The 57671-nt window shown below is 49.4% G+C and carries 55 protein-coding genes and 1 tRNA gene (2 of these 56 cut by a window edge); 26 read left to right on the forward strand and 30 right to left on the reverse strand.

Annotated features, from left to right (window positions below; all coding sequences use genetic code 11):
• The 3 genes from G459_RS0117155 to G459_RS0117165 all read right to left on the reverse strand — a co-directional run.
• Positions 1-1197: the 5' portion of a sensor histidine kinase gene (locus tag G459_RS0117155; RefSeq protein WP_026968747.1), read on the reverse strand. Its footprint begins 96 nt before the window's first position; the window shows 1197 of its 1293 coding nt (coding positions 1-1197); it begins with the start codon at positions 1195-1197; its stop codon lies off the left edge, out of view.
• Positions 1198-1258: 61 nt separating this feature from the next.
• Positions 1259-1639, reverse strand: coding sequence for a VOC family protein (locus G459_RS0117160; protein ID WP_026968748.1), 381 nt, complete (start codon positions 1637-1639; stop codon positions 1259-1261).
• Between the two features lie 115 nt (positions 1640-1754).
• Positions 1755-2795, reverse strand: a complete 1041-nt coding sequence (locus tag G459_RS0117165) for an NHL repeat-containing protein (RefSeq protein ID WP_026968749.1) — start codon at positions 2793-2795, stop codon at positions 1755-1757.
• Positions 2796-2896: 101 nt separating this feature from the next.
• Here G459_RS0117165 and G459_RS0117170 point away from each other — a divergent pair, with 101 nt between their 5' ends.
• From G459_RS0117170 to G459_RS0117200, 7 genes are all read left to right on the forward strand, one after another.
• The gene (locus G459_RS0117170) at positions 2897-3724 is read left to right on the forward strand and encodes a sugar phosphate isomerase/epimerase family protein (RefSeq protein ID WP_026968750.1); all 828 of its coding nucleotides are present in this window, start codon (positions 2897-2899) and stop codon (positions 3722-3724) included.
• Between the two features lie 242 nt (positions 3725-3966).
• Positions 3967-4563 (forward strand): DUF2911 domain-containing protein, encoded by a 597-nt coding sequence (locus G459_RS0117175; RefSeq protein ID WP_026968751.1) that lies wholly within the window; start codon positions 3967-3969, stop codon positions 4561-4563.
• Between the two features lie 142 nt (positions 4564-4705).
• A complete protein-coding gene (locus G459_RS0117180; protein WP_026968752.1) occupies positions 4706-5179 on the forward strand; it encodes a hypothetical protein in 474 nt (157 codons plus the stop codon).
• A gap of 161 nt (positions 5180-5340) precedes the next feature.
• The gene (locus G459_RS0117185; RefSeq protein ID WP_026968753.1) at positions 5341-6249 is read left to right on the forward strand and encodes a DnaJ C-terminal domain-containing protein; all 909 of its coding nucleotides are present in this window, start codon (positions 5341-5343) and stop codon (positions 6247-6249) included.
• 1 nt (position 6250) lies between these two features.
• Positions 6251-6550 carry a chaperone modulator CbpM gene (locus G459_RS0117190; protein WP_026968754.1) on the forward strand — a complete coding sequence of 100 codons (300 nt, stop codon included), beginning with the start codon at positions 6251-6253 and terminating at the stop codon, positions 6548-6550.
• 109 nt (positions 6551-6659) lie between these two features.
• Positions 6660-7760: an acyltransferase family protein gene (locus tag G459_RS0117195; protein WP_035456306.1), complete on the forward strand. Its 1101-nt coding sequence runs from the start codon at positions 6660-6662 to the stop codon at positions 7758-7760.
• Positions 7761-7834: 74 nt separating this feature from the next.
• A complete protein-coding gene (locus tag G459_RS0117200; protein WP_026968756.1) occupies positions 7835-8263 on the forward strand; it encodes a DUF1579 family protein in 429 nt (142 codons plus the stop codon).
• A 129-nt stretch (positions 8264-8392) separates the two neighbouring features.
• Here G459_RS0117200 and G459_RS0117205 read toward each other — a convergent pair whose 3' ends face one another.
• The 4 genes from G459_RS0117205 to G459_RS0117225 form a co-directional block, all read right to left on the reverse strand.
• Entirely contained in the window at positions 8393-8929 is a 537-nt protein-coding gene (locus tag G459_RS0117205; RefSeq protein WP_026968757.1) for a pyridoxamine 5'-phosphate oxidase family protein, read from the reverse strand.
• 53 nt (positions 8930-8982) lie between these two features.
• The gene (locus tag G459_RS0117210; RefSeq protein ID WP_026968758.1) at positions 8983-9375 is read right to left on the reverse strand and encodes a hypothetical protein; all 393 of its coding nucleotides are present in this window, start codon (positions 9373-9375) and stop codon (positions 8983-8985) included.
• 462 nt (positions 9376-9837) lie between these two features.
• A complete protein-coding gene (locus G459_RS27800) occupies positions 9838-11067 on the reverse strand; it encodes an AI-2E family transporter (protein ID WP_051315281.1) in 1230 nt (409 codons plus the stop codon).
• Position 11068: 1 nt separating this feature from the next.
• Positions 11069-11977 carry a diacylglycerol/lipid kinase family protein gene (locus G459_RS0117225; RefSeq protein WP_026968759.1) on the reverse strand — a complete coding sequence of 303 codons (909 nt, stop codon included), beginning with the start codon at positions 11975-11977 and terminating at the stop codon, positions 11069-11071.
• A 65-nt stretch (positions 11978-12042) separates the two neighbouring features.
• Here G459_RS0117225 and surE point away from each other — a divergent pair, with 65 nt between their 5' ends.
• Positions 12043-12780: a 5'/3'-nucleotidase SurE gene (surE, locus tag G459_RS0117230; protein ID WP_026968760.1), complete on the forward strand. Its 738-nt coding sequence runs from the start codon at positions 12043-12045 to the stop codon at positions 12778-12780.
• Between the two features lie 71 nt (positions 12781-12851).
• Here surE and G459_RS0117235 read toward each other — a convergent pair whose 3' ends face one another.
• Together G459_RS0117235 and G459_RS0117240 are read right to left on the reverse strand one after the other, a co-directional pair.
• Positions 12852-13700: an SDR family oxidoreductase gene (locus G459_RS0117235; protein WP_026968761.1), complete on the reverse strand. Its 849-nt coding sequence runs from the start codon at positions 13698-13700 to the stop codon at positions 12852-12854.
• A 183-nt stretch (positions 13701-13883) separates the two neighbouring features.
• Positions 13884-14132, reverse strand: coding sequence for a DUF7218 family protein (locus tag G459_RS0117240; RefSeq protein ID WP_026968762.1), 249 nt, complete (start codon positions 14130-14132; stop codon positions 13884-13886).
• A 360-nt stretch (positions 14133-14492) separates the two neighbouring features.
• Here G459_RS0117240 and G459_RS0117250 point away from each other — a divergent pair, with 360 nt between their 5' ends.
• Positions 14493-14957, forward strand: coding sequence for a DUF305 domain-containing protein (locus G459_RS0117250; protein ID WP_026968764.1), 465 nt, complete (start codon positions 14493-14495; stop codon positions 14955-14957).
• Between the two features lie 250 nt (positions 14958-15207).
• On the opposite strand, the gene G459_RS0117255 is transcribed toward G459_RS0117250, so the two are convergent.
• The 4 genes from G459_RS0117255 to G459_RS0117270 all read right to left on the reverse strand — a co-directional run bounded on the left by G459_RS0117255 (position 15208) and on the right by G459_RS0117270 (position 19033).
• Positions 15208-15852 (reverse strand): dihydrofolate reductase family protein, encoded by a 645-nt coding sequence (locus tag G459_RS0117255; RefSeq protein WP_026968765.1) that lies wholly within the window; start codon positions 15850-15852, stop codon positions 15208-15210.
• Between the two features lie 300 nt (positions 15853-16152).
• Positions 16153-17046 carry a bestrophin family protein gene (locus tag G459_RS0117260; RefSeq protein ID WP_026968766.1) on the reverse strand — a complete coding sequence of 298 codons (894 nt, stop codon included), beginning with the start codon at positions 17044-17046 and terminating at the stop codon, positions 16153-16155.
• Positions 17047-17446: 400 nt separating this feature from the next.
• Complete coding sequence (locus tag G459_RS0117265) at positions 17447-18598, reverse strand: DUF1254 domain-containing protein (RefSeq protein ID WP_211234403.1); 1152 nt, start codon at positions 18596-18598, stop codon at positions 17447-17449.
• Between the two features lie 135 nt (positions 18599-18733).
• On the reverse strand, positions 18734-19033 hold the full coding sequence (locus tag G459_RS0117270; protein ID WP_026968768.1) for a hypothetical protein: 300 nt from the start codon (positions 19031-19033) through the stop codon (positions 18734-18736).
• 273 nt (positions 19034-19306) lie between these two features.
• Between G459_RS0117270 and G459_RS0117275 the strand changes: the two genes are divergently transcribed.
• Entirely contained in the window at positions 19307-19654 is a 348-nt protein-coding gene (locus tag G459_RS0117275) for a single-stranded DNA-binding protein (protein ID WP_026968769.1), read from the forward strand.
• Between the two features lie 429 nt (positions 19655-20083).
• Entirely contained in the window at positions 20084-20482 is a 399-nt protein-coding gene (locus tag G459_RS27805; RefSeq protein ID WP_051315282.1) for a four helix bundle protein, read from the forward strand.
• 104 nt (positions 20483-20586) lie between these two features.
• Here G459_RS27805 and G459_RS27810 read toward each other — a convergent pair whose 3' ends face one another.
• From G459_RS27810 to G459_RS0117310, 6 genes are all read right to left on the reverse strand, one after another.
• A complete protein-coding gene (locus G459_RS27810) occupies positions 20587-21744 on the reverse strand; it encodes an efflux RND transporter periplasmic adaptor subunit (protein ID WP_051315283.1) in 1158 nt (385 codons plus the stop codon).
• On the reverse strand, positions 21744-26066 hold the full coding sequence (locus tag G459_RS0117290) for a CusA/CzcA family heavy metal efflux RND transporter (protein ID WP_026968770.1): 4323 nt from the start codon (positions 26064-26066) through the stop codon (positions 21744-21746). Before G459_RS0117290 ends, G459_RS27810 begins: the two co-directional genes overlap by 1 nt.
• Before the next feature lie 71 nt (positions 26067-26137).
• Positions 26138-27517 carry a sensor histidine kinase gene (locus G459_RS0117295; RefSeq protein ID WP_026968771.1) on the reverse strand — a complete coding sequence of 460 codons (1380 nt, stop codon included), beginning with the start codon at positions 27515-27517 and terminating at the stop codon, positions 26138-26140.
• Positions 27518-27605: 88 nt separating this feature from the next.
• Positions 27606-28274, reverse strand: a complete 669-nt coding sequence (locus tag G459_RS0117300) for a response regulator transcription factor (RefSeq protein WP_026968772.1) — start codon at positions 28272-28274, stop codon at positions 27606-27608.
• Between the two features lie 76 nt (positions 28275-28350).
• Positions 28351-29457: a glycoside hydrolase family 130 protein gene (locus G459_RS0117305; protein ID WP_026968773.1), complete on the reverse strand. Its 1107-nt coding sequence runs from the start codon at positions 29455-29457 to the stop codon at positions 28351-28353.
• An 81-nt stretch (positions 29458-29538) separates the two neighbouring features.
• Positions 29539-30774 carry a PepSY-associated TM helix domain-containing protein gene (locus G459_RS0117310; RefSeq protein ID WP_026968774.1) on the reverse strand — a complete coding sequence of 412 codons (1236 nt, stop codon included), beginning with the start codon at positions 30772-30774 and terminating at the stop codon, positions 29539-29541.
• Between the two features lie 253 nt (positions 30775-31027).
• Between G459_RS0117310 and G459_RS0117315 the strand changes: the two genes are divergently transcribed.
• Positions 31028-31804, forward strand: a complete 777-nt coding sequence (locus tag G459_RS0117315) for a DUF6503 family protein (RefSeq protein WP_157373370.1) — start codon at positions 31028-31030, stop codon at positions 31802-31804.
• 4 nt (positions 31805-31808) lie between these two features.
• Here the strand turns inward: G459_RS0117315 and G459_RS0117320 are convergent, their stop codons facing one another.
• From G459_RS0117320 to G459_RS0117330, 3 genes are all read right to left on the reverse strand, one after another.
• Positions 31809-32672, reverse strand: coding sequence for a transglutaminase family protein (locus G459_RS0117320; RefSeq protein WP_026968776.1), 864 nt, complete (start codon positions 32670-32672; stop codon positions 31809-31811).
• Positions 32673-32815: 143 nt separating this feature from the next.
• Positions 32816-33808, reverse strand: a complete 993-nt coding sequence (locus G459_RS0117325) for an alpha-E domain-containing protein (protein WP_026968777.1) — start codon at positions 33806-33808, stop codon at positions 32816-32818.
• 12 nt (positions 33809-33820) lie between these two features.
• Complete coding sequence (locus G459_RS0117330; protein ID WP_026968778.1) at positions 33821-35248, reverse strand: circularly permuted type 2 ATP-grasp protein; 1428 nt, start codon at positions 35246-35248, stop codon at positions 33821-33823.
• A 547-nt stretch (positions 35249-35795) separates the two neighbouring features.
• Here G459_RS0117330 and G459_RS27815 point away from each other — a divergent pair.
• Complete coding sequence (locus G459_RS27815; protein WP_035456280.1) at positions 35796-37310, forward strand: potassium/proton antiporter; 1515 nt, start codon at positions 35796-35798, stop codon at positions 37308-37310.
• A gap of 219 nt (positions 37311-37529) precedes the next feature.
• Here G459_RS27815 and metG read toward each other — a convergent pair whose 3' ends face one another.
• The 3 genes from metG to G459_RS0117355 all read right to left on the reverse strand — a co-directional run bounded on the left by metG (position 37530) and on the right by G459_RS0117355 (position 40986).
• Positions 37530-39590: a methionine--tRNA ligase gene (metG, locus tag G459_RS0117345; protein ID WP_026968779.1), complete on the reverse strand. Its 2061-nt coding sequence runs from the start codon at positions 39588-39590 to the stop codon at positions 37530-37532.
• A gap of 124 nt (positions 39591-39714) precedes the next feature.
• Positions 39715-40299, reverse strand: a complete 585-nt coding sequence (locus tag G459_RS0117350) for a GrpB family protein (RefSeq protein WP_157373371.1) — start codon at positions 40297-40299, stop codon at positions 39715-39717.
• Positions 40300-40353: 54 nt separating this feature from the next.
• Entirely contained in the window at positions 40354-40986 is a 633-nt protein-coding gene (locus tag G459_RS0117355) for a TetR/AcrR family transcriptional regulator (protein ID WP_026968781.1), read from the reverse strand.
• 237 nt (positions 40987-41223) lie between these two features.
• On the opposite strand from G459_RS0117355, the gene G459_RS0117365 reads away from it, so the two are divergent.
• The 3 genes from G459_RS0117365 to G459_RS0117375 all read left to right on the forward strand — a co-directional run bounded on the left by G459_RS0117365 (position 41224) and on the right by G459_RS0117375 (position 43151).
• Positions 41224-41308, forward strand: a tRNA-Ser gene (locus tag G459_RS0117365).
• 583 nt (positions 41309-41891) lie between these two features.
• Positions 41892-42389: a hypothetical protein gene (locus G459_RS0117370; RefSeq protein ID WP_026968782.1), complete on the forward strand. Its 498-nt coding sequence runs from the start codon at positions 41892-41894 to the stop codon at positions 42387-42389.
• 348 nt (positions 42390-42737) lie between these two features.
• On the forward strand, positions 42738-43151 hold the full coding sequence (locus tag G459_RS0117375) for a response regulator (protein WP_051315284.1): 414 nt from the start codon (positions 42738-42740) through the stop codon (positions 43149-43151).
• A gap of 192 nt (positions 43152-43343) precedes the next feature.
• Here G459_RS0117375 and G459_RS0117380 read toward each other — a convergent pair whose 3' ends face one another.
• The 3 genes from G459_RS0117380 to G459_RS30555 are packed head-to-tail and all read right to left on the reverse strand — an operon-like array spanning position 43344 to position 44802.
• Positions 43344-44075: a DUF3891 family protein gene (locus tag G459_RS0117380; protein WP_026968784.1), complete on the reverse strand. Its 732-nt coding sequence runs from the start codon at positions 44073-44075 to the stop codon at positions 43344-43346.
• A 34-nt stretch (positions 44076-44109) separates the two neighbouring features.
• The gene (locus G459_RS29085; RefSeq protein ID WP_051315285.1) at positions 44110-44619 is read right to left on the reverse strand and encodes a CinA family protein; all 510 of its coding nucleotides are present in this window, start codon (positions 44617-44619) and stop codon (positions 44110-44112) included.
• Between the two features lie 54 nt (positions 44620-44673).
• Positions 44674-44802 (reverse strand): hypothetical protein, encoded by a 129-nt coding sequence (locus G459_RS30555; protein WP_281171900.1) that lies wholly within the window; start codon positions 44800-44802, stop codon positions 44674-44676.
• A 95-nt stretch (positions 44803-44897) separates the two neighbouring features.
• Between G459_RS30555 and G459_RS0117390 the strand changes: the two genes are divergently transcribed.
• The 10 genes from G459_RS0117390 to G459_RS0117435 all read left to right on the forward strand — a co-directional run bounded on the left by G459_RS0117390 (position 44898) and on the right by G459_RS0117435 (position 54983).
• Positions 44898-45401, forward strand: a complete 504-nt coding sequence (locus G459_RS0117390) for a YciE/YciF ferroxidase family protein (protein WP_026968785.1) — start codon at positions 44898-44900, stop codon at positions 45399-45401.
• A 90-nt stretch (positions 45402-45491) separates the two neighbouring features.
• Positions 45492-45749: a hypothetical protein gene (locus tag G459_RS0117395; RefSeq protein ID WP_026968786.1), complete on the forward strand. Its 258-nt coding sequence runs from the start codon at positions 45492-45494 to the stop codon at positions 45747-45749.
• 87 nt (positions 45750-45836) lie between these two features.
• Positions 45837-46241, forward strand: a complete 405-nt coding sequence (locus G459_RS0117400; protein ID WP_026968787.1) for a hypothetical protein — start codon at positions 45837-45839, stop codon at positions 46239-46241.
• A gap of 83 nt (positions 46242-46324) precedes the next feature.
• Positions 46325-48019, forward strand: coding sequence for a thiamine pyrophosphate-binding protein (locus tag G459_RS27825; RefSeq protein ID WP_051315286.1), 1695 nt, complete (start codon positions 46325-46327; stop codon positions 48017-48019).
• A 105-nt stretch (positions 48020-48124) separates the two neighbouring features.
• Positions 48125-49366 (forward strand): cation:proton antiporter, encoded by a 1242-nt coding sequence (locus tag G459_RS0117410; protein ID WP_026968788.1) that lies wholly within the window; start codon positions 48125-48127, stop codon positions 49364-49366.
• A 198-nt stretch (positions 49367-49564) separates the two neighbouring features.
• On the forward strand, positions 49565-50722 hold the full coding sequence (locus G459_RS0117415) for a zinc-dependent alcohol dehydrogenase (protein ID WP_026968789.1): 1158 nt from the start codon (positions 49565-49567) through the stop codon (positions 50720-50722).
• Between the two features lie 10 nt (positions 50723-50732).
• Entirely contained in the window at positions 50733-51527 is a 795-nt protein-coding gene (locus tag G459_RS0117420) for an SDR family NAD(P)-dependent oxidoreductase (protein WP_026968790.1), read from the forward strand.
• A 71-nt stretch (positions 51528-51598) separates the two neighbouring features.
• Positions 51599-52183, forward strand: a complete 585-nt coding sequence (locus tag G459_RS27830) for an HD domain-containing protein (RefSeq protein ID WP_035456283.1) — start codon at positions 51599-51601, stop codon at positions 52181-52183.
• Between the two features lie 110 nt (positions 52184-52293).
• A complete protein-coding gene (locus G459_RS0117430; RefSeq protein WP_026968791.1) occupies positions 52294-54471 on the forward strand; it encodes a catalase in 2178 nt (725 codons plus the stop codon).
• A gap of 53 nt (positions 54472-54524) precedes the next feature.
• Positions 54525-54983: an ankyrin repeat domain-containing protein gene (locus tag G459_RS0117435; RefSeq protein ID WP_026968792.1), complete on the forward strand. Its 459-nt coding sequence runs from the start codon at positions 54525-54527 to the stop codon at positions 54981-54983.
• Positions 54984-55308: 325 nt separating this feature from the next.
• Here G459_RS0117435 and G459_RS0117440 read toward each other — a convergent pair whose 3' ends face one another.
• Positions 55309-55764 carry a PA2169 family four-helix-bundle protein gene (locus tag G459_RS0117440; protein WP_026968793.1) on the reverse strand — a complete coding sequence of 152 codons (456 nt, stop codon included), beginning with the start codon at positions 55762-55764 and terminating at the stop codon, positions 55309-55311.
• A 634-nt stretch (positions 55765-56398) separates the two neighbouring features.
• A protein-coding gene (locus G459_RS0117450; RefSeq protein WP_026968794.1) for a hypothetical protein crosses the window boundary here: on the reverse strand, positions 56399-57671 show its 3' portion. Its footprint extends 38 nt past the window's final position; 1273 of the gene's 1311 nt are visible here — the last part of the coding sequence; its start codon lies off the right edge, out of view; its stop codon occupies positions 56399-56401.

Genomic DNA, 57671 nt, shown 5'->3' on the forward strand with positions numbered 1-57671 from the left:
CGAAAGACCGATGCCGGAGCCTTTCTCCTCGCTGGTTCCATAGCTGGTTTTAGCCTTAAACTCAAACAGTTCCTCCTCAACTTGGGCGGATATTGGCATTCCGATATTCCTTACTTCCCAGCGTAAGTCACTTTCTCCAACCAGCAAAATCAAGTCAATCTTGGCTCCCACCGGCGAAAACTTAACGGCGTTTTCCAAAAGGTTTTTGAGGATAATCCGAATCTCGCTGACTTCTAGGCTAAGCTCCTGATCTGGGCCCTCCAAGACTGCCTGGACCTCTTGCCGTTTTCGGGACGCCTGGATTTGGATGGTCTTTCGCATCTCCTCATTAAAGCTACTGAGTCTCACCGACACCCGTTCGGCAGGCCTATCGTCCATCTCAGCCGACACCCACTCGAGGGTGTTGTCCAGCACCTTGTTCAGGTGAAACGTCTGAGTTTTAAGCCCGGAAAAAATCACCTCCAAATCTTCGCGCTCCAAGACATCTTGCTCCGCCAACTCCAGTGAGCTGCTCAACGTCGCGATAGGATTCCGCAGATCATGGGACAGCAGGGCGATGAGCTGGTTCTTTTTTTCGTTGAGCGCCGTAAGCTCGGAGAGATTGCGTTCATTTTCCTGCTTCAGCGCGAGCATCGCATAGTGTTGCTTTTGGTAATTTACAATCACCAGATAGACTCCGATAAAGATAAAAAGGGCACTGACAGCCAACGAGAGGGCATTATCCCAAAACAAATCCATCTTGGAATCATAGTTGCTGACCACGGGAACGAGGCCGCGAACGCTCAGATAGAAGACCACCAAATAGGAGCCCATCGAGGCCGCAAACCAAAAAATGCTCTGTCGTTTTTTAAAAAATATCGCGACTGCCACGACATACACCAGCAGATTGTAGATGGTCGGCCCGAGATAACCGTCGTTGTAGAAAAAATTTAAGATCGAAAACACCAAAATCAGCCCGGCCATGAGGTTGATGGCCAGTTCGTAGCGCTTCCTCTTGACCATCAGGTAAAAGCATCCCAGAAATAGTGCTCCGTAGACTACTCGGACCTTGCCAATAAATGGACTGAGTCCCATCATGTAATCCGAAATCCCGAAAAACACGATCGAAATCAACGTAAGCAGGACGAATAGAACCGCAATCCGATACTGCAACTGATCCAGATCACCCGGATCACTTGAGGTATTAAAAAACTTCATTTGGGAAAAATTAGGTGATTTCACAACAAACTAACCAACACCCTATACTCCGAAAATCGTCCTATTGTTTTGAATGAATCGCTATCCGATTTCCTTCGGAATCGAAAAAGACACCCATATAACCAATATCCGGGGCGATAAGCCTTTTAGAAAACTGAATTTTCCCTCCGGCATCAGCGACTCGTCCCAGTTCAACTTCACAATCCTCTGAGGAGAAGTAGATCAGCGCTCCGGCCTTGTCGCTGGGCTCGTAGAATTCCTTGTGATACACCAGACTCCCTTCGGCACCTTTCCCATTTTCACTGAACGGAAACCAAGCCATCTGAAAATCACCCATCACCTGTTTGTTCAACTTGCAGTCAAATACTTTTTCGTAAAATGCGATGGCCCGATCCATGTCGCTGACCGGAATTTCAAACCATCCTACTGTTACTTGTGCCATCGGGAAACGGGTTTAGTTGTTGACTATTAGTTATTGCTTCTATATTCGACGTTCAATATTCAGGATTCATTATTGAAATATCGAATGTCGAACATAGAATATCGAATCATGAAGGCTAGCTTCTGATCAGCTTGATCGGATAGGTCTTTCCTGCATTCCACTGACAGACGTAGATATTTTCGTCCTGATCGATGCAGACATCGTGGCAGTGCTTGAACACTGGCTCTTTTTGCACCATCAGCTGCAGCTCGCCATTGCGGTATTCGGGGGCGGTTCCGCCTGGGTTGGAGACGACTTTGTTGTCTTTGTCCAAGATGGTGACAAAGCCGGAATTGTCTGTTTGCTCCAAGTATCTGAGTCTGGACCAACAAACTCCCGCGTAAAGATTTTCACCGTGGATCACCGGACGGCAGACAAATGCTCCCGGCAGGAAGATGGTCTCCATATATTCTCCATCCATCGTAAATCGCTTGAAAGAATTGTGTCCTCTAGATGTACAAAGCAGCGTCGGTGCCTTGCCTCCGCGCTGGTCAATCGCAATCCCGTGGGCGGTGCTAAACTGGCCGTCTTCTTTGCCCGACCCTCCGAATTTGCGGATGAAATTGCCGTCTTTATCGTATTGCAGGAAATACTGAGAGCCATAGCCGTCGGCGATGTAAAGGTCGCCATTGGGTGCCACAGCCGTTTCGGTCGGAACCCAAGCCATCTTCTCGGTATAGATCCCGTTGGTCAGCGGCGACGGGATTTCCGTGACGACCTTTCCGTCCAGCGTGGTCTTGACGACCTTCCCGCCATTATCCACCACCCATAGGTATTCGGCATCCCCTTCATCAACCAGAGAAAGTCCATGAGCACGGCCCAGGTCCAAAGTCCAAGTGTTCAATAATTTTCCCGACTGATCGTAGATGATGACGTTGTTTTTTGCCTCGTCCGTCACCATAATCATCCGGCCTTTCCGGTCCATGACCATCTCGTGACAGTTGACCACGGGGACCTTGGTCGGGTCGAGATTTCCCCATTTGGTATCGACTTTATACTTGAAATCCCCGTGACCGAGGATCTGATCTTGGGCTGCCAAAAGGCTAAAATCGGGTTTAATGCTCATCGCTAATCCTAGTAGGGAGGTGTTTTGGATAAATTTTCTTCTTGAATTCATGGTATTGGGCTATCGCGTCAATTTAGGGAAAATGCCCCTAACATCTTTCCTCAAGGCGTAAAAATCCATAGCTTACACCAACGCAATCAAACCCAATAGCTATGAAATTCAAATCCCTGTTTTTAATCCTCCTTCTCACGGCTCCGCTTGCCGTCACCGCCCAGGAAGTCGCGCTGCAGCTCTACTCCCTTCGCAATGAAATGAAGGTCGACCCTGTCAAATACCACAAAGCAATCTCCGACTGGGGCATCTCCGCACTCGAGGGGGGAGGAGGCTATGGCATGTCTGACGCCGAATACACCAAACTCCTCAAGGAGAACAAGCTAAAGATCGTCGGAGTCGGCGCTGACTACAACAAGCTCAAATCTGATCCCGCCGGGATCATCGCCGACGCAAAAAAGTACGGCGCCAAGTACGCCACCTGCTACTGGATTCCCCATACTGAGGGCCCAATCTCCATGGAAGACATGAAAGCTGCCACCGAGCTCTTCAACACCACCGGCGCCATGTTGGCAAAAGAAGGCATCACGCTGACCTATCATCCTCACGGCTACGAATTTGCCAATTCCGGATCCGGTACTCCAATGGATTATATGCTTGAAAACGCCAAAAACTTTCAGTTTAACATGGATGTGTTTTGGGTGCAGATGGGCGGTGGTGACCCGCTGGCGATCATGAAAGCACATCCCGGCAAATTCCCTCAGCTTCACCTGAAAGACCGAAAAAAAGGAACACCGGGATCGGCCGATGGTCATGGTGATGTGGAGACAAATGTGGTCCTAGGAACGGGCGACATCGACATTGCAGGTCTGATCCAGGAAGCCAAAAAGCAGGGAACCAAATACCTGGTAATCGAGGATGAAAGCAGCCGATCCGTAGAGCAAATCCCACAGAGCGTTGCGTTCATTAAAAGTGAATTGAAAAAATAAGCATTCAGGATATTGAAGTTCCAAACCGGCTGGGTAATGCTCGAGAGCATCCCAGTCGGTTTTTTTTGTCCATCTGAACGGTTTAGATAAGACCCGTGGTTGAGGTTCCTAAGCCCCGTGTATAGTTTCAGAACCGATGCCCCCGTCGAAATCTCGCATTATTCTTTCCTATCCAAATGAGCATCCCAATTCATCAAAGTTTTCTTAGCTTTCCTGTCTAAACTCAATTTCAAACAAACCCCATGAAAAACACCAAATCTTTACTTTTGGCTTTTGCCCTTGTTCTGACCTCCACTTTCGCCGCCTTTGCGCAGCTGCAGGCACCATCTCCAAGCCCAGCTGCCTCGGTATCACAGGTAGTCGGCTTCACCAAGATCAGCATCGATTACTCTTCGCCGGGTGTGAAAGGTCGGACGATCTTCGGTGATCTACAGAAATACGGTGAGACCTGGAGAGCCGGAGCGAATGGTCAGACTATCATCGAATTCAGTACTGGTGTGAGCGTGGGCGGCAAAAATCTACCGGCAGGAAAGTACTCCATCTTCATCACACCTGCAGCCAGCGGCGAATGGACGATCCACCTGAACAAGAAAGCTGAAAGTGTCTATGCATACACGAAGGACGGAAAAATCGATGAAACAGCAGTGGCTGCTGACGATGCTGCCTCAGTAAAAGCAACACCGAAGATGGGAGAAAACACCGAGAGACTGACCTACACCATCTCTGCTGACAACAACAAGATCGCCACTGTGACCATGGCTTGGGAGAAAGTAAAAGTCTCCTTCCAAGTGGATACTCAAGCTGATCAAAGACTCGAGCAGTTGAAGTCTCAGTTTTAAATCATCCAAACCCCATTAAAATCCCGTCCCAGTCTTTGCTGGGCGGGATTTTTTTGCCAAAGCAAAATATCAGCACATTGATTTTTAGTCATTTAAGCCTTAAATTCAAGTTTGAATAGTTTTGAACCTAAACTTTTTATTCATGAGTTTCAACCAAAAACTGGAACAACTTCTGGCATTTAGCCTAGAGGACTATCCAGGATCCGCTTATTCTCTAATCGAGGAGAGAGAAGTGCCCCGCTCACACCACCCTGAGTATTTTTCCTATCGCTACCCCGAAAAACCTATTTACGGACTGTTTGGAAAAATCGAAGTAATCACTACAAACTACATTACCAACCGGAGAATAGTCCTAATTGCGGAGGACTTCGAGATTTCTCAACTCGATTCTCTGCGGCTACTCATCGACAATTTGATCGAAATCTACGGCGCGGACGAAAAACGAAACCTTTGGCTGATGGAGGACGAGGAGGAAGATATCCGACTGGATCAATGGGAAGGTCGCTATTGGGAGTTTCCCCACCACGATGAAATCCGGGATGTGGCGATCTCTATGGAAGGCCGTAGACTCAAGTTATCTATATACGAACGCGGGAACCTACTCGATTTTGAGTAATCCTACAGGTGGGATCGGGCTGGATGGGCCGGAGAAAGCGACTGCCTTTGCACGAAAAACGGTGATTTTACGGGGGCAACAGGGCGCTTAACTTCGCTGGATTCCATATATTTAAGAGATCCGTTTTTTACGTTTCGCTCCCAGCAACCTCAGAAAAGACCATGGATTTTATCGACTACTACCAGACCCTTGGCATCGACAAAAACGCCACAGAAGCGGACATAAAAAAAGCCTACCGCAAACTGGCTAGAAAGTACCATCCGGATGTCAATCCCGGAGACAAGGCCGCCGAGCAAAAATTCAAAGAGGTCAACGAGGCCAACGAGGTCCTGAGCAACGCCGAAAAAAGAAAACAATATGACAAATATGGCAAAGACTGGAAGCACGCCGAGCAATTTGAAAAAGCAGGTGCAGGCGCGGGTCAGGGTTACACCTATCGGCCGAGGGAAGATACAGGCGGTTTTGGCGAAGGCTTTTCCGGCAGCGACTACTCAGACTTTTTCGAATCCATGTTTGGCGGAAGTGCCGGAGGCTTCCGCCAAGGCGGCCGCTCAGTCAAGTACCGGGGACAGGACTTCCATGCGCAACTGGACCTCGACATCCGCGACGCCTACAAAACCCACCAGCAAGTCGTCACGGTCAACGGGGAGAAAATCCGTCTAACCATCGCCGCGGGGATTGCCGATGGGCAAACGATCAAGATCAAAGGAAAAGGAGGACCGGGAGCCAACGGTGGCCCCAACGGAGATCTCTACATCAAGTTCACTATCCGAAACGATACCGGTTTTCACCGAGAGGGAGACCGGCTCTACGCCAACGTGGAGATCGATCTGTATACCGCCATTCTGGGAGGAGAGATCGTCGCCGACACCTTTGATGGAAAGGTGAAACTCAAGATCCCGCCCGAAACCCAGGCAGGGACTAAAGTCCGGCTGAAGGGAAAAGGCTTTCCGGTTTACAAAAAAGAGGGGGAGTTTGGCGATCTGATCTTCACCTACACTATAAAAAACCCCACTAACCTCAGTGCGGAGGAAAAGAAACTCTTTGAACAACTGAAAAACCTACGATAAGATGGCTGTCACCAACCTGATCCTGATCGAAACACTCTGCACCCATTACCAGGTGGAGGTTTCCTTTATCGACTCTCTGAGCGATCTCGGCCTGATCGAAGTACAGACGGTCGAAGAAATCCGATACCTCCCAGAGGAAAAAGTCACCCATCTCGAACGAATGATCCGACTTCACCAAGAGCTGGAAGTCAATCCCGAAGGCATCGATGTCATATTTAATCTGCTGGAGAAGGTCGACCGGCTCAGCCAGGAACTCGCCGAAGCAAAAAATACCCTGAGACGAATGGGAATCCAAGAGTAAAAACCCAAGCGCTCAGATTGATTTTTCAGAAGAAATGGCTGAGGCTCTGTTTCGGGAAGAAAGTCTCGACTCAACCGCTATCTTAGCTCTAACCCCAAAAAACCACCGAATGACGATCACCCCCCTTCCGACCCAGAGACTGGTATCTTTGGATTTGTTTCGAGGCCTCACCATGTTTTTGCTTGTCGCAGAGGCAGCGCATGTGTATGATGCCTTGCTGGAGCTCTTTCCTGAGGGAAGCAGTCTGCATCCTTTTCTCCTCCAATTCACCCATCACGACTGGAATGGATTGCGATTTTGGGATTTGATCCAGCCCTTTTTCATGTTTATCGTGGGCGTAGCGATGCCTTTTTCTCTCAATAAGCGATTGGCCATCTCAGAAGATCGCGGCAAGGTGACGCGCCACATCTTGAAGCGATGCCTATTGCTTTTCCTCTTTGGCACTGGCCTGCATTGCCTTTATTCCGGCAAGCTGGTCTTCGAGCTTTGGAACGTACTCACTCAGCTTTCCTTCACCGTCTTGGTTACCTATCTGCTGATCGACAAGGGTTGGAAGATCCAGCTGGGCACCTCGCTGGGCTTGCTCGCGCTGACCGAGATTCTCTACCGGGTTTACAACCCCGAAGCGCCCTTCGTCCACGGCACCAACTTTGGCAACTACATGGATCAAGTCCTCATGGGCAAGATCAACAACGGCGGCTGGGTAGCGATCAACTGCATCCCGACGGCCGCGCACACGATCTGGGGAGCGATTTGCGGCAACCTGCTACTCTCTTCCAAGCCTTACAATGAGAAGATCAAGCTCTTTGTTATCGCCGGAGTCCTCGGACTTGTGGTAGGTTATGGACTTGACTGGACGGGAATCACACCGATCATCAAGCGAATCAGTACCACGGCATTTGCGTTTGCCGCCGGAGGCTGGGCACTGCTTGCCTTGGCTTTCAGCTATTGGCTAGTGGACGTGAAAAACAACCGCAAAGGCATCTTCCCCTTTCTGATCGTGGGGATGAACTCGATTTTCATATACCTATTCGCCGAGATTCTTGCCCGCTGGCTTAACAAGACGCTGGGAATCTTCACCGGCGGCTTTCTAGCCTGGACCGGCTTGGGCGAACATGGCTTGGCCCTGATCACGGCTCTGACTACACTGGCTGCCTTGTGGGGATTGTGTTATTTCTTGTATCGAAAAGGTATTTTCTTTAGGATTTAACGGGCACGTCATGGAAAAACCATGAACATCACCGTCGAAAAAAACATTTGCGAAATGTCCCTCATAAACGACAAATGACTAAAATAGCCAACAGCTCTTTCCGAAGATTACTTGGAGTTTGGAAGACTTCCGGGCAAATTCTATCCGGCGACAGTACCCTGAGCTTGGCGGGTACGGACAGCTATGAGCTGATCCTTAACGGCAACTACATCCTACACAAGGCGGCTGTGATGATGGGAGATGAGAAGAGCGAAACGTTTGAGATCGTCGGACTGGACGGCTCATCCGAAAAAGCAGCAATGAACTACTTCAACGCTAATGGAGAAAGCGGCACGATGACAGGCCAAATCGAGGGCGATGATTTTCTGATCAATGGAGACGGATTAAAGTTTTCAGGAAAAATCAATGAAGCCAACACAGCCGTCATCGGCAAATGGCTTCAGCAGGCGGAAGACAACAGCTGGGTTGAGTTTATTGATTTGAAGCTCGAAAAACAGAAATAGGCGAAACCAAAAACTTGCTTTATAATATCGTGTAGCTGAAACCGATTTTTCTTGCAAAAATCGGTCATAAGCACAAAAAAAAGTGCAGCCCCGCTTGAGCTGCACTTCCACTATTCGGAAAATCGATCCTCAAAGGACCAGATCTCCCTCGATGGAATCATCCATCGTTTTCCCCGATACGGCACTTATCAGAACCTTAATCCCGGCAATGGTATTGCCGTGCTTGTTGTCCCAATAATAGCCCGTATCCGGAATGAACTGGATCACGGAGATCCTTGGATCGTCTATCCCCTCGGTAAACCAAGCCTTGACGGTTGGATCCCAAAGTTCTTCGATCTTTGCCCGGTCGTCGCTGACGACAGCCCGTCCGTTGAGCTCAAGAAAATCCGAGTACGAAGACCCCTGAAAATACAAGGTGACGTTCTTGTCATGCTCCAGTTCCATATTTTTGACGCTGTCTTTGGCACTGAGAAACCACACATGGCCCGCGTCATCCGTTTTTTGGACGGACATAGGCCTAGACTTGTGGGAAGCGTTGAAGTTGGCTCGCGTTACAAAGAAGCAGGAGCCAGCCTTGTCAATGAGAGAACGGATTTTCTCCACCGCCTCAGTGCCACTGAGATTTTTTCTATTGTTTTCTACTTGCTGTTCGTCGATTGAGTTCATGGTCATGTTGGTTTAGTTACTATTTATTTTTTCCTCATCTCAAACTTTTCCGGTTAACGGTCAGGTTCTCCGAGTTCTGGACTTTTGATCTTACCTAAGTTATCGTAGGTGATGGTGTCTCTTCCGTTGACGGGCTCGACAAAGGTGATCTCGAAGTAGTCCGTCCCCTGTTCGTTGTATCTGCGGACGTCTTTGATCTTATCAGGAGCGGTAGCCGGATCTTTGCGCAGGATGATCAGCACCGGCTCCGGCAACTGAAGCGTGTCGACTAGCTCATGCTGGCCGAGCGGTTCCGGAGAATCAAGCGCGGGCACGTCCCCGGCCAAAGATCCATCCGCCACCACCTCATCCTTCATAGCTTCCGTGTAAGTGCCTTTTGGTTTTTCCTCGCAGGATAACAAGATCATTGCGATCAAAGCAGGATAAATAATCAATTGAGTTTTCATAGTCTAGTAGTTTTAGGAATTCTCCTTTTGGAATTGCGGAGTATCCTATGACCGTATAGATTTCAAAAGTCTTTCCAAGATGTTTTCGACTCGGATATCGCTGGGTCGTTGGTTCTTAGGCGGAGAGGAAGGGAAAATTATGTCTGTTTATTTCGAAAAACACAAAATTATCACGCCAAAAACCTCCAGTTATCCTTTTATTTATTTTGAATCCACCAGTTTACTTTTCCGAAATTCATCAAATCTCTGATCATGTTTTGCTGCGATATTGAAGCTTTCTTTTCCTCATCTTGTGGAATCCGCGACTCAGGAACGGGCATACCAAACGGTCGTGTGATCGCCGCAGGGTAAAAAGCTTAAGCGAGCGGGAATTGTTAGTGACAGTCTGCGTTCCCAACAGGGGTTATATACAGCTGGACATTTGAATTCAAGAAAAAGCACTTTACCGCATTTCTCGCTTTTTTAGGATCGTTTTTTCTTCACCTTCCCGCGCAGCTTTTCTCCCAATTTTCCAAAAAAGCCTGGCTTATCGTCAGAAGAATCCTCCACCCCCAGCATGTATCCCAAAGGCTCGAGTTCGTGAGTAGCGTCAAAGATAATCTTGAAAATTCCCGCTAGGGGAATACTCAGGATCATCCCCGCCACTCCCCAGATGGATCCTCCCAGTACCACCAAAATGATCGTGGCGAGTGGATTGAGGTTGACTTTGTCTCCCACCACAAAGGGCTCGAGGACGTTGTTGTCGAGAAATTGGGCCACCGCGAAGGTCACCGAGATCACGATCAGTGATCCTATTTCCGCCCCGCCGAACAGCCCCAGCGCCATCGACAGGATGTAGCCAGCAATCGACCCGACGTAAGGGATCAGATTCAGCATGGCAGCGATCACAGAGATCACGATGGCGTTTTCCACCCCTGCAATGAACAATCCTATGGTATAAAGTACCGCCAAGACCAACACCAACAGCAGCCTCCCGCCGAGAAAATTGAGCGCCAATTGAGATGATTTTTCCAGGATTTCTTTGACCTGCTTTCGCTCGTCGGAATGGAAAAACCGAAGGATGGAGAGCTTGACTTTGTGGCGGAAATAGAGGAGAAAAAAGGTGTAGATAAACACGAGCAGGGAACTCCCCAGAAAGCCAAAGACATTAACTGCCAGCTGTCCAAGCTGCTTCTTGATCCCCGCCGAGACAGGAGAACCGCCTTCATTATTCTGTGGAGCCGACCGGGAGCTTTCTGCCTGAGCTTCATCTTCCGGCCGAGTCTGAGCTTCGGGCTCCTCGGAAGGGTTCGATTGTGCAGTACTGTCCGAGATATCAAGCCATGGAGGCAGCTGGCTTTCTACTTCCAGCCCGGTTTTCTCCTCAATAGACCGGACGGCTTCATTGAGCCTCGGCTTGATCTGTTTCTCCATCTTCGGCCATTGTTCAGAGATGTTGCCCGCCTGGACGGCGATCACGGAGAAAAAAGCCAGGTAGGCCAACACGCACATCACCACGCAGGTGAATGCCGCCAAAAGCCTGGAGAACCCCCATCGTTGAAATTTGCGGGCAAGAGGCGTGCAGATCAGCGCGATCATCACGCCGAAAGTCAAAGGAACGAGGAACACCTCGGCCAGTACCAGCCCTTTGATCAGAAAAAACAGCGCTAAAACGAGGAGTGCAAACGGAATCAGTATGCTTTTAAAGTTCATATCAGTTCTTTTTAGCCGAATTGGGATCGGTCTGTAGGAGCGTCAGTTGGTGTTTTTGAAGCTTGATCTTCACCTCGGGTATCCCCTCATAAAGCGACTGATGCTCAAATACCGAGTCATCGACATGAAAGGGTAAATGGGTCTTGACGCGGATCTTTTTGGCTTTGATCGTTTCGAAAGGGCTATCCACATCGTCCGTCTCGTGGGCTTTGAGAAAATCCCGCAACATGTCCATCTGGTCTTCCCGCACGAGCATCACATCCAGATACCCGTCACTGTGATCCGCATCCGGGGCCAAGACCAACTGAGGCCCCAGCTGACGGGTATTCATCACCTCGATCCAGAGGTACCTGCCCGAATAGTCGGTGCCGTCGATTTCGATTTCATATTCCTGCGCAGGAAGCTCTTTGGGGAGTTTGCGGAGATGCTTACTGCCAAAGTCCACTTTGTTTCCCGTAGCCGCTTCCTTCTTTTTCCCTCTATCAATCTGCTGCAGCAATGCCGTAAACAAGCCCCAACCGACGCCTTCGATAAACCTCCCCTTTTCTTCCTCCGTCTCATACACTCCCACGCTAAGCTTGCAGAAATTCGCTTCCTTGAAATGTTTGACGGTATCGGGATAAAAGCCGGCGATCCCCAAGCTGTTGGCGATGTTGTTGGCGTTTCCGGCGGGCAAAAGGGAAATGGGGATCTTGGAGTCGTGTAAATCCAGAAGGATTTTCTCGACCGTACCATCCCCTCCTGCTACAATGACCAGATCGTAGTTGAGCTTAAATATTTCCTTATATCCGTCTTCTTTCGTGTTTTGTGCGATCACCTTGGCGCCTTGTCGTTCGAGCGAACCGATCACTTCAGCCAAGTCAAAATCTTCCGTCCCTGCGGACGGATTGTAGAGAAGAATTATTTTCATAAAAAGAGTCGCGTGAAGTCCTGCTTACTATTTGCATACAAAAAACATGACTAAACTGACTTGCTATGAAAATCCTGATCACTAACGACGACGGCATCTACAGCCCGGGAATTCTGGAACTTGCTGAAATAGCCTCAGAATTTGGAAGCGTACGAATCGTCGCTCCAAATGTGGAGCAATCCTCCATGGGACACGCCATCACAGCGACCAGACCGCTATCCTATCACAAAACAAGGGTGGGGAATTTTGACGCGTTTCGTGTAAACGGCACCCCAGCAGATTGCGTCTCCCTGGGCTGCTTTCACTGGGAAAAAGTGGATCTGGTACTATCCGGTATCAACCTCGGGCCCAACCTCGGCAACTCCATGTGGCACTCCGGTACCCTGGCCGGAGCCAAGCAGGCTGCACTCCTCGGGATCAAAGGAGTCGCACTCAGCACGCCCACCCAAAAAGACGACTATGACTTCAGCCAGATGCGATCGTATGTGAGGCAAGTGATCGGGTATCTGATCCAAGAGGACGTGCCCAAGCTGGTCAATGTGAATTTTCCACTTGCACCCGAAGGAATCGTCTGGACCCGACAGTCCGTGCGGCAGTATGATGGCTTGGTCAAACCGATGGAAGATCCGATGGGAAGACCGGTTTTTTGGATTACAGTCGTACCGCTCGAGCTGGCGGAAGAAGGCACAGACCGATACGCCATGGAGCACAATCTGGTATCCATGACACCGCTGCGACTCGATCTGACGGATGAATCCCAGCTGGTGAAGCTCTCGGGAAGAAAGATCTTTGATCAGGACTAGTGTCAGTAATAAGTGCTCAGTCTCAGTAAGCAGTGATCACTATAACTGAGACTGAATACTGCCTACTGATATCATCCTCCCACAATCTCACCCCCATTCACATGGATGAATTGGCCGGTGGTGTAGGAGCTGTCCTCGGAGGCAAGATAAACATATGCAGGTGCGACCTCGCTGGGCTGCCCAGCCCGCCCGAGCGCCGTATCCTGTCCAAAATCTGTCACATCGTCAAAGGTGGCCGGAATCAGCGGCGTCCAGATCGGGCCCGGCGCTACCCCATTGACGCGGATCTTTTCGGGTGCCAGCATCTTGGCGAGTGAGCGGGTAAATCCCACGATGGCGCCTTTGGTGCTGGCATAATCCACCAGATGCTCACTGCCTCGATACGTCGTCACCGAGCTGGTGTTGATGATCGAATCGCCCGCCTTCATGTGGTCCAGCGCGGCTTTTGCAAAGTAGAAGAAAGAATAAATGTTCGTCTCAAAAGTCTCCAAAAGCTGTTTGCCGGTAATCTCGCGAAGGGAGCTTTTTGGAAACTGAACGGCAGCGTTGTTAACCAGGACATTGATGCCACCCAGCTCCTTCACGGTCGTGGCCACGGCGTCCTTGCAGAACTTTTCAGAGCGGATGTCACCTTTGATCAGGACACATCGCTGGCCTTCGGCTTCTACCAGTTGTTGAGTGGTCTTGGCATCATCGACCTCGCTGAGGAAATTGATCGCGACGTCGGCGCCCTCGCGGGCAAAATGAACCGCGACACTTCGGCCGATGCCGCTATCGCCCCCGGTGATCAGAGCGACTTTGCCCCGGAGCTTACCGGCACCTTTGTAGCCCTTGCGGATTACTTCCGGCTCAGGAATCATCTTGCTCTGCTGTCCCGGCAGGTCCTGTTGTTGTGGTTTGAATTCTGTTGGCTTTTTCATAGGATTATAATTTTTCTTTCAGCGGCCATATAGCCTGTCCCGATTTTTCTTCGGGAGAATCTTCGCATGGCCCGATAGCTCGGGTTCATCGGGGCATTGCTCTGTGGATCGCTTACGTCATGCCTTGTGGCAGACGGGCTCGATTTCATGTTTCGATAGGTTCAAAGTGTAAAGACAGATGGATCAATGGTTTCTCAGTGCATCCTTCAGTTGATCTTTGCTCATCTTGCTTCTGCCCGAGATCCCGACTTGCTTCGCTTTGTCATAAAGTTCCTGTTTGCTTCTGTCGTCGTAGTCCGACGCTTTGCCACCTTTTTTCCCCGAATTGGGGCTATTGGCGATGCGGGCAGCCTTCTCTCGGCTCATGCCTTCTTTTCTGAGTGCCTCGTATTTTGCATCATCCTTGATGCTCGGGCCGTGGTCTTTTGCCATGATTTTGTGGTTTTAGGGTTAACTGGCTGATTTGATGGGAAAATCATCCCCGTTAAAACATCCGTGAAGGGAAATTTTCCACAGAGAATAAATCAAAAGTGAGGCCGATTTACCGACAGCACAGGCCATAGGTGTAGCCTGGGTTCAACAAGGTCTTTTACCTCCCTTGAAAAAATACCGGCAACTACAGCCAGACGTGCTTGGAACGGTTTATGAACCTCCAGCAGCGATACAATTCAAATCGACTACGAGGCAAGCGGGAATTAAGGACGAAGAAAACATCCCCTCACATGCACTGCGTGTCGTCTCTCTGCAAAAAAAGAAATCCAAAGGTCTCCAATCACTTAAACGGTAACAGCTATGGAACATACGACGAAACACGGACACTACAGGAAACTTCCGCTGATGCTGTTCCTGTCGCTTTGTATCATGTACTTGGTGATGTTTTTGAACGTAGACAGCGCACAACATATCTACCTAAGTACGACCAGGCTATACATGAGCCTGCTGATGGTGGCGCCGATGCCGCTCTTGATGCTCATCATGATGCCCATGATGTATCCTGACAAAAAGATCAATCTGATCATCTACACGGCAAGCGTGACTGTATTTGTGCTGTCACTGCTGCTACTCCGGACACAGACTCCCATCGGAGAACGGCAATATATGAAGGCTATGATCCCACATCATTCGTCGGCGGTGCTGACCAGCAAGCACGCCAATCTCCAAGACCCGGATGTAAAAGAACTTGCCGAAAAGATCATCAGATCCCAAGAGGAAGAGATCGCCCAAATGAAGGCGATCCTGGACAGAATGGACAGGTAGAACTGGACTGCACACTGCGGACAGGATAGATGCGCCGCAAAAAAAATCCTGCAAAGCAACTTCGAAGTGCTGGAAAAGGATACTGATTGCTGTCAGGCCGGCGCAGAGCAAAAGCTTTCTAAGCCAGCTTTGATACTCATGAGAATCGCGTACTGAGCGTCAATCACCTTCTGGTTGAATCCCTGGGCGGTATCCGGCAAGATGACGTAGTCCTTTGATGTGGCGAGAGGTAGTCCCTTCTAGAAAAAGTTTAGTCCTTCGTGATCAGGATGTGCGTCGCGAGCTCTCCTTCGATTCGCTCTACGGTACGGTATCCCAAACTCACCATGTCAATATCTTGAAACAGATTCTCTCCCGAACCGAGAAAAAGCGGTGACACGGCAATATGCAGTTCGTCGATATAGCCTGCCTTCAGAAACTGTCGGACAGTAGAAGCCCCGCCTCCAATCCGGATATCCTTGCCATTGGCGGCTTTTCTTGCTTCCTCTAAGGCCACTTCGATCCCTTGGGTGACAAAGTAAAAAGTCGTCCCACCTTCCATCGTCACCGGTTCCCGCTCGTAGTGGGTCAACACAAACACCGGGACGTGATAAGGCGGATTTGGGCCCCACCAACCCTTCCACTCGTCATTCGGCCAGTCGCCTCGAATCGGCCCAAACATATTACGCCCCATGATCCAAGCGCCCAGATTATCAAAAGCCTTTTCAACAAAGTCGTTGTCAACTCCCTCCGTCCACTCCTCCTTGCCGAGCATCTTGCTCATCCGCCGGGTGGAAAACATCCACTTGTGAAGGTTTTCTGCCCCTTTCCCCATCGGTGTTTCCTGGCTTTGATCCGGTCCTGCACCATAGCCGTCCAGCGAAATGGTGTAATTCATTACTTTGACTTTGCTCATAAGTTCATATTTGAGTGATTCCTGAAGTTACTTTCCCTAATCAAGAGATGCTAAAAAACGAGGAAAAAGTCCGATTCGATGCGATAAGAACTTCGCCGATTTCTTGAAAGAATCGGGGCGGGCTCTGCAACCTTACCTGTCTTGTTATTGATTTACATTGTGTCGGTGAACGCTTCGCATTCCGATGTTCTCATCACGGCAGGCAAGCGGGTTGCGCACGAAACAAAAGATTCGTTATTGTGAACCGAGCACCATTCTGATAAATGCACCTTTGGCCCGTCGCTCCTTTTCATCTGGTATTTAAAGAGAATAGAATCCCGTGGGTTCAACAGGCTTAGGAATCTCCCCTTCTTTTAACAATTGTTTGATATTGATCTCGATAGTAGTCGCAATACTGGTCACCGGTGTATCGGTAGGTTTATTTTCAAATGGATCTTGCAAAAGTGTCGCTGTCTTTTCCAGCACGAAAAACCCCGAGGAGATGAGTAACAAGAGCGGGACTTCGAACATAGGTTTGTTGGCACCTAGTGAAATAGAAAGCGTGATAACAAATACATAGATCATCAAGTGCAAAAAAACACGGTAGGTTACAGGGAAAACAGTGTTTTTGATTCTTTCAGCCATACCCATAGCGTTGGAAAAATTGATCAGCACATTATTCAACTGGATCTGACCAAACACGTCCATTTGCTCATTGTTTTTTAGCTGTGCAATATGAAGGGTATTTAATTGCAAAAGCGCCAGAGGCTTATTGCTGTGGGGAGTGATAGCTTTCATGTCATCTTCTGAAATATACTTTTCTAAGTTTGTAAGCGGATCTAGAGATCTTAGTGAGCGCCCTAAACTAAAACACCATGCAATGTGTCTGAAAGCTATCTGCTTGACAGCGCTGTCGTTTCCGGGAGCAAGCAATGACTGCAACAGCAATGTGAAACTCCTGCTTTCGTTGACAATACTTCCCCATATTTTACGGCCTTCCCACCACCTATCATAAGATTGGCTGAGCTTAAACGACAGAAGGATGGAGATAGCTGTTCCTAAAAATGTCGGAATCGCTATCGGTATTTCTGGAATATATCCGTTGAACTTGTAACTCAAATAGGAGATCAACAAAGCAAGGATAAATGAATAGACAAATTCTACCTTAGTTTTATTGAGGACATAAAGAAGACTTGGCAGTTTGGTTAGCAGCATCTTTAAATGGTTTTTGAACGTTAGTTAGCAATCTGTAGCCTCCCCTCCTGTCCTGTATTCTTCCAAAAATCACTCTAATGATTTACAAGGTGTCAATGAATGCACGGTGTGCTGGGCCGAAAGCTGGGTTTTTGATCTATAGTATTTACTTATTCCAATTCCACAATCCGAAATTAAGGGCCTACCGATCTTACGACTATTCCCTGTCACAATTGTAATAACTTATCCACGATGATGTACTCATGAGCAGTCATTCTCCGGTCACCACTAATTGTTAATAGAATCACACAACTTCAACTTTTCACCCAATCCCATCCGATGGAAACCCAATTATTCTGCATGCCGTAACTATTTTTATATCCAGACTTATAATCCGGCTGCAAGACAAACCTCCTTGATGTTATCTTGAAGGTACCGCTTTGATCAGAGGAACAATTCGATAGCCTTCCTCAATTACCCGCTTGGAAGGACGATAATGACGAGCCAAAATATTAAACTCATTTGAAGGGTTATCGATCGCCAGATTATTTGGAGAACCCTCGCCACAACCAAAACTAATCGTGTACGTCCCATCACTATTTCTTTTCGCGGTGTTGGAACTGTAGTTTGCAAGATCATTAAACATAAATCCAACTTTGTCATATACAGTGATCGACCAGAAAGCACCATTGTTTGGATCTTCAAACGTAAGCTGGTAACAGCTATTGGTCGGGAAATCTCCAGACGACTCGTATATGTTATCAGTCAGTTGGGCACCTCCCCAACCCGCTGCGGCACCGACTTGGTACTTTTCAACCGTGAAGTCGTTTGCTGATTCGTCACGTGGGTTGGTAAACATGCCTTTCATCGCATTGTTGCCATCGCGTTTGACAATGACTGCCACCTTAGCTTTGAGTTCTGATTCTACTTTGGAAAAGGACTCCTCGTTTATGGGTTCGGTAGCAAATAAAATATTTGAATTTGCTTTAATACTCATTTGATCTTGAATCTCTTTTGCCTCTGCTTCGGTAAAAGTACCATCAAGCCGAACGACCAAATAAAGATGAGTACCAGTATGGGTTGATAGATCAAATGAACCGGGACCATACATCATCTTCTGAATTCTATGATCTTCTGTTACAGGCTGAACAGACATATATTTTCCTTCCGGAATTTCAGGCATCACAATGGTCGCACCTTTTGAAACGTCTACAACAGCCATTGAATAGTAAGTGTCCCGGTTCATGCGAACAACAGGCTGTTGATTTGTAGGGGTGAGCTTTCTGTTATGATTAAACTTGTTTATCCCAACCATGCTTTGCCCCTTGAGAATCTGACGCGATGTCTCGTCAGTAGGGTACGTGTCTGGAGTGACTAATCTACCGTTTTCGCTAAAAAAATCGTTGTCCGTAGTGACCGCCTGTACTGTTGTATCAGATTGTTCTGATGTTTCCGATTCATTCTTTTTATCGGATTGACAGCTGATCATTGCTACAATTAGAACAACCGCATAAAGTGATTTTGTCATAATACTACTGTTTTGATTAAAATTACTGTTTTCTTGATGAAACATGGCGGTTGTACATAAGCAGAGGAGGGTGTTCGAAGCGATTTGCTGTCCCACGACGCCAGACCTATTTTGAAAAATTAAACTACAAATCGCCATTAAACCCGTCCATTGATTATGCACTTTGTGGTGGGCTGGTCATTATCCTGCGAAATGATTCAGTGAGTTCCAGTAGCGTCCCATTTGTCCGCGAGCCATCATTTGGTGTGTGTCAATTTGACGGATGATTTTGCATGTTGCATTCTCGTTCAACTCATTTATCCTGGTAATACATCCTGGTTCTGTAATGGCGTACCATTGAATAAAAAGTCCTCTCTTTAGTGATTCTAAATCCTCTTCAGCCTTGTCCGCGTAGGGTAAATGAATTTTTTCGTACTCCTCAAAAACTCCCTTCTCACGAAGTAATGTATACTTGTCCTCCATCGTCCCACGGATCTGCATTGTCCATAACGGTTTGTCCACAACGTATTTATCTCCCGAACTGCGGATAGGTTTTAAGGGTATCTCGCCGCTGTACCGAACCTACTTAAATCCTTGGAATAAAAAAACACCCTCAATTCCATCCATTAACATTTTATCCGACAACAACCGACTACTATCGAATACAAACGACTAGCTACCGACTCCTTTTTTGCCGATCCCCCAACTTTGGTTCATCAACAAGCCTCTGGCGAAATCTTTATCAAATCTTTCACAATCCAAACTTTTAAAATCATGAACACGCTAAGAAACAAAGTTCAGCTCATCGGTCACCTGGGTGCCAAAGTCGAAGTAAAAACCCTCGAATCAGGCAAGCTCGTCGGCCACGTCACCATGGCGACCAACGAAACCTACAAAAACCAAAAGGGTGAAAAAATCACCGAGACCACCTGGCATAACCTGGTCATCTGGGGCAAACCGGCCGAGACACTCTCCAAGTACACCGACAAAGGCTCCGAAGTCGGTATCGAGGGTAAGCTCACCAACCGCTCCTACACGGACAAAAACGGTGAGAAAAAATACTTCACCGAGATCGTCGTCAATGAGTTCATGCTGATGGGCAAGAAGGAATCTGTTCAGTAACCAGTCACAGTCATCAGTTTGCAGTTCCCGAACCTTTGAGGTTTTGTTCAGAACCTCGAAGGTTTCTTTTCAGAGGGCAGTCGCAGTCCGGCGTCATTGCCAAGGGTTGGACATACGTCTGACAGTTCGAAGAATATTGATAACCCTGAAGCAATCTTTTGGAATTTCCTCTCCTTACTTATTGCTAAAGCCTTTGACTCCACTCAGGCTGACAGTCGTGATAGTCCTGATTGTTGTCGGGAGAGCGGAGTCTCCGTCATCAGTCGCAGATTGCAGCTTTCAGTCGCGGTAACAGCTGCAGTGATCATTCCTAACTGACAACCAATACACTTCGATTTCCAAGTGAAACTTTAAACAAAGTAACCCAAGTCGGTATTCGGCTTGGGTTACACCTCTTAAGGATAGTCAATTCTAATCCCCACATCGATCATGGATTTCGCCAAACTTCTAGCCTACCAAAAAGGATTCAGGCTTGCTATGGAAGTTTTTCAAATCTCAAAATCCTTCCCAAAAGAAGAAAAATACGCTTTGACAGATCAGATCCGAAGGTCAAGCAGATCTGTTTGTGCCTGCCTCACTGAGTCCTATCGGAAAAGAAACAATCCCGCCCACTTTATCTCAAAGCTGAGCGATTCCGATATGGAAAACAGCGAAACCCAAGTCTGGCTGGATTTTGCCCTGGCATGCGAATACTTGGATAACTCAGCCCATGAAAGGCTCGTTCTTGAAGTCCAGGGCGTAGGGAAGCTTATTAACTTCATGATGCTCCACCACGAAAAATTCGGATCAAGAAAAATGCAGAATTTACTTCCCACCGAATCCAGTTAGCAAATTTCCTCACCCGAGCTTTATACGCTTTTACTGCGTACTGAGACTGCGACTGATCGCTGAAAACTGCGTCTCCTTACTGCGACTTGTCACTGAAAACCGCCTCAAAGCAGATTAAACCCGCCTTTTGTCAACACGAGCGTCGATTGATCTACTCCGGCTATCGGCTGGATTGCGATCATCGAATGGCTTTTGGCGCCGGGGACCACTTTTACCCGCTCAAGCTTATATCCTTGCGGCGTCTTTTCTTTTTGCACCAAGATGTAATAGTCTTCTTCCACGGCTACCAGCGCATCCTCCGGCAGCGCCCATGACTCCTGCGGATCGAGCTGTACGCGGGCTTGAATAAAAGTGCCCGGGATCAGCTTCTCCTCTTCCGCCTCATCCATCACGTGCGCATGCACATTGATCTGTCGCTCAGCATTGATGGATTGACCCACGAGATGGACTTCGGCCATCAGGAACTTGTCAGGAGAATCCGGCATGGATACCTCCACCTTTTGTCCGGGATGGATGTTGGGGATATCTTTTTCAAACAAGGCCAGCTCCAGATGCATGTGGTCTTTGTTCAACAACGAGACGGCCTTGCCTGAGGCGATCAGGAATTGTCCCGGCACGATGTGTACATCCTCCACGAACCCGTCGATCGGCGAGTAAACCGGTACTTTGCTGCGGATCGTCTCGGGACTGAGCTGATCGGTGTTGATATTGATCAGAGTGAGTTGCTTCTTCAGACTTTGGCTTTTGGCCAAGGCTCCCTGATAGTCTGCCTCCGCCTTGAGGTAGTTTTTCTGAGCTGAGATTTGCTCGCCAAACAGCGTCTTGTGGCGCTCAAACTCCGCCTTGAGGTATGCCAGTTGGCTGTTGGTCTCCAAATAATCCTGCTGCAGCCGGATGAAATCGGGGTTTTCGAGATAGAACAGCGTCTCTCCTTTCCGCACCTTTTGACCTTCCATCAGCTTCAGCCCGCTGACGTACCCACCAAAGTAGGCGGAGATCTCCTGCCTGCCCTCGACCGGCACCTCGACCGTTCCTTGTACGCTGATCTCGGACGAAAACTCGCCCTTCACGGGATTTCCCCAGGCCATTTCCATGGTATTGAACTGCTCGATGGTGAGGAATATTTCCCCTGCTCCCTCGGGAGCCTCAGTGACTTCGATTCCTTCTGCTGCGGGTTTCTCGTTTTTCCCACAGCCGGAAAAAGTAGCCAAAGCCAGGATCAAAACGCCGGAAATGAGTGTATTGGACTGAAATGCGTTCATCAGTTATTCAGGTAAATAAGTTCGAGTTGATTGAGTTGGTAATCCAGCTTGGCCTGCAAATACTGCAGGGTAATGTTGCGGGAGTTTTCGATCAGATGCACGTACTGGAGAAAGTCAATCTCTCCCTCCGCAAAGGAGCGAATGGCCTGTTCGCGCATCAGCCTGGAGAGTGACTCACCGTCCGATTCGTAGTATTCGATCACCTCCTTGTTCTGGGCCAGCGAGGTTTGGATGTTGGAATAGTTGGTTTGGAGCTGTTGCTTGAAAGCCTCCGATTCGAGTAGGATCTGCTCCTGCTGGATCTTTCCGGCTTTGACTTTTGCACTCTGGGAACCAAAAAACAAGGGAACTCCAATGCCCGCCTGAAATCCCGGATAGACCTTGGCGTCCTGCCCCGGATTCGTACCCCGGAAAAGATCCAAATTCATGTCCGGAAGCATCATCCTGCGCTCCACTTTCATCTGGCTTTCTACCTGCTGAGCCTCCGCTTCGTACTGCAGCAGCGCCGGGTGATCTTCCAGATCGGATTGCCCGTCAAAAGAAATCTCTTCCCCGCTCAGCACGATTCCGCCATCAATATTCAAAAGCTGCCGGAGTTGATTGAGCGACACTTCGAAGTTTCTTGCAGCCTCTGCCTTTTTCAAGCTGATCTCTTTTTTCTTACTGTCAGCGGTGAGTTTCTCCAGCAGATTGGACTCGCCAGTCTCCAGTCTACGGGTCGAGGCGCGGGAAAACTCTGTGTACAGGCTGTCCAGAAAATTGTAATTCTCTCCCATCTCTTTCCAATACTGCGCCGTGACGAACGCCTGACTTACCTCCTTGTTGAGCGCTCTCGCCGCGAGTTGGAGCTGGGCGGATTGTTGCATCTCGGCGGCCTGGAGCACATCTTTTTGAGCCGCATAGACCGAGGGAAAATCTATACTTTGCCTTACTCCCCAGACCCGGTTGTAGATGCCGTTTTCGGCGATATCGTTTTTGTCAACGCCGTAATAGACTTCAGTTTTGTCCACAGTCCAGCCCGAGCGGCTCAAGGCCGCGGCTGATTCGAGGCTCTTTTCCGCAGCCTTGATCCCAAAGTTTTGCTCCTGTGCGAGCTGCAATGCCTGAGGCAGCGTGAGGGATTGGACTTCGTCTTGGGAAAAAGCAGGAAGCGTCAAACCCGTCATCAGGATCAAGAGCATGACCGCCGTTTTTGGCAGTTTGCTGCCGCCTTTTTTCCCCGAGTTGAAAAGCACATACAACACCGGCAACACAACCAGGGTCAACAGCGTCGCAGAGATCAAGCCACCGACCACGACCGTAGCCAAAGGCCGCTGAACTTCGGCCCCTGCCGAACCCGAAACCGCCATCGGTAAAAAGCCCAAAGCTGCGGCCGAAGCGGTGAGCAAGACCGGTCTGAGCCGCTCCTTGGCGCCCACGATGACCAGCTCGCGGATGGAAGTGTATTTATCTTTCATGGATTTGAAATGTTCGATCATCACAATACCGTTGAGCACAGCAATCCCAAACAGGGCTATAAAGCCCACGCCAGCAGAAATACTGAACGGCATGTCTCTGGCCCATAGCAGCAGCACGCCTCCGATCGCCGAAAACGGAATCGCCGTGTAGATCATGAAGGCATCTCTGGCTGAGGAAAAAGCGAAGTACAGCAGCACAAAGATCAGAATCAGCGCCACCGGAACGGCAATCATCAGCCTGGCCCGAGCTTGCTGAAGGTTTTCAAACTGACCGCCGTAGTCCACCCGGTAGCCCTCGGGGATATCCAGCTTTCCGACGATTCCTTGGATATCATCCACCACGGATTGTAGATCCCGGTTGCGCACGTTGACACCGATCACGACGCGTCGTTGGGTATTGTCGCGGGAGATCTTTGCCGGGCCTTTGGTATAGGATATTTTTGCAAGCTCATGCAGCGGAACACTTCCTCCGTCGGGGAGTTGGATCGCGGCATTTTCGAGATGGGAGATGTCCTTGCGGAAAGGCTCCGCAAACCGCACCACCAGATCAAATTGCTTTTCCCCCTCAAAGACCGTCCCCGTACTCATCCCCGCAAAACCCAAAGTCACGACTTGGTTCAGATCCTCGACGTTCAGTCCGAACTTGGCAATCTTGGCGCGGTCATAGTCTATCTTCATCTGCGGAAGCCCATCGACTTTTTCCAAGATAATGTCCGAAGCTCCATCCACACCCTGAATTGCAGCTTCGATCTGTTGGGCTGTCTGTAGCAAGACGTCCAAATCCTCTCCGAAAACCTTGATCGCCAGATCTGCCCTGACACCAGTGATCAATTCGTTGAAGCGCATCTCGATGGGCTGGGTAAACTCATAATCCATCCCGGGAATGGCCTCCAGCGCCACCTTGAATTTCTCGGCCAATTCATCCTTGGTCTCCACTGTCGTCCATTCGGACGGCGGATGCAGCGTCACGATCACGTCGCTCTCCTCCATAGACATCGGATCAGTGGGGATTTCGGCAGCGCCGATTCGCGTCACGACTTGCTTCACTTCGGGAAACTTCAGGATAATCTTCTCCATCTTGGTGACAGTCTCCACTGTGTTTGACAGGGTTGTTCCTGTCTTCAAAAATGGTTGGATCACGAAATCGCCCTCGTCCAGCGTCGGCACAAACTCAGAACCCATGGTGGAGAAAAGCAGGAAGGTTCCGACGAGAATGGCTGTAGCTCCAGCCAATACGGCTTTAGAATGCTTCAAAGCCCAGTTGATCGTGGGTTCGTAGATCTTGTTCAGGAAGTTGATCAGTCGGACTGAAACGTTCCTTGGTCCCGGAGCTTCCGATTTCAGGAAAAGCGAAGAAACGACAGGCACATAAGTCAGTCCCAAGATCATTGTGCCGATCAGGGCGAAGCTAAACACTTCAGCCATCGGGCGGAACATTTTTCCCTCCACTCCCGAAAGCGAAAGGATCGGGATGAAGACGATGATGATAATGATCTGACCAAAGAGCGCGGAATGCATCATCTTGGAGGCACCCTGCAGGGTAATTTTGTCCTTCTCGGCTTGTTTTTCCTTACCGGAAAGCGAAGCAAAAAGCGCAGAAGATCTGGTAAATCGGAAGGCGATGTACTCGACGATGATCACCGCACCGTCGATGATGATCCCGAAGTCAATCGCCCCCAAGCTCATCAGGTTGGCATCGACACCGAAGATGTACATCATCGACAGCGCAAACAGCAAACTCAGGGGAATAACGGATGCAACGACGAGTCCCGAGCGGAAATTACCCAGCAGCAAGACCACCACGAAGACGACGATAAGGCAACCCAGAATCAGGTTTTCGGCAATGGTAAAAGTCGTCCGATCTGTCAGGTCTGAGCGATCCAAAAAGCCATTGATGACGATTCCTTCAGGCAGTGTGTTTTCCATCTCCGCTATCCGCTCCTTCACCCGGTCGATTGTCCGTTTACCATCAGCGCCTTTGAGCATCATCACCTGACCGAGCACCTTTTCCCCCTCGCCGTTTGCGGTGATCGCACCAAATCGGTTGGCATGTCCAAATCGTACCTCGGCGATATCCCGGATGAAGACCGGCGCACCGTTTCGGACCTCGACCACGATATTCCCGATATCCTCCAGACTCGACACCAATCCTTCGCCGCGGATAAAAAAGCTTTCGTTGGTCTTTTCGATGTAGCTGCCTCCAGCGATCGAGTTGTTCTTGCTCAGCACTTCATAGACGCTAGCAAGGTTAATATTCATCCCCTTCAGTCGGTCCGGATTGATCGCTACCTCATATTCTTTGAGATACCCTCCCCAAGTGTTGATCTCGACCACGCCGGAGATGCCAGCCAGCTGTCGTCGCACCACCCAATCCTGAATCGTCCGCAGATCAGTGATCGAATACCGATCCTCAAAGCCCGGCTTCACATCGATTATGTACTGGTAAATCTCTCCGAGCCCTGTCGAAATCGGTCCCATGAACGGTGTGCCGAAGCCCTCGGGGATTTTCTCCTGCGCCATGATCAAGCGCTCCGAGATCAGCTGTCGGGGCAGGTACGTCCCCATATCTTCCTCAAAAACGATGGTCACGACCGACAGTCCAAACTTGGAAACAGAGCGAATCTCCTTCACTCCCGGCAAGTTGGCCATCTCGAGCTCCACCGGATAGGTCAGGTATTTCTCCACGTCTTCGGTGGCGAGATTTCTGGAGGTGGTGATTACTTGCACCTGATTGTTGGTCACATCAGGGACAGCACCGATGGGTAGATTAGTGAGGGAAAAAATCCCAAATCCGATCCAAACCGCGATAAAAATGAAAATGACGAGCTTATTCCCGATGCTCCACTGGATAATACGATCTAGCATGAAAGGCCAAAGTTTCCGACGAAGGTCGGACCGGGACCTTAGGCCAGTCTTAGGCGATTCTTAAGATTTGCTTAAGAATCGAGCAAGTCCAGGCGAAACGTGCTGCCTTTTCCCTTTTCGCTCGATACAGAGATACGGATTCCGGATTCCTGAGCCAGCTTTTTCACAATCGCCAAGCCCAATCCCGTGCCGGGAATCAATCGGTCTACCGCTTCTTTTTCCCTGAAAAACGGATCAAAAATCCTCTCCAAATACTCTGACGCGATCCCGGAGCCTGCATCGCAGACCTCGATGTACGGCACCGAATTGGTAATTCCCGTTTTGACCAATATTTCCTGATCTGGTGTAGAGTATTTCACGGCATTCTGAATCAGGTTATTTAGGATCATCTGCAGCGATTGCTCGTTGGCTTTGGCAAAGATCGGGGTGCTGGCCTCGCATCTGAAGCTGATCTTCCGTTGCTGCTCCACGGCTATCTGGTCGGTGATTTCCTCCAAAAATGTAATCAGCTCCAACTCCTCCCGGACGGAGAATTTTCCTTTTTCCTCCCTCGCCAGCGCCAGCAACTGATCGATCGTCGCCGACATCCGGTCAATGCTGGAGAAGGCGGACGTGATCTTCTCCACGTACTCTTCCGCGGTTCTCGGCTTACGGATCAGGACTTCCAAAGTGCCCCGCAACACCGCCAATGGCGTCCGAAGTTCGTGCGATGCGTCGGAGGTGAATTGCTTTTCCCGGATCAAAGAAGCCTCCAGCCGCTCCAGTAGCTCATTGATCGAGCGGGTGAGTTGACCTATTTCATCGTTGGGCTCGGCTTCCGGCACGCGCTCGTTGAGATTGCTTTGGGTGATGCGGTTGGTCTTACTGATGATCTGTCGGATGGGCTCGATACTTTTTCCAGCCAGATATCGCATGGTCAAAAACAGCGAAAGCAGGATGCCCGGATAGAGGATCAGCAGCACGTTGCGGAGGTTATTGAGCAGCTCGCGGGAGTCCTCAAATGACTTCGCCAGCAGCAAATAGCCCTCGTGCTTGCCCACATTGAACAGCGGAATCTGCATCTGCCGGACTTCGCTGTCGCCTATTCTGATCGTTCGGGCGGCCTTTTCGGAGATGATTTCCGGAGAAAAAATCAGGTGATGACTTCTGAGATTTGGCGAGCGATCCATGGAGTGGCCATCCAAGTCGACGATTTCGATGAAAATCGGGTTGAGCTGAAGCTGGCTATGCTCCATCTCCTGCCACTCGTCTTTGTGAAGAAAGCGGATCTCGCCCTCCACAAGGAAGATCTGATCCCTGTGCTTGTCGGTTTCCAACCCCAATTCCCGGTCGATGCTATTGACGACCGTGAAGTTGGCCACCAGATAGATCACCCCAAACACCACCAAGATTATCAGCGAAGTAGCCAAGGTCAGTCGTCCGGCGATTCGTTCTTTGTAGGCCAATTTCATGTGGATCCAATTTGATTTTTAAAGGCCACATGGAATCTCGCCTTGCTAGCCTTCGTTCCTTTAGAAGCTAATCTAGTCAGACTCGATTTCATAATTCCTTAGCCATATAGCCCACTCCTCGGATCGTCTGGATGTAATCTTCCTCCTTTTGCAGATTCAGCTTCTTGCGCAGCGAATTGATAAAGACATCAATCACGCCGGTGTTGTACTCGAAGTGAATGTCCCACACACTTTCGATGATCCGGGTGCGGCGGCACACCTTGTTCTTGTTGCGAACGAGATACTCGAGCAGCGCAAATTCCTTTTGCGTGAGCACAATCTCCTCTTCGCCCTTTTGAACCAGATGCCTATCCGGGAAAATCACAAATGGACCGAGGCTCAGTTTCTCTTCCGAATTGGATTTACCTCTGAGTTGAACGCGGATTCTGACCAACAATTCTTCAAAGTGAAAAGGCTTCTTGATGTAGTCGTTGGCTCCGGACTGCAGCCCGAAGACAGTCTCGTCGAGCGTGTCTTTTGCAGTCAGAAAAATGATCGGCGTCTGCGGAAACTCCTTACGAAACTGCCGTGTGAGCTCAATTCCGCTCATTCCCGGCAGCATCCAGTCTAACAGCAGCAGGTCATAGCTCCCGGAAAGTGCTAAGTCCAGCCCGTCCTTTCCATTATCAGCGATATCCACCGCAAAGGCTTCCTCCTCCAATCCCTGCTTGAGAAAATTGGAAATACCGGGTTCGTCTTCGACTATCAGAATGCGCATTGACTTGTTTTTAAAGACAAAAATTAAAAATCCGCGGGGAAGTCAGTGCTTCACATCCTTAAAATTCACTTAACCTTCACTTCGCCGGTGCACTCACCACTCCGACCATGCTGTCCGCAGTGCCGTAATAAAGCAACCATTTCCCCTCAAAGAAAACCAAACCTTCCAAAAACGTGGTCCCCTCGGGATATTGACCGGATTTCTCAAAGGGCAATTCGGGCTGAATAAACGGCTGATCGACACGATCCAGAAGTTTCCAGGGCTCATCCGCATCAAACAGGGCCTGACCTCCGGTATAGACCCGATTGCCCAGGCTCTTCACTCCCACCTGCTGGGAATTACCGGCGTTATAAAGGACGACGATTCCCTCTTTGGTCAGTAACGGCGGCGGACCCGCCTCTACGAGCCAAGAATCAAAAAATCCCGGCCTTGGACTCAGGACAGGCACCCGGTTTCCTTCGTGATTTTCTACCGGAACCCAATTCACCAAGTCATCCGAAGTGGCCAGCCAAATGTGGGGAACTCCATAGTACATCCAATATTTTCCCTGGATTTTTGCAGCCACGAGTTTTCCGTCTTTCACTTCAGTGACGATGGCTCCCGATTTGGATTCTGAGTTGTGGTACTTGCCATCTTTCCAGTTTTCGAAGATCGGCCCATGCTTTTCCCAAGTTTTCAGGTCCTTGGAAGTGGCTACAGCCAGTCGCGGCACGTCCCGGTTCCACTGCGTATAGGTCAGGACAAAAAGTCCATTCTCTGTCACGACGATCCTGGGATCTTCTGTGCCGCCCGTCCATTCAAATTCTTTTTGAGAATCATCTGCAGGATAGAAGATCGGCGTGTTTTCTCTGGAAAAAGAAAAGCCGTCTGGGGAAGTTGCCAAGCCCAACCGGGAAGTATGGCCGCCGATTTCCTTTTCACCCAACTTCTCTTCAGCGCGATAAATCACACGAACCTTTCCATCATGGACGATTGCTGCGGGATTGAATGTTGCCATCGACTCCCAATGGACAGTCTTGCCGGTCATCGGGTCTAGAAACTCCGTATCGGGGAGAGGGGAAATGATCGGCTGCGCAATTTTGGGCCGCTCGAAGGGACCAAGCATCCAGGTTTTCTCCTGAGCAAAAGCCGTCCCGGCCAGAAAGATAAGTGTGGCAACGGAAACTAGATTTTTTCCTTTCATAGCTTACAAAATACAGCTAAGCTCCCAATGTCCCGGGGAAAAAACGAAAAAAGCGGGTTGACTCACCCGCTTTGGTAAAAATCAGGCCATCTCGACCTGGGTATTTTTGGACTGTTTGGATCGTTTTGATTTTTTGGTTTTGCGTTTGTTCCACCAGATCAGTGTGCCGGTAATTGGTAGCGATGTCGCGATGAGACAAGCAACAAACCATATAAACTTGGTGAACTGACCGAAGATCTCTCCGGTATGAAGCGACTTGACCGAGCGTCCGATCTGCTGTCTGGTGGAGAGATCCGAAAACAGCTTGGCTTCCTTTACTTCCAGACTTGCCGGGTCGAGCGTCAGCTGATCAGAACCTGCTTTTGCAAAGAACCCTGTGCGGGATTTGCTGACAGAAATATCCCCTCCCGGCTTACCGGGCATCGAAATGCGGAGATTCCCGTCATAGGCAAGGGTAGAATTGCTGGCAGCCACGACCTCATCAAATGAGATGATCGCTTTTTCGACAGTCAATTCCTCTACCGGTGTCTCTGATTTTGCACTGTCTTTGTCACCGGATCCAGCCTGAGCATTTTCCGGCTTAGGCGCCTGATAGATATCCCAGGTCTTTTGCCAACCCTCCCGATACCATTCATAAGACCAGAAAGGCCCGGTCACAGCCATCAGAAACAGGACAATCAGCGAATAGAAAGCGAGGGTATTGTGCAGGTCATGGTTGACGCGCTTCCAGTTGGCCGACCATTTGATCTTCAGGCCCTGCTTCCAGGTTTTCACCTTCTGCGGCACCCAGATGAAAATGCCCGACATCACTCCAAAAAGAAACAACAAAGTCGCAACGCCATTGATAAATCTGCCTAAGTCGCGGTTGCCCATCGACTCAAGAATCGGCTCTTCGATCTTGTCCAATAGCAGCCAGCGATGGAGGGAAAACATGTAACCCATAAACTCCTCGGCGGAAGTCTTTTCCACGTTGTCAGTGAGGATTTCGGCAGTGTAAGGATTTACGTAGTAAGTCACCGGACGCTCCTCGCCCTCCTTCTTTACCTGAAACTGCACCGTACGATCCTCACCCTGATAGACACTGGCTCCGACCACTTCGCCCGAAAGGCTCATTTCGACCTGAGTTTTCAACTCGTCCAGCGTCTTCTTTTGCCCGGATATCTCAACAAAATACCGCTCAGAATCCGCGAACTCCCTGATTTCTGTGTTGTACACGTAGATCGTGCCGCTGAGACAGACAGCAATCACAATCAGCCCGCAAGTGAGTCCCGCATACTGGTGAAGGTCCACTAAGAAATTTCGGATCGGTTTCCACATAACTCGCTTATTTTAAACTGGAACAAATCTAAACAAGTAACTTTATTATTTAGATTCGATCTTAAAAAATTGTTGATCCTGCTACCACTTTAAAGGCTCTGTTTATTTATGAAAACAATCCTTTTGTGCGACATTGAATCAAAAAGAGTCCAGAACTGCCAGTCAAATCTCTGTTCTTGCGGCCAAGAGTAGCAAAAAGCCTACTGGCTATTTTACGCTCTTTTGGTATCTTTCTTTCCCAAAAATGCCCCGAATGAAAATCTTCAAAGCCTTACTATTCCTGACTATACTTTGCCTAGCATTTGCTTGCGAGCAAAAGAGCACCGCCTCAGATCCCCGACTCGATCAACCGGCGGAGTTCAAAAAGCTACTGGACGCGCATGGCGATTGGAGCAAGTGGATCGATGCCAAGGCATTTTCTTTTGCAATGATTCATGAGACCACCCTGGCGATGGAGAATCACTACGTCAACCTCGCTGACCGCAAGGTACGTATCGATGCAGACGCGTGGCAGATCGGAAACGACGGCGAAAAAATCTGGATCAGTCCCAGTCTGGAGGCTTTTCAGGGAAAATCCGTTCGCTTCTACCACAACCTCTATTTCTACTTCTTTTCGATCCCCTACATCTTCACCGATCCGGGAGTCACGGTCAAAAAGACGGAAAACAAACTGGTCAACGGAAAATCGTACGAAGCACTGGAGGTGAGTTTTGAAGCAAATGTCGGCGACAGCCCCGATGACAAATATTTTATGCTCATCGATCCGGATACCGGAAGATTGGCCTGGCTGCTGTATAAGGTCACCTTTTTTGACAAAAACAATCCAAACATGAATGCGCTCAAATACGAAGACTATCGTGACGTGAATGGGTTGGCATTTCCGAAGATCATGACTGGATATCAATACGTCAATGATTCGGCGCAGCGGATTAGCTATCAAGTGAGCTTTTCTGATATCTTCCTGGTGGATGAACCGCTTGACGAAGGGCTGTTTGAGATGCCTGAGACAAACGCAGTCGTGGCAAACTAATGACCTACCTTCCTTGGTGAAGGAGCTTCATGTGCACATGTGTCTTCAGCGCAGAACCTGAATCACCCAAGAAAGTCCCCTGCACCGGCAAGGTGCGCGCAGGATCGGGATGTGAAGCCAGGGGAATGTAACGGTGGTCGGTCAGCAGCCCTAGGCTCGGATCGATTCCAACCCAGCCAGCACCCGGCAAAAACACTTCCAGCCAGGCATGCAGCTCGTGCCCCTCATCCAAATCGGGATTAAAGGCATAGCCGCTGACAAAACGCGTGGCCAGCCCCAGCTCCCGCAGCATCTCCATCTCCATCAGAGCGATGTCTCTGCAAGATCCTTTCTTCTCCGAAAAGGTAAATTCCGAGGTCCAGATGTTCTGTTCCTGACGGATCAGATGCTTCCAGCCTTGATTGATCTCGCGCGTCAGATTCACCAAAAAATCGATCAGACCAAGCGACTGATCCTTGATCGGCAACATAAAATCCCGAAATCGACCGTCTTCCTTGTCGGCCAGAAAGGGGATCAGAAAAGCAGTCTTTTCCTCATAACTAAACTGAAACGAGGCATTTCCCCACCCTTTCTCCTCAAATTCCCTGTCGATGATAAAGCCAAAAGGGTTGAAATTCTGGAGCTTGAAGATCCACTCTCCGGCAATCTCCAAGGATGCCGTCATGCCCGTAAACCAGCACTGCTTGTACCAATTGCCGGCGAGATCCTGGCGGAAATTATTCCCGTCCGCCTCCGGAAGGATCTGAAACTTCTGGTGCTCGACCCTGAAATAGGGACGATGCTGCGGGATCAGATATAGCTTGTGAATCCCGAGAAAGACCTCGGTACTGTACTCGTACACCGATCGATGACTGACTTGGATCAACATGGCTCAGGAGCTCCAAGTGACCAATTCAGCCTCTTCAACGCGGACGTTTGTCCTCAGGAGTATCTTGGTTTTGTGGCAAAAAGTGAGCCGGGCGTCAGGGTGTCCGACCCATACATTTGTTGAATTTGTTACCCGACTGAAAGTCATGATTGAGATTGGGATTGAGATTCGGGCTGATAGACGAAGTTATCCTTTGCCCGGAAATAGTTGATATCGATGAGGTCGGAAATATGGTTAATTTTTAGTTGAATATTATCCAAATATTCATGAAGTCCCACTGCAATGATGTCATCGATCTCAGAGTACTCTAAGCGGGAACGCATCTCCCCGATCGCTTTCTCGACGGAGTTTCTGAAACCATCTGAGGTATTTTCAGATATGCAGCGAAGGCATCGCTCGGCCTCCTTGAGACAGTAGAATATCGAACGTGGAAAATACTTGTTGAGCACCAAAAACTCGACTACGCCCGACGGGTCGATGTTGCCATAGAGCCGTCGGTAGGTATTGAGTCCTGTGACTGACTTGAGCAAAGCCATCCAGTGAAGGAAATCCAACGGAGATCCGACTTCGTGCGTCGTAGGCAACAGAATGTGATACTTCACATCGAGTATCCTGGAAGTCTTGTCTGCCCGCTCTAGCAGCTGTCCCAGTTGCCTGAAGTGCCAGCCCTCCGTCCTGGCGACGGTCGCGTCGGCCAAGCCATAGATCAGGAGAATTTGGTTTTTCACAGTTTCGAAGAACTGTCTCGGATCTTCCTTTTTCCAGACCTTTCTTTCGAGGCCTTCCTTGAGCATGTAGTACAACTCGTTGACCTTTTCCCAAGTCTCTTTACTGAGATTTTCACGGATTATCCTGGCGTTTTCCCGGGCATTGGTCACAGAGCAGAGCATCGAGTTGGGATTGTCTGAATCAAGAGCCAGGAAATACATCACCTGGTGACGCTCAAATCCGGGGTATTTTTTCCGATACAACTCAAAGTCCCCTGTAGCCGCCACCAGCGGCGCCCATTGCTCCTTCATATCCGTCGGCAGATCCTGCATCAGATTGAAATTGACGTCAATAAATCGGGCGTAGTTTTCCGCTCTTTCCAGATATCTTCCCAGCCAGTAGATGTGGCTTGCAACCCTGCTCAGCATAGTATTTTCAGATTAATTGTACAGAACCCACGTGTCTTTGCTTCCTCCACCCTGGGAGCTATTGACGACCAAAGAGCCTTTTTTCAAAGCCACTCTCGTCAATGCTCCGGGTATAACTTCTATGTCTTTTCCATAAAGAATATATGGGCGCAGATCGACATGGCGGCCGGCGATCCCCTCATCTGTCAGACAGGGGACGGTCGACAGCGACAAGGTCGGCTGCGCGATGTAGTTGTCCGGATTGTTTTTGATCAAGAACTTGAATCTCTCATGCTCTTCTTTGGTCGATTTGGGGCCGATCAGCATCCCGTAGCCGCCAGCGGCGTTGGTTTCTTTCACCACCAATTCATCGATGTGGTCCAAGACATACTTTCTGTCTTCCTCTTCCCGACAGAGATACGTCGGCACGTTGTGGAGTATCGGCTCCTCTCCCAGGTAGTATTTGATGATTCGCGGCACATAGGCATAGACTGCTTTGTCATCAGCGACCCCGGTACCCGGCGCGTTGGCAAGAGCCACATTACCGGCTTTGTACGCATCAAAAATCCCCTTCACGCCCAGCATGGATTCAGGATTGAACGTCAAAGGATCCAAGAATGAATCATCGATTCGCCGATAGATCACGTCAATCTGCTGCAGGCCCTTCGTCGTGAGCATGTAGGCTTTGTTGTTTTGGACGATCAGATCCACGCCATTGACCAGCTCGACGCCCATCTGCAAGGCGAGGTAGGAATGCTCAAAATAGGCCGAATTGTAGATACCAGGAGTCAACACACCGACTACCGGCTTGGCCTTGTTGGAGAGGAATTGGAGCATCTTCAGCAGCTTGGTCGGGTAGTCGGACACCGGCATCACACCTTCGTCATTGAACAGCTGCGGGTAGGCGCGCTTGATGATCTCCCTGCTTTCCAGCATGTAGGAAACTCCAGAAGGACAGCGGAGGTTGTCCTCTAGGATGTAATATTCTCCGTCCTTGTTTCTGACCAGATCCGTACCCGTGATGTGGCACCAAATTCCCTTGGGCGGCGTGAGGCCAACGCAGGGCTTCAGGTAATCCTTGGAACCCAGGATCAGATCCGCCGGTACGATCCCATCCTTCAGAATCTTCTGATCGTTGTAGATATCCTGGAGAAAAAGATTGAGCGCATAGATCCGCTGCTTCAGCCCGGCTTCGAGTTTTCGCCATTCCGCGTTGGCGATGATCCGCGGGATAATGTCCAGATGCAGGATTTTTTCAAGTCCCTGATTGTCATGGTAGACATTGAAAGTCATCCCCATCGCCTTCTGGGTTTTGTTTGCAGAAAACTGGAGCTGAGTCATCTTTTTTGCAGACGCCTTGCTCAGGTAATTGTAAAACTCATCGTAGTGTCCTCTGACCTGTCCATCGGGCGTGAACATCTCGTCAAAGTGTTCGTTGCAGGAATATCCTTCTGTATTCATAGGCTTGAAATAAATTCTACAGTAAGATAAAAAAGAAACGCGAAAATCAAATATTTTCAAAAAAAGATCTGTTTTTAGCCATTTTTCACACCGATATCAACTGTTCAATGATTTATTTTCAAGATTTCTTGAAAATAACCACCTTATCCGCATTGAATACCAATAGTTTGGCGTAGAAAACCCGAGAAAAGCTAGCGGACAAAAAAGTTCTTAGAAAATCACTGTTTTACAGAAACCATTTTGATCAAAAACCTGATGCTAACCGTCCCGATCTCCGCCCAACTCTTGGAAGATTTCCTAATACTAATCCGAGGGAAAATCAGAAAACGGCACCTAACTGTCCAAAAATATATCAGGAAACACCCAAATAAATCAATGAGGATGGGCTTCAATGCTTATTTTTGTCATAATACATTAATCTGAGTTTAGTTTATAAAGAGGCTCCACGAGGTCTCGCATGCTTTTTTTCAGGAGAAACCGTTCTGTCTGGGGAAGTGAAAGCAACTACTTAGATTGTTTTTAGATAAACCCTTTCAGTCAGATTAAGATGAGCATCTCCGTAGAACTCGTACTCTTTGTAATTTCTATCCTTTTCTTCCTGAGTATATTAGCCAGTAAAGCGGGGTACAGATTCGGCGTACCTGCCCTCCTCCTTTTTCTGGGAGTCGGGATGGTCTTTGGCAGTGACGGCTTAGGGATTCACTTCGAAAACATCCAAGTCGCTCAGGCGATCGGAACGATATCGCTTTGCATCATCTTGTTTTCCGGCGGCATGGATACCAAGATCTCGGAGATCAGGCCCATCATTCCTCAGGGTGTCATCTTGGCCACACTTGGAGTGTTTTTGACCGCAATTTTGACCGGCGTGCTGATCTGGTGGGTATTGGGGATGAACATGCCCTCTGCAGGAATTGGACTCACTACCTCCCTCTTGCTGGCGGCGACGATGTCTTCCACTGATTCGGCGTCTGTCTTTTCCATCCTCCGCTCTAAGGGGCTGAATCTGAAAAACAACCTCCGCCCAATGCTCGAACTCGAAAGTGGAAGCAATGACCCGATGGCCTATATCCTCACCATCACGCTCATCGAAATTGTCCAGCTCGGCGGGACTCCCAACTACCTTTCTGCCTTTGGAATGCTCTTTTTCCAATTGATTATCGGTGGACTGGCGGGGTACGCCTTCGGCAAACTGGCCGTGCGAGTGATCAACAAACTTGAGATCGACAACGCCTCTCTTTATCCAATTCTTGTTTTCACTTTCTGCATTTTCATTTTCTCCTTTACCTATTTCATCAAAGGCAACGGCTACCTGGCCGTCTACATTGGAGGGTTGGTGATCGGCAACACCCGATTTGTCCACAAACGCTCCTCGGTCAATTTCTTCGACGGCATGGCTTGGATGAGCCAGTTACTGATGTTCCTCACCCTGGGGCTCTTAGTCAACCCGCATGAATTGATCCCGATCATCATTCCGGGTTTGATTATAAGCTTTCTGATGATCTTGGTCACCAGACCTCTCAGCGTGTTCATTACCTTGCTGCCTTTCAGAAAAATGTCTTTCAAGGACAAAACATTCATCTCCTGGGTTGGCCTGAGAGGGGCAGTGCCGATCATCTTTGCGATCATCCTGCTGGCGGAAAACATCCCACATGCCAGACTCCTTTTCAACATTGTGTTCTTCTGCACGCTGGTTTCCCTGATCGTCCAGGGAGCTTCACTTTCCCAGATGGCCATTTGGCTGGGTCTGGCCGAAAAGCCTAGCGAACTGAAAAAGATGAAAAATTTTGATCTCGAATTTTCTGACGATATCAAATCGGTGACCACGGAGATCACCATCACTGCCAACAGCCTTCGGTCAGGAAACCACCTGATGGATCTTGCTATTCCAGAGAATACGCTCGTGGTAATGGTCAAACGAGACGATAAGTATTTCATTCCCACGGGAAAGACCGTGCTTCAAGAGAAAGACAAGCTTCTGATCATCACCGACAATCAAGAAGCGCTGATAAAAACTATCACCAATCTCGAAACTGGCCCCCCTGTAAATTCGGATACTGTTTGATCGGGCGCTGGCATCCAAAAAACTACCAGCGCTCCAAATTATCAATTTCCGTTTCTTGGCGTTCTTCGAAAAAGAAAAATCCTTTGAGGTTTGTCCGAACCTCAAAGGATCTCTATTTGATTTCAGCTTCCTGACTCTCGCTTCTTTTTTCCCGGATATTGCTTCTTTTTCCACAAAAAGATCGCTTCGCTTCGTTCCTCAGCCTGCAGTGGCGATTAATTAAGAAATCGTCGATCCGCTGGCAGTCCCATCATGCGGCTGGAGCAGTTTCAGCTTTCCGTCTTTGTCTTCAGCCATGAGGATCATGCCCTCGGAGTCAATGCCCATCATCTTGCGCGGCGCGAGGTTGATCAGCATGGTCACTTGCTTTCCGATCAGGAATTCAGGTTCGAAGTGCTCAGCCACTCCGCTCAGCACAGTTCGGTGGCCCAATCCGATATCCACTTTGAGCTTGAGCAGTTTCTTGGATTTTGGCATTTTCTCCGCTTCCAGGATTGTCACCACCCGCATATCCAGCTTCGCAAAATCATCATAGCTAATAAGCTCTTTCATCGGAGTGACAGGTGTGTTTGCAGCTTCGTTCATCTTCTTGGCATCTAATAGTTTTTGCACTTGTTTCTCTACAGTTTCGTCTTCGATCTTTTCGAAGAGCAGCCCCATTTCACCCAGGGAACGGTTGGCACGGATCAACTCTCCGTTGCCTGCCTCGTCCCATTTGCCGGCCTCGATGTCGAAGAGGTCAAAGAGCTTTTTGGCGGTGTGAGGTAAGAATGGTTCGGACACAATCGCCAAGTTGGCGGCGATGTTCAAGGCAATATTGAGGATCGTCTTGGTGCGTGGCTCGTCCGTTTTGATCTCTTTCCAAGGCTCGGTGTCGGCGAGGTATTTATTACCCAGTCGGGCCAAATCCATCACCAAACCAAGCGCCTCTCTGAACCGATAGCGCTCGATAGAGGAAGCGATTTTCTCTGGAAACTCCGCCAAAGCAGCCAAAACCTCCTCGTCATATCCTCTCAGCTCACCTCTTTCGGGGACGATTCCCTGAAAGAACTTTTGCGTCAACACCACGGCGCGGTTCACAAAGTTACCGTAGATCGCTACCAGCTCAGAGTTGTTTCTGGTCTGGTAGTCCTTCCAGGTAAAATCGTTGTCCTTGGTCTCCGGAGCGTTGGCGGTCAAGACGTAGCGAAGCACGTCCTGCTTGCCCGGAAAATCTTCCAAGTACTCGTGAAGCCAGACCGCCCAGTTGCGGGAAGTGGAGATCTTGTCGCCTTCCAGGTTCAAGAACTCGTTGGCCGGCACGTTGTCAGGCAGCACATATCCGCCGTGAGTCTTGAGGATTGCCGGGAAGATGATGCAGTGGAAGACAATGTTGTCTTTGCCAATGAAGTGCACCAACTTGGTATCCTCGTCTTTCCAGTAAGGCTCCCAGTCGATACCTTTTTCCGCTGCCCACTCCTTGGTAGACGAGATGTAGCCGATCGGCGCGTCAAACCACACATAAAGTACTTTACCTTCGGCTCCGGCTACCGGCACAGGGATTCCCCAGTCCAGGTCACGCGTCATGGATCGGGCCTGCAGCCCTTCTCCGGCTTCCAGCCAAGAGCGACATTGACCCAGCACGTTGTTTTTCCAGTCGTCGGCATGATCTTCCAGTATCCACTTCTTCAGATAGTCTTGGTAGCGCGCCAGATCAAGAAACCAGTGCTTGGTTTCCTTCAACACCGGCGTTCTGCCACTGAGTTTGGATTTGGGATTGATCAGGTCGGTCGGACTGAGAGAGGTTCCGCACCTTTCGCATTGATCGCCATAGGCATGCTCATTGCCGCACTTGGGGCACGTACCCTCGATGTAGCGATCCGCCAAGAACTGATTGGCCTCCTCGTCGTAGTACTGCTCGGTCGTTTGCTCCAGGAATTCGCCTTTTTCATAAAGATCCTTGAAAAAAGACTGCGCAGTCTCGTGGTGAATCGGAGCCGAAGTCCTGGAATAATGGTCGAAACTGATCCCAAACTGCTCGAAACTGCCCTTCATCATCTTGTGGTAATGATCCACGACCTCCTGTGGAGTCTTGCCTTCCTTTTGGGCCTTGATGGTGATGGCGACACCGTGCTCATCCGATCCGCAGATATAGGCGACGTCCCGGCCCAGAGAGCGCAGGTAGCGCACATAGATATCTGAGGGCACGTAGCATCCTGCCAGATGGCCGATGTGCAACGGACCGTTGGCGTAAGGCAGCGCCGAAGTGACAGTGTAGCGTTTGAAATTCTTGTTACTCATGGTTGTTGAATTCTATGATTGCACCGGATTCTATCAAAAGCCAATTCCGCTTAGGGCGGATCAGATGGCCGAGGAGAAGAGACCGAAGTGGTGTTATTGTAAATTTTGGACGTTTGGCGACGAGTCACTCGACTGTTGACGTCCTATGTTTTTTAATTACGTCTTGGATAAATTCATTCTTCGAAAGCAGATAGCTTCCTCTGTCATTTTTGAACTTGGAAGCGGACTCGACTTTCAGGTTTTCGTAGGCTTTGGCGAGCCTTTCGTCTGCTCTGAGTACATCTCTGAATAGCAATTGGTTCACCATAAAGTTATCCTGTGGACACATGTGGATGTGAAAGATCTGCTCCTTCACCCCATCCAAGTTGTACCCTTTTCCGAAGGACATATAGGCTTCGATGTCGTCCCGCTTCGGCACCAGAAAATAGGTGAACCCAATCTCCGCCATCGACGCGATCAAATCCTCATTAAACAAATGCTCCGCAGGTATCACAATTAACAAGTCGATGTATGGCTTTGCCATGATCCCTGGAATCGAAGTGCTGCCCACATGCTCGACCAACTCTGGCGAAAAGCTGGAAATCCTGGGAAGGATCAGCTCTTTTTCCCGCAGGAAAATCTCCCTCCAGACTGGATTATGTACCTCCAAATGGATCGGAAAGAGCCTGTTCCAGTCTTCCTTCTTCAACTCATACAATGGACTGCTCATCTTCTTTTCCTTAAAAATCGAGGCCAAAGATAGGAAAATCAGGCGAAGGCCTGCTTAGGCATTTTGAAATTCGCTGCGGGCTTCTTCGGTCAAAATACCATTGTATATGATGCTGATTGCCTGCTCAAACGCGTCGGCTGGTGACATCTTCGCTCCTTTTTGGATCGCCTCCGGAAACTGCGCGACAAACTTCGGATCCCAAATCGACTGAACGGCAGCCGCATAGAGCATCACCACGAGGCTGACATTGATCCGAGTATTGATCAAACCCAGCCTGGCACCTTCTTCGATAAGCTTTGCAAAGCGCAGATGGGCAGATTCGTTGATGTAAGCTTTGAACTCCTGCCACACCCCCGGCGCATGCTCACGGAGATCCTCGAAAAGCTCGGGATTGATCGGCGCCAGATAGGTCGCCACGACGTTGAGAAAAGAACGGAGCTTCAGCGGAAAAGCCAGGTAGCGATTGTCAACGATGCCCTCCACCTTGGCAGTCATCCTTGTGCAAAGCAAGTCGAAGGATGCCGAAAGCAGCTCCAGTTTACCAGGATAGTGCTTATAGAGGGTCTTTTTACTCATTCCCAAGTCCGTGGCGATGTCATCCATCGTCGTATTTCGGTAGCCTTTTTCTAGAAAAAGCCGATAGGCCACATCGAGAATCTTGCCTTCGGGACTGTTCTTTTTACTCATTTCAGGGGGATTGAGGAGCAAAGATAGAAAGGAACAAATTGGAGGTTGGGAATTGGAGATTGGAAATTTGAAAAGCTGGATCCTCTTCCTACTTCGGAGCTGAATTCACCGCCTTGCACTTCGTGCAAAAAATAAGTCTCCAATAAATCAGCAGTTTAAAAGAAAAAGCGGTTGATGGTTTTGCATAAAATCAGAATCCGCTTACTTTTGCAAACTCGAAAAGAGAGATCACAACACAGAGGAGTGGCAGAGTGGTCGATCGCGGCGGTCTTGAAAACCGTTGTACCGTGAGGTACCGGGGGTTCGAATCCCTCCTCCTCTGCAAGTCAAACCCTAACCGTCTGAAATATTGATAGTTAGGGTTTTATTTTTAGATGCAGGAATCTTTTGAGGGTCCCACGAATTTGATCTAGGTCGGAGATTGTTTTGTTTTTGGATTTAGATCACTCCAGTTATTTTACTCTGCATCCCACCGCTCCTATTTCTAACAGGATCGAACGATTCGTACCGTGCGGGGGGTACGAGGTGTGCGAATTGTACAAATTCTGAGATACAAACCATCCTCCCAATCCTTTATTTCCCTTCACAGAACGCCGACTTGGAAAACTCCTTCGGCACGAAACCCTTACGTCGACACCGATTAACATATTCCTCATTTTGAGGAAATAAAGTAACTTTTCGTTCCTGCCTTAACGTGCCGAAGAATTACGGTTGAGGTTGCATTCTTGATCTGCAGCGTTTAATGTCTTTATCGATTTCATTCAGACGAAAGCATCGCCTTGGAATGTTTTTAGCGACGAACTAGACGAGACTAATTTCGGAATAGGAGAAAACGCAGTCATGTCAGCCAAACTACCCGGCAAAAAATACTGCGTTCATTACTCCCTTTGTAAGACTCACACATCATGGACATCACACATTTCCTAATCACGGTTTTTTCCGGACTGGCAGGCACCGTTGCTATGACGGGTCTGATGTACCTCTATGCGTACCTGAGTAAAAAATTCACCAAAGTCATCCACATACTGGGAAACATGGTAATTGGAGAAACAAATTACTATACCCCCAGCCGCAACGCCTTTCTTATCGGGACAGTGGCTCATTTTGGCGTCGGGATCCTTTTTTCGTTTGCTTACTTTCTCCTTTGGAACTGGGGGATATTCGCTATCAATCTGCGTGATTCTGTCTTGATTGGCATCGTGAGTGGGATCGTGGCAATCATCGTGTGGAAAACCTACCTGAGTCTCCATTCCAGTCCGCCAGAAATCTCCCACTTCCATTATTTTGTCGCGCTGTTTTTGGCACACATTGTCTTTGCAGTCGTCAGCGTAAACGTCTTCCAGATGATCACCGACAATCCGGAGCTTTGGTATCAGCTTCAGGAAGAAGCGAAGGTTCTCTGAGATGAATCTTCCATTGATTCCCCGCATGAGAGCACTTCAAGCTGCCACTGGACCGGACCAGCCCCAACATCACTGACAGTCTGGAATTTTTCAAAAATTCCACCCTCTCGATACGCGAAAAAATGCCCCGCAGGAATTATACAATCCCATTATCCTGATCAGGACACATTAAATTCTCCCGGAAATTTAGTATATTAGGTTCCCTGCTCTTTAGAAAGACAGCGGTAAATCTACTGCAGCGCACTTGTTGAATCTCAAGCGAGCCAGTAGTTATTGACTGATGTATTTTGGAGAGCATGGGTCTTTCGGCAGTATTGATTTTCTTACGAACTCATCTATACGCCGATCATGAACAACCAGAATCTCGACCTTATGGCTTCTAAAGTTTTTTTACTCATAGATGATGACATTGATGATCACAATTTCTTTGTCGAGGCGGTCAGTGCAGTTGATTCCACTGCCCAATGTCTGGGGGCCATGGATGGCGAAGACGGCCTTTCCAAGCTGCGCTCAAATCCCCTACACCTGCCAGACTACATTTTTTTGGATCTGAATATGCCCCGTATGGACGGCAAAAGCTGTCTTACTGAAATTAACAAGGACGGAAATTTGAAAAATATCCCAGTCATCATCTTCTCCACCTCATCTAATCCAGTAGATGTAATGGAGACCCGAGAATTGGGAGCTTCCTATTATTTGGTAAAACCTTACGACTTTAACACGTTGTGTAAAGAAATTAATTTTGTAATCAACAAGTTCTAATTCAACTTAGTAACATTCTTTTTATCTTATTTAAAATACAATAAAAATATATTTAATTTTATAATTCCACTCTATCATCGAGTCGAACAGGGTGAAATTTAATCTTATTTTTAGCATTCACTCGCCTGCAAAATCTAAGTCTGCTGGATCCAGTCCATCGCCGAGTTTACCCGACTTTACCGGTTCACCGAATCATTCGCTCTTTCTGAAAACAAACTCCCTCACAAGCGGCTTGTCAAGAGCTATATCCTGTTTCAATTCCTCATCACTGCCGAAGAACCTTTTGGTGGTGCGGAAAAACTCAACGGGAAATACAAGTTCATCCTCGAAGAAAATCCAGGGTCTGAGGGTGAATGAACCTTCTTTTTCGGCCTTCAGGCTGATTTTCTCGTCGCCGATAATGGGTTCAATCGGGATTTCGTCCCGCCGCGAAATCTCGTCTTGACACAACGCCAGGGAGAGATCATCACAGAAGCGCAAAAACTCATAACTCTGTAAAACCGCTTTTGAATCGAGATTGAGGTGGACTTCGTACCGGTTTCTCAGGCGGCGTTGCTTGTCGAGAAACTCAATCACGTCCTTGTCGGCCGAATCCCGATAAAGATTTTGGCAATGAAGCGACACCATGATGGCCATGAATGACGACTTGTACTGCGCGGACCTGACCACAGCGCTTGCCTGCTTCAGATTCACCTCCTTTCGGTCGCGGTAGTCCAAGGGAGCACCCGCTTCCGTCAGATTATCCCTTCCATTCCAATTGGGCTGTGCATTGTCGTGCTCACCGATGCTTCCCAGTCCAGCGGCGAGGTATTTCCTCACAGGCCAGTAGCGATGATCGATGGCCAGCCCGATATCCATCGCCAATAAGGCATGTGCCTTATGAAAGTAAATTTTCCAACCCGGTTCAACTGGCGCTACGATCATCGTTTCGTGATTTAGGAGAAACCAATTAGGTCGCTCAGGAGGTGCGGGAAGTAAGGCATCTTGCACATTCCCGGATTGCTTGGGACGCAAAGTCCATCTGAACCTCATATTGGGAAGTTTTGTCGCTCATCAACCGATCAGCCAGGATCAACTCCCCGTTTAGCGAGACGCTGATAAACGCGAACTTTTCAAAAATCTCCTGTTCCGGAACAACAGACGCATATCCCGTCAAGGAAATTCCCAGGTTTGCCTTAAAGAGTACGCAGCAGTTTTCGGCCATTAGATCGGCGATCTCAGGAGTCACTCCGTTAGTTTCATAGCATTTCTCTAGAGGAATATGAAGAAGATGATGCTTCAGCTCACAGGTATAGGTCGTAACGCCTCCATTGTAGAACAGGCCAGCCTCATTCATATTGCTTAAAAGCAGCTGGACAAACCCAGCCGTGACACTTTCTGCGACCGCGATTTTATAGGAACCCTCAAGGCAAAACCTTCGGATTATCTCCAGTTCAGCGGCTAGATTTTCAGAGATATCGGTACTCATACGTCCATTCGTTTCTGATTTCCTATCCCATCCCCGTACCAAAAATCAGGATGATCACACCTCGCTACCTGTGTCATTTTTGCTGTTTGGAGCGTGTTTGGAATGCGAATATTCTTCACAACCTGTAGACAGGCTTAGACACGCCGGCACATTGGAGATCGGGTCCGCAGCGATTTTGTCCACGCAAATGCCGATTTATAAGCTTGAGTGGGTCGATCTGGGAGACTGGTACGCTGATTGAAAAATCTGAAGTATCATAAACCAAACTAACTACAACTATGGCTACACAGGAATCTAAATTCAGCCAGCTTTTTCTCGACGAGATCAAAGACATCTACTGGGCTGAGAAGCATCTGGTGAAAGCTCTTCCGAAGATGATCAAGGGAGCGACATCTTCCGTGCTTGCCGACGCGATTGACATGCATCTGGAAGAAACCAAAGAACATGTCAGCCGCTTGGAAGAGGTGTTTAAGCTTTTGGGCGAAAAGCCTCAGGCGAAGAAATGCGACGCGATGGAAGGACTCATCAAAGAAGCAGAATCCATCCTGGAAGATACAGATTCGGACACGATGGTGCGTGACGCCGGGATAATCATCGCCAGCCAAAAGGTGGAACATTACGAAATCGCCTCCTATGGCTCGCTTGTCGCCCTCGCGGAAAAGATGGGAATGAAGGAAGCAGCGTCTATCCTAAACGACACGCTGAAAGAGGAAAAGAAAACGGACGCCAATCTTACGAAGCTTGCGGTCTCAGAGATCAATGAGGAAGCTTCCGATGAGTAGGGTAAAAAGGGACGACCGGTCCCTTTTTCTTCTATTTCCATTAGGTAAAACACGCCCCGTCAAATCAATTAAAACTTAAACCAATTAGTTATGGACACACCAAACAAACAAGGATCTGAAAAAAGGGAAGGGAAAGTTGCGAAAGCCATTGAGGAGCAAACTTCGAAACTCCCCTCGGATGTATTCCTGTGGGCCTCAATGGGAGCTATGGTTGTATCCCTTGGATTAAAGATGGCCAAAAAAAGCCATACGGCGCTTTTCATAGGCCAATGGGCTGCGCCATTTTTGCTGTTGGGTATTTACGACAAGATCGTAAAAACTTCAGGATCGGAAAGGGATGACGATTGACGTCATCCTTTTTCATTCTGGGACAGCTAGGAAAAATGCCCCCGCGACTCCATTATCAGCTTTTGCCGACAGCGAAAATCTCGATTCATGAATCATCAGGAAAGAAAAGTACGCTACTACCTACTACTGGTCCAAGGAACCTACTACTTCTTCCTTGGCATCACAGTGCTTTCTTTCAGACTGGCCGCAGAATTCTACTTACTGGATAATTCCCCCCGCGGAATCTATCTCATCACCCTTGCGACAGTATTACTACTGGGAATTGGAGTGTCACTTTTTCTTGCAAGGAATCACTACAAGCAAACGATGTCCGGGGGAGTTCTTGGAATTATCACGGCGTCGTCATTTTTCTTACACCATTCTTTCTATCTCTACGAGTTTGATTCCGGCATCTTCCTTTGGCTGGACTGGCTGGTACAACTCGCAATTCTTCTATGCTGGATATGGCTATTCTATTGGAAGTGGATAGAAAATAAATTTAACAGTATTTAATTCTAAAAAAGGCGACCAGATGTCCAGCACCAAACAAATAGAGCTTCAACGGAACAGATTTAGGATAACAAACTGAAACAGCCATGGAAAAAAGTAACACAAAAAAGCAAGTTTCGACCAACGAAACCACCGCTGATATTCTGGTACAGAAACTTATAGATTGGGATGTGAAATTTATCTTTGGGGTGATCGGTGACCGCATCAATCCCCTCGTCGAATCCCTCCGAAAGAAGCAGGAAAAGATCAAATTTGTCACAGTTCGTCATGAAGAGACAGCTGCGTTCATGGCCTGTGGCTATGCAAAGTACACCGGAAAGCTCGGCGTCTGCGTCGCTACCTCAGGCCCCGGCGCAATCCATCTGGTGAACGGCCTCTACGACGCCTACAAGGATCACGCTCCCGTCCTCGCGATTACCGGTGCTCCGGTGTCCGACCTAGTGGGTACGGACTATACCCAGGAAGTAGATACCCTTTCCCTTCTCCAGGAAGCCGCGCTGTATAATCAGATGATCACAGGACCTCACCAGGCGAAAACCGTGGTCGATTTGGCGATTCGAGCAGCACTGACCAGCCATGGGGTAGCACATCTGAAATTCGCCAAAGACACGCAGCAAGAGGAGCTTGCCGACGACGAGCTTACCAAGGGAAGCAGCAAGAATTTCGAAGGATCGACCGTCTTCAGCCCGCGGATCGAGGTGCCCGCTCAGCCGGAACTTGAGAAGGCTGCGGAGCTCATTCATCGGGGAAAAAAGATAGGGATCCTGGCCGGCTATGGGGCGCTACAGGCTGGAGAGCAGGTAGAGGAGTTGGCGGAACTTCTGGGAGCGCCTGTTGCCAAAGCATTGTTGGGCAAGGCCGTGTTGCCGGATGACTCTCCCTATTCTACCGGCGGCACCGGACATTTGGGCACTTTACCCTCCAAAGAATGGATGAAAGAATGTGACACTTTGTTGATTTTAGGTAGCAATATGCCCTATTTAGACTACTATCCCGAAAAGGCCAAGGCCATCCAGATTGATCACGAGCCAAAACGTATCGGTCTGAGATATCCGTTGGAACTGGGATTGACGGGGGATGTAAAAGCGACCTTGACCGCTCTGCTCCCCTTGCTCAGAAGAAAAGATGACCGAAGCTTTTTGAAAAAACACCAAGACGGAATGGCTAATTGGCGGGAGACGCTCCAAGCCATCGAAGCGGGCGAAAGCGAGTTGGTCCGGCCCCAGTTTCTAGTTGCAGAGGTTGCAAGACATCTGGATTCCGACGCGACGGTTTCTTTAGACACGGGTGCAAATACAATCTTCACCGCCAGGCATTGGGAGTTGAGAAAAGGTCAAGCCATGGCGGTGTCAGGAAATCTGGCCTCAATGAGCCCTGGGCTGCCCTACGCGATGGCTGCGCAACTCGCCTTCCCGAATCGCCAGTGTGTCGCAATGGTGGGAGACGGAGGGTTGGCGATGCTGATGGCCGACATCACCACGGCTGTGAGGTACCGCCTGCCTGTCAAGGTGATTGTGTTTAAAAACAACTCGCTTTCCCTGGACGTCTATGAACAAATGGCGGCAGGAACCGAGGTATATGGTGGCGATCTTACACCAATAGATTTTGCAGCGGTGGCCAGGGCCTGTGGAGCGGAGGGATTTACCTGCAAAAGGAAGGATGAAGTCTCCACCGCATTAGAGAAAGCCTTCGCATCCACCGCACCGAGCATCATCGAGGTGTGGATCGACCCTGATCAGGCTCCTTCAGCTCCGGATCATATCACGCAAAATATATTTTAGCAATTCAGATAGAGATTCATCCCTACTCAATGTCATACAAGAGGGATCTTATCAGTCGGCAGATGCAATGACTAATTGACTGGTCAAAAAGGCCAGCGCGCAACTATGGAGCTATTTACTGTTTCGATCTTCATCGTAGGACTGGTCACGTTTACGCTGGTTTGGATGCCATTGGTCTCCAAGAAAACGGGGGTGTCTTATCCCCTTTTTTACTTTTTGGGAGGAATTCTATTGTACAGTTTCTTTCCCGCGGTACTCCCAGATCCTCTTCCTCAGGACAATGAGATGGCAGCACTTCGGCTTACTGAGTTGATAGTGATCATCTCCCTGATGGGCGCAGGCATCCGAATAGACCGCGTTTTCTCATTCCGAACATGGCGTCTTCCGCTTAGATTGGTGTTTATCGCCATGCCGCTATGCATCGCAATCGCGGCAGCCTTAGGTTATTTCATCTTGGACTTCAACCTAGCAGCTGCGGTTCTTTTGGGTGCAGTGTTAGCGCCCACGGATCCTGTGCTGGCGACCGACGTACAAGTAGGTCCTCCTAATGGACAAATTGAGTCCGAGCACAAGTTTACCCTGACTTCGGAAGCAGGCATCAACGATGGGATGGCCTTTCCTTTCACCTGGCTGGCGATCACCATCGCTCTCATCTCCGCCGGGGACGAAACTTCATTTCTCCACTGGTTTTCTTTTCATGTCATCTATCAGATCGTCGCGGGGATCGTCCTGGGCTACCTGTTTGGAAAGGGAGTAGGCTATCTGGTATTTGACGTCTCCAAGAGATACAAATTTCTAAAGGCACTCGATGGATTTTTAGCCATTGCGCTGACTTTCCTGGTGTATGGTCTCACCGAACTGCTGCACGGCTACGGGTTCGTTGCTGTTTTTGTAGCAGCGATTACCCTTCGCCATTATGAGAAAGAGCATGAATTTCACACGACGCTGCATTCCTTCACCGATCAGATCGAAAAACTCTTCGTCGCCGTATTGATGATCCTTTTTGGCGGAGCTGTCGCAAGGGGGCTATTAGAGCATCTTACGTGGCCGCTGGCCCTATTTGCTATAGGTTTTCTGTTGGTGATCCGACCCGTCCTGGCGTACATGAGTCTGATGGGAACTGATATTCAGAAGAAAGAAAAACTCGGAATCTCCTTCTTTGGGATCCGGGGAATGGGCTCGCTTTTTTACCTCGCCTTTGCTTTCGGCGAAACGGAATTTGAATCCGAAGAGAGCCTATGGTCTGTGGTAGCCTTCACCATTGCCCTGTCTATCACTGTCCATGGTTTGGCGGCCACTCCCACTATGAGCTATTTGAGGCGAAAACTGCCAAAGCCAAAAGCATAAGATCGGCTTAAAATACTCCCTTCATTCTCCTGACTGTGGACGGAATTCCCCTTTTTTTTCCAAGTAGTCAGCAAGAGTTTTACGGCCTTCCCACTCTACCCGACTTCAGAGGGCAGCGGGGCTGATCTGCCCCCGGCGGCATAGTGTTTGCAAATTTTTGCTTCGTAGACAATTTGTAACCCTTAAAACCAAACGAATATGAAGGCAGTAGTTTTTCACAAACCCGGAGACATTCAGGTGGACACGGTAGACGATCCACGCATCGAAAACGATCGGGACGTCATCTTGCGAGTGACCTCAACAGCTATCTGCGGGTCCGATCTCCATATCTTAAGTGGTGCTGTCCCCCAGTCTACAGATATGATCATGGGGCATGAATTCATGGGCATCGTGGAGGAGGTCGGCTCGGCAATACATACGCTGAAAAAGGGCGACAGAGTGATCGTCCCCTTCCCCATAGCCTGTGGAGCCTGTTTTTTCTGTAACCACGGCGCTTCCCCCCACTGCGAAAACTCCAACTATAAACACTATGGTCCAAACGGAGATCTAACCGACGAGAAAGGTGGCGCGCTCTACGGGTACACAGATCTCTATGGGGGATACTCGGGTGGTCAGGCGGAGTATGTGCGGGTACCTTTTGCGGACATCAGTCCCCGGGTCGTCCCCGCGGAGATGAGCGACGAGCAGGTTTTGTTCCTTACCGACATCTTTCCCACCGGATGGTCTTCGATAGACTGGGCGCAGCTCCAGGGTGGTGAAGTGGTGGCGGTCTTTGGCTCGGGCCCTGTGGGATTGATGGCTCAGAAAGCAGCCTGGATCAACGGTGCCAGCAGAGTGATCGCGATAGATCCGCTCGAGTACCGTCTGAAAAAAGCGCGGGAAGTAAACGGAGTGGACACGCTGAATCCCAATGAAGTCGATGTAGTTGAAGCCATCCGGGAGATGACCGATGGGCGGGGCGCTGATGTATGTGTGGATGCCGTGGGATTCGAGCCGGAGAGTAACCTGGTAGACAAGCTAAAGGCTACCGTCAATTTCGAAAAAGGCAGCATGAAAGTGCTCGACTTGGCTTTTAAAGCTGTGCGACGAGGCGGGACCGTGAGCATCGTGGGTGTCTACGGTTCTACGTACGACAACTTCCCCCTTCACCGGATTTTTGACAAAGCAATTACCATCAAGCAGGGTCAGGCTCCGGTATTGAACTATGTCGACAAGCTGATCGACCTGGTGCAGAATGAAAAGGTGGTATTGGATGACATCATCACCCATACCCTACCTCTAAGCGAAGCCTCCAAAGGGTATGAAATCTTTGATAAAAAAGAAGACGACTGCGTCAAAGTGGTCCTGAAACCATAACACTACTACCATGAACACACTAACCAACTATACACTTATCACCGGCGCTACCAGCGGCATCGGTTATGAATTGGCATTACTCTTCGCCCGGGACGGGCATAACCTGGTCATTGTTTCCCGCGACTTGGACGAGATGCAAGCCAAGGCCGTGGAATTCAAAGACTGTGGCGTTGATGTCAAAACCATCCAGGCAGATCTCTTCGATACCGAAGCGGCCTTTTCCGTCTGTGAAAAAATCGACGCGATGGGTCTGAACATCGACATCCTGGTCAACGACGCGGCACAGGGGCTCTATGGCAAATTCGCCGACACAGATATCCACCGCGAACTGGACATCATTCAGCTCAACATCTCCTCACTAGTGATCCTCACCAAGCATTTCCTGCGAAAGATGATTGCCAATCAGCAAGGAAAAATCCTCAACCTCGCCTCCGTTGCAAGCAAAGCGCCAGGCCCATGGCAGTCTGTCTATCACGGCACGAAAGCGTTTGTGCTGTCTTTTTCGGAGGCAATCCGGGAAGAAGTGAAAGAACAAAATGTTACCGTCACAGCGCTTTTGCCCGGGGTGACGGATACAGATTTCTTCAACAAGGCAGACATGACCCGCAGCAAGGTGGTGCAGGACAAGGACGCGATGGCCGATCCAAAGGATGTGGCCCGAGATGGATACGAGGCACTCATGGAGGGAGACGACAAAGTCGTGTCCGGCATCAAAAACAAAATCCAAACCGCCCTTTCAAATATCACCCCAGACAGCACCCTGGCGCACTCGATGGGTGAGCAGCAAAAACCGGCGGATGAGTGAGCTATCCAAGGCTCTCTCAAGGTGAAGATGTTGTACTCATCTACCAACCAGCTGATGAACGTGACTAAAACATGGATAAGATACTGGAAGAAATAAGAGACTTTGCCGATCAGGCTCATGGCGACCAGATGCGAAAATATGCTCCAGACCGGTATATCGTCCATCCGGTGCGGGTAATGAAGATGTGTCAGGAATACACTGACAACCTGCCCGTTTTGGCGGCAGCGCTACTTCACGACGTCTTGGAGGACACTGACACGGGAAAGGAGGAGATGCTGGAATTTCTCCAAAAACACCTCTCCTACACCCAAGCAATGAAAGTGCTTCGGCTGGTCGTCGAGCTGACTGATGTGTATGTGAAAGCCGATTATCCCAAACTGAACCGTGACCAAAGGAAAGGGAAGGAAGCGGAGCGACTGGCGAAGATCAGCCCTGACGCGCAAACCATCAAGTACGCCGACATCATCGACAATTGTAAGGAAATCACCGCGCACGACGCCCACTTTGCGCCCGTGTTTTTGAAAGAATGCAGGCACATCCTGATGGGATGTAAGAAGGGAAACCGTCAACTCCATAAAGCTGCCGTGGAGACGGTCGACCAAGAGCTCGGGAAGCGAAAGCAGTCCGGCGGCGTCGATCGAAAGCACTTCCATTAACCCATTCAGACCCGTGTTTTCGGTCATCTCGAGCACCCCCGATCGCCCAAAGAGCGGGCGGGACGATACGTTTTCAATTGTGAAATCAACCATAAATAATCTATACAGCTATGAACAGCAAGAAAAACCCGAAAGACAACAGTCAAAAAATCGAAGATCTCAATAAAGACATCGAGGTGGGTGACGGTCAAAAGATGACCACCAACCAGGGAGTCAAAGTCAATGATGACACCAGCTCGTTAAAAGCCGGAGACCGCGGGGCCACGCTTTTGGAAGACTTTATTCTGCGGGAAAAGATTACCCATTTTGACCATGAGCGGATTCCCGAACGAATCGTCCATGCGCGGGGATCAGGAGCCCACGGTGTATTCAGAGTGTATGATGACTCTCTGAAGAAGTACACAAAAGCGGCATTTCTGACCGATCCTAGCCGCGAGACTTCCGTTTTTACCCGATTCTCTACGGTGGCGGGGTTTCGGGGCTCGGCGGATATCCCCCGGGATGTGAGAGGATTTGCGGTCAAGTTCTACACAGAAGAGGGTGTCTACGATTTGGTGGGCAACAATATGCCTGTCTTTTTCATCCAAGATGCGATCAAATTCCCCGACCTCATCCACGCAGTCAAGCCGGAGCCGGATAACGAAATCCCTCAGGCAGCCTCTGCGCACAATACCTTCTGGGATTTTGTCTCACTATCGCCCGAAACCATGCACAATGTCATGTGGCTGATGAGTGACCGGGCCATTCCGAGAAGTTTCCGGATGATGGAAGGCTTCGGTATCAACACCTTCAGATTGATTAATGAGCAGGGAGAATCTCACTTCGTGAAGTTTCATTGGAAGCCACTCTTGGGGACGCACAGTGTCGTCTGGGACGAGGCGCAAAAGATAAATGGACAAGATCCGGATTTCCACCGCCGCGATCTATACGACGCGATTGAGGCAGGTTCGTTTCCGGAGTGGGAACTCGGCCTGCAAATTATCCCTCAAGAGGACGAACATAAGTTCGACTTCGATCTCTTGGACCCGACGAAACTGGTGCCCGAGGAGATTGTACCGGTGCTAAGGGTCGGCAAGATGACATTGAATCGCAATCCGGACAACTTCTTCGCCGAGACGGAGCAGGCTGCTTTCCACCCGGGCCACATCGTGCCGGGGATAGATTTCTCCAACGATCCCCTGCTGCAGGGACGGCTCTTCTCGTATACCGACACCCAACTGAGCCGCTTGGGCGGGCCTAACTTCCATGAGATCCCGATCAACCGGTCTATCGCGCCCATCCACAACAACCAGCGGGACGGAATCTCCCGCATGCAGATCAACCGTGGTAAGACCAGCTATCACCCCAACTCGATCGGCGACGGCTTTCCGGAGCAGGCAAAGGTAAGCGAGGGAGGTTTTGCCAGCTATCAGGAGCGGGTCGATGCCAATAAAGTCCGGGCGCGAAGCAGGAGCTTTATGGATTTCTTCAGCCAGCCTGCGCTCTTTTACAACAGCCTGTCTGAAGCCGAGCAAGCGCATTTGACGGATGCTTTCTGCTTCGAATTGGGCAAGGTGGACATCGTGGATATCCGGCAGCGGGTCGTAGGATTGATCTCTCAGGTAGATGCCGGACTGGCTGCGAAAGTAGCAGAAGGCTTGGGTTTGGAAGTAGAAGCACCGGAGCAGCCCATCAACCATCAGTTTGGTGCAGATGCAGACGAGGCCGACTATCAGCCTGTCACGGTGATTCCCAAGCTTAAATCTTCGCCCGCGCTTAGTATGGCTAATACCGTGAAAGGCAATATCAAGACCCGGCAGATCGCCTTCCTGACGGCAGATGGCTTCGACGGAGACTCAGTGGCATCGATGAAAACTGCATTGGAAGCCGAAGGAGCCATGGTGAAGATCATCGCTCCCCGATCCGGGATGGTGAAAGACAGCGCCGGAAACAGCATCAAGGTGGATCACAGCTTTCTGACCTTCTCCTCGGTACTGGTAGACGCGATCTTCGTCCCGGCGGGGAAAGCGAGTACCGAGACTCTAAAACAGACCCCCAGAGCTGTGCATTTCATAGATGAAGCTTTCCTGCACTGCAAACCCATCGCAACTGCGGGAGAGGGACGCGAGTTGGTAGCTATCAGCTATGTTAAAAACTACCCAAAATCCAACCCTAATGATCTCGACCTTGAAAATCTCGGGCTGCTGACTGGCAACGGTTCCGGCGACAATCTTGCTAAAAAATTCATCAAGGCGATCGGCAATCACCGATTCTTTGAACGGGAGAAGTTGGGGAAAATCCCTGCTTAAAACATCCACTTCGGGGAACTGGCGACAGTTCCCCTTCACTATACCACAACTTTATGAAAGAACTTATAGACGCTTCCCGTCAGGGAAACACAGACCAGATAGCCATGCTTTTAGCACAGGGAGCCGATGTTAATTTTCAGGACGAAAAAGGATTTACCCCCTTGATAATCGCCGCTTACAATAATCAAGCGGAGGCGGCCAAGATACTCCTCAGAAACGGCGCCGACGTTAACCAGAAAGACTATGGTGGAAATACTGCACTGATGGGAGTCTGCTTCAAAGGACATCTGGAGCTCGCGGAAATCCTCATCGAGCATGGCGCAGATATTAACGCCACACACGGAAATGGTGGGACGGCATTGATGTTTGCCAGCATGTTCGGGAAAAATAACCTGGTGAAATTGCTTTTGAATCACGGGGCCGACAGGATGGCTACCGACCAGCGAGGTATGATGGCCGTAGATCATGCCGGCATCCAGGGGAATATGGAAATCATTGAATTACTGTCGTAAACCGAGACTGCCCAGTTTGTTGTCGTTCGCTTTTTCGCGCTGGGAACCCCTTACTGTAGGATAGAATGTCGTCCAAGTCGCGATCCGTCGAAAACCGCTTGACTGCTCTAATTTTTCAAGCGAAAAGCAATTCTCCTACAGTGAAGGCCGCTGAAAGGTGAACGGTCATCCGCGTATTTAAACCGTTAAAACAAATATCAAATACCCGCACAACCGGGCGACAGGAACCCGAGGAGTTCGCCTTAAACAAAAAAATTCACGCCCGTTTTCATAATTGAATCAGGGCGTGAATTGGAAATAGAGGTGCCTCTAAGCGCTCTGCGCCTTAAACCTGCACGTCTCTAAGTTGCTTGATCTTGTCGTGAGACTGTCGCAGCGTACGCTTTTGCTCCAGTACCAGTTCTTTCAAGTAAGCCGGGAGGTTTTCGTTTACCGCGGCATCCTGATATGCCTTTTGTGCCGCATCTTCTCCGAATTCACAGCTTTCCAGCACACTTTTTCTGTCGTGTCCGGTAAATACTGCCTTCACATCCATCCAGGCCCTATACAGTTTCCCGCTTGTGGTGGAGCTTTGCTCTGTATCGGTTTTGAAAGAATTCAGCTCGGTGGATAGCTCCATCCGGCACTTTTGACTTTCTCCGATCATGGAGACAAACAGGGCTTTAAGGTCCTGATCGCCTTCCTCTAGATTTTCAATCGCTTTTTCATATCCTTCGATCCGGTCATTGTTGATTTTTACTAAATCATTCAAGATTTCTGCTGCTTCATTGTTAGTATTCATAATAATAGTGGTTAAGTGAAAATAATAAATAATGTCAGGTAACTAAGTAAATCAGACACGCCGGAAAATCCTTTTCCTAAGTTGTCCGATTGCCCTCAGCGGCGGTCTTTTCAAGAGCTTCGCCCACTTGGGGTCTTCTGTTTGAATGGGATCTGGCCGTGCTGCCCTCCCTTTCTATCCTGATCTTCAAAATCCAAAAACCTAGCCAGTTGGCCAAAAAAGGGCAAAATCCGCCTATCTCAGCCTAATGGAAGAAAAACGTCCGGGAGGGCCTTTATGTCGGCTTATTCATTCGGGAAGAAAATTCTCAGTTTGTGGACGAGAGTTGATCTCCTTCCCTAACCGGGGGTTGACTGTTTTTTTGGTTATGCTAGGCTCTTCGATCGCTTACCTAGGAGTAGGATGTATGGCAGAAGGGGTTGCAGCTTCTCTGTCTCGGCGCAGAATCGGGTGAGAATCGGGAGGTTGCCAGCGATGTATCGAAAAGAATAACAGTAGGAAGGAGTCGCGATTGGGCACCCACTACGTCTAAAAAAGTCGAGTCAGAAAAGAAACTCCGTTGTGTGGATCGAAGTCATGAAAACTGGGAACGCCGGACAATGGCGTTGACGCGCTCCGATCCCAGCACCAGTTTTCAACCACCTCTGCGTCGAAGCCGCAGATTTACCCGAAGGGTATCTCCGCTGTCCGCGATCCGGATGGAGGCAATTATCCATTCGCCGGAGGGATGGAGAAAGATACTGCTCCCTACATGCTCCCTGCCTTCGAGGACTGCAGCAAACAGCTCCTCTTGGTTCAGGTATTGGCCGTCCTCGAAGGCCGGGGACTCCGGCTTTTTTTCATCTTGCGGTTCTAACTCCATGTCAGAGCCTTCGCTCAGCTCTCCATCGTCCGCCACCTGCCCTCTCAGCGCTTGCACACCTCCGGATCCAGCACCTACATACTTGGATTGTGCGAACAATTCATGAAAGCTCAGATCTCCGCCGGTAATGCGCCTGCGGATGTATCGGGTCGCTTTGGGCACCCGCCCCTTGTCGAGCCGGAGGACTGCCGCGATCTCATTGAGCAATGCCTTTTGTTCATCCGTGTAGGTGAGCGTGTCTTTGGGCGGATTACCACGGGTCATCCGCATCAGGTCTTTCCCTATTCGTTCGCGTACCTGGTTCAGTGAACGCTCCGGTGTAACATTGCTTCCTGCCAGTTGGTCCAGACCCGCCGCCAGCTCAGTGTAGGGTTTGGCGCTGCCGTCCCGGGACAGCGGCAGATGAGTATGTCCCTCCGCCAGATCAGGACGGTGCACCGCCGGCGTGAGACCGATATCCGTACCCGGAGCCAGGACATGATGAAATCCGCCCAAATTGATTGCCTGCGTGCGAAATTCATCAGCCCGGCGCTGCTGGAATGAGAATTCCATGAACTTCTTGGCATTGTCGGGCCCCAAGGTGGTCAGATCCACGTCATCAAACTTGGTGTCGTTGTTCTTGAACAATCGGGCCCGTTTCGCCGCCGGAGGCTTATAGTCCCCAAACTTTTCCGTCAATTCACGCTTTCGTTTTTTGGTGCGCTCTTCACGTTTTTCACGGGTTGCTTTGTCCCTCTCCTCCAGCTCCCGGTCGATCAGTTGATACTGGTACTCTTCTGCTTCCTCCTTTGTATCAAAAAGTTGCGTAGGATCCTTGTCTGTGTACCACTTTCCCGTACGCCGGGTCTTCAGCACCACCCGCTGTACTACCGGTTCCGTATTTACACCTTCCCCTGTCCTACGAGATGCAGGGCTAACGCTGGGCTCCGCATTTGCGATGACTCCGAGCTTTCGCTGTAGAGCCGTCTCGGGCCTATTGTCTTTGAACTGGAGAGGAGAACGGGACAAATCCTGTTTCTCCGGAGCTTCCGCAGTGGTGTTCGGA

This window comes from Algoriphagus terrigena DSM 22685, assembly GCF_000429445.1.
GTDB lineage: Bacteria > Bacteroidota > Bacteroidia > Cytophagales > Cyclobacteriaceae > Algoriphagus > Algoriphagus terrigena.

Excerpts from the sequence above, each read along its gene's own strand:
- G459_RS0117325 (WP_026968777.1), bottom strand. The coding sequence starts at position 33,808 with ATGCTGAGCAGGGTTGCAAGCCACATCTACTGGCTGGGAAGATATCTG.
- G459_RS0117290 (WP_026968770.1), bottom strand. The coding sequence starts at position 26,066 with ATGCTAGATCGTATTATCCAGTGGAGCATCGGGAATAAGCTCGTCATT.
- G459_RS0117370 (WP_026968782.1), top strand. The coding sequence starts at position 41,892 with ATGGACATCACACATTTCCTAATCACGGTTTTTTCCGGACTGGCAGGC.
- G459_RS0117435 (WP_026968792.1), top strand. The coding sequence starts at position 54,525 with ATGAAAGAACTTATAGACGCTTCCCGTCAGGGAAACACAGACCAGATA.
- G459_RS29085 (WP_051315285.1), bottom strand. The coding sequence starts at position 44,619 with ATGAGTACCGATATCTCTGAAAATCTAGCCGCTGAACTGGAGATAATC.
- G459_RS0117380 (WP_026968784.1), bottom strand. The coding sequence starts at position 44,075 with ATGATCGTAGCGCCAGTTGAACCGGGTTGGAAAATTTACTTTCATAAG.
- G459_RS0117200 (WP_026968756.1), top strand. The coding sequence starts at position 7,835 with ATGACTAAAATAGCCAACAGCTCTTTCCGAAGATTACTTGGAGTTTGG.
- G459_RS27830 (WP_035456283.1), top strand. The coding sequence starts at position 51,599 with ATGGATAAGATACTGGAAGAAATAAGAGACTTTGCCGATCAGGCTCAT.
- G459_RS0117185 (WP_026968753.1), top strand. The coding sequence starts at position 5,341 with ATGGATTTTATCGACTACTACCAGACCCTTGGCATCGACAAAAACGCC.
- G459_RS0117330 (WP_026968778.1), bottom strand. The coding sequence starts at position 35,248 with ATGAATACAGAAGGATATTCCTGCAACGAACACTTTGACGAGATGTTC.
- G459_RS0117205 (WP_026968757.1), bottom strand. The coding sequence starts at position 8,929 with ATGAACTCAATCGACGAACAGCAAGTAGAAAACAATAGAAAAAATCTC.
- G459_RS0117175 (WP_026968751.1), top strand. The coding sequence starts at position 3,967 with ATGAAAAACACCAAATCTTTACTTTTGGCTTTTGCCCTTGTTCTGACC.
- G459_RS0117255 (WP_026968765.1), bottom strand. The coding sequence starts at position 15,852 with ATGAGCAAAGTCAAAGTAATGAATTACACCATTTCGCTGGACGGCTAT.
- G459_RS0117350 (WP_157373371.1), bottom strand. The coding sequence starts at position 40,299 with ATGAGCAGTCCATTGTATGAGTTGAAGAAGGAAGACTGGAACAGGCTC.
- G459_RS0117180 (WP_026968752.1), top strand. The coding sequence starts at position 4,706 with ATGAGTTTCAACCAAAAACTGGAACAACTTCTGGCATTTAGCCTAGAG.
- G459_RS0117355 (WP_026968781.1), bottom strand. The coding sequence starts at position 40,986 with ATGAGTAAAAAGAACAGTCCCGAAGGCAAGATTCTCGATGTGGCCTAT.
- G459_RS0117270 (WP_026968768.1), bottom strand. The coding sequence starts at position 19,033 with ATGCAGATCCGTGGGACGATGGAGGACAAGTATACATTACTTCGTGAG.
- G459_RS0117250 (WP_026968764.1), top strand. The coding sequence starts at position 14,493 with ATGGAACATACGACGAAACACGGACACTACAGGAAACTTCCGCTGATG.
- G459_RS0117260 (WP_026968766.1), bottom strand. The coding sequence starts at position 17,046 with ATGCTGCTAACCAAACTGCCAAGTCTTCTTTATGTCCTCAATAAAACT.
- G459_RS27805 (WP_051315282.1), top strand. The coding sequence starts at position 20,084 with ATGGATTTCGCCAAACTTCTAGCCTACCAAAAAGGATTCAGGCTTGCT.
- G459_RS0117300 (WP_026968772.1), bottom strand. The coding sequence starts at position 28,274 with ATGCGCATTCTGATAGTCGAAGACGAACCCGGTATTTCCAATTTTCTC.
- G459_RS0117265 (WP_211234403.1), bottom strand. The coding sequence starts at position 18,598 with ATGTTTCATCAAGAAAACAGTAATTTTAATCAAAACAGTAGTATTATG.
- G459_RS0117225 (WP_026968759.1), bottom strand. The coding sequence starts at position 11,977 with ATGAAAATAATTCTTCTCTACAATCCGTCCGCAGGGACGGAAGATTTT.
- G459_RS27825 (WP_051315286.1), top strand. The coding sequence starts at position 46,325 with ATGGAAAAAAGTAACACAAAAAAGCAAGTTTCGACCAACGAAACCACC.
- G459_RS0117320 (WP_026968776.1), bottom strand. The coding sequence starts at position 32,672 with ATGTTGATCCAAGTCAGTCATCGATCGGTGTACGAGTACAGTACCGAG.
- G459_RS0117375 (WP_051315284.1), top strand. The coding sequence starts at position 42,738 with ATGAACAACCAGAATCTCGACCTTATGGCTTCTAAAGTTTTTTTACTC.
- G459_RS0117160 (WP_026968748.1), bottom strand. The coding sequence starts at position 1,639 with ATGGCACAAGTAACAGTAGGATGGTTTGAAATTCCGGTCAGCGACATG.
- G459_RS0117195 (WP_035456306.1), top strand. The coding sequence starts at position 6,660 with ATGACGATCACCCCCCTTCCGACCCAGAGACTGGTATCTTTGGATTTG.
- G459_RS27810 (WP_051315283.1), bottom strand. The coding sequence starts at position 21,744 with ATGAACGCATTTCAGTCCAATACACTCATTTCCGGCGTTTTGATCCTG.
- G459_RS0117295 (WP_026968771.1), bottom strand. The coding sequence starts at position 27,517 with ATGAAATTGGCCTACAAAGAACGAATCGCCGGACGACTGACCTTGGCT.
- G459_RS0117410 (WP_026968788.1), top strand. The coding sequence starts at position 48,125 with ATGGAGCTATTTACTGTTTCGATCTTCATCGTAGGACTGGTCACGTTT.
- G459_RS0117240 (WP_026968762.1), bottom strand. The coding sequence starts at position 14,132 with ATGGCAAAAGACCACGGCCCGAGCATCAAGGATGATGCAAAATACGAG.
- G459_RS0117420 (WP_026968790.1), top strand. The coding sequence starts at position 50,733 with ATGAACACACTAACCAACTATACACTTATCACCGGCGCTACCAGCGGC.
- G459_RS0117390 (WP_026968785.1), top strand. The coding sequence starts at position 44,898 with ATGGCTACACAGGAATCTAAATTCAGCCAGCTTTTTCTCGACGAGATC.
- surE (WP_026968760.1), top strand. The coding sequence starts at position 12,043 with ATGAAAATCCTGATCACTAACGACGACGGCATCTACAGCCCGGGAATT.
- metG (WP_026968779.1), bottom strand. The coding sequence starts at position 39,590 with ATGAGTAACAAGAATTTCAAACGCTACACTGTCACTTCGGCGCTGCCT.
- G459_RS0117415 (WP_026968789.1), top strand. The coding sequence starts at position 49,565 with ATGAAGGCAGTAGTTTTTCACAAACCCGGAGACATTCAGGTGGACACG.
- G459_RS0117400 (WP_026968787.1), top strand. The coding sequence starts at position 45,837 with ATGAATCATCAGGAAAGAAAAGTACGCTACTACCTACTACTGGTCCAA.
- G459_RS0117440 (WP_026968793.1), bottom strand. The coding sequence starts at position 55,764 with ATGAATACTAACAATGAAGCAGCAGAAATCTTGAATGATTTAGTAAAA.
- G459_RS0117275 (WP_026968769.1), top strand. The coding sequence starts at position 19,307 with ATGAACACGCTAAGAAACAAAGTTCAGCTCATCGGTCACCTGGGTGCC.
- G459_RS0117395 (WP_026968786.1), top strand. The coding sequence starts at position 45,492 with ATGGACACACCAAACAAACAAGGATCTGAAAAAAGGGAAGGGAAAGTT.
- G459_RS0117165 (WP_026968749.1), bottom strand. The coding sequence starts at position 2,795 with ATGAATTCAAGAAGAAAATTTATCCAAAACACCTCCCTACTAGGATTA.
- G459_RS27815 (WP_035456280.1), top strand. The coding sequence starts at position 35,796 with ATGAGCATCTCCGTAGAACTCGTACTCTTTGTAATTTCTATCCTTTTC.
- G459_RS0117235 (WP_026968761.1), bottom strand. The coding sequence starts at position 13,700 with ATGAAAAAGCCAACAGAATTCAAACCACAACAACAGGACCTGCCGGGA.
- G459_RS0117210 (WP_026968758.1), bottom strand. The coding sequence starts at position 9,375 with ATGAAAACTCAATTGATTATTTATCCTGCTTTGATCGCAATGATCTTG.
- G459_RS27800 (WP_051315281.1), bottom strand. The coding sequence starts at position 11,067 with ATGAACTTTAAAAGCATACTGATTCCGTTTGCACTCCTCGTTTTAGCG.
- G459_RS0117315 (WP_157373370.1), top strand. The coding sequence starts at position 31,028 with ATGAAAATCTTCAAAGCCTTACTATTCCTGACTATACTTTGCCTAGCA.
- G459_RS0117190 (WP_026968754.1), top strand. The coding sequence starts at position 6,251 with ATGGCTGTCACCAACCTGATCCTGATCGAAACACTCTGCACCCATTAC.
- G459_RS0117305 (WP_026968773.1), bottom strand. The coding sequence starts at position 29,457 with ATGAAAGGAAAAAATCTAGTTTCCGTTGCCACACTTATCTTTCTGGCC.
- G459_RS0117310 (WP_026968774.1), bottom strand. The coding sequence starts at position 30,774 with ATGTGGAAACCGATCCGAAATTTCTTAGTGGACCTTCACCAGTATGCG.
- G459_RS0117430 (WP_026968791.1), top strand. The coding sequence starts at position 52,294 with ATGAACAGCAAGAAAAACCCGAAAGACAACAGTCAAAAAATCGAAGAT.
- G459_RS0117170 (WP_026968750.1), top strand. The coding sequence starts at position 2,897 with ATGAAATTCAAATCCCTGTTTTTAATCCTCCTTCTCACGGCTCCGCTT.